Origin of the sequence: Stenotrophomonas sp. Y6, assembly GCF_022436665.1 — a bacterium.
GTDB lineage: Bacteria > Pseudomonadota > Gammaproteobacteria > Xanthomonadales > Xanthomonadaceae > Stenotrophomonas > Stenotrophomonas acidaminiphila_A.
The window spans coordinates 1-56,837 of record NZ_JAKUKB010000003.1; the positions used below are offsets into that span (position 1 = coordinate 1).

Annotated in this window: 46 protein-coding genes and 3 tRNA genes (1 of these 49 running past the window's edge); 16 read left to right on the forward strand and 33 right to left on the reverse strand. The window is 69.6% G+C overall.

Going from position 1 to position 56,837, the window contains the following annotated elements:
• On the forward strand, positions 1-701 hold a 701-nt coding region (locus MKP15_RS03415), incomplete at its 5' end, for a sensor domain-containing protein (RefSeq protein WP_240211782.1).
• A gap of 114 nt (positions 702-815) precedes the next feature.
• Here MKP15_RS03415 and phaZ read toward each other — a convergent pair.
• Both phaZ and MKP15_RS03425 read right to left on the reverse strand, forming a co-directional pair.
• The gene (phaZ, locus tag MKP15_RS03420; protein ID WP_240211783.1) at positions 816-2,132 is read right to left on the reverse strand and encodes a polyhydroxyalkanoate depolymerase; all 1,317 of its coding nucleotides are present in this window, start codon (positions 2,130-2,132) and stop codon (positions 816-818) included.
• Positions 2,133-2,426: 294 nt separating this feature from the next.
• Complete coding sequence (locus MKP15_RS03425) at positions 2,427-3,023, reverse strand: class I SAM-dependent methyltransferase (protein WP_240211784.1); 597 nt, start codon at positions 3,021-3,023, stop codon at positions 2,427-2,429.
• Positions 3,024-3,085: 62 nt separating this feature from the next.
• Here MKP15_RS03425 and MKP15_RS03430 point away from each other — a divergent pair, with 62 nt between their 5' ends.
• On the forward strand, positions 3,086-3,541 hold the full coding sequence (locus MKP15_RS03430) for a CopD family protein (protein WP_240211785.1): 456 nt from the start codon (positions 3,086-3,088) through the stop codon (positions 3,539-3,541).
• Positions 3,542-3,620: 79 nt separating this feature from the next.
• Here the strand turns inward: MKP15_RS03430 and MKP15_RS03435 are convergent, their stop codons facing one another.
• The 17 genes from MKP15_RS03435 to rpsB all read right to left on the reverse strand — a co-directional run bounded on the left by MKP15_RS03435 (position 3,621) and on the right by rpsB (position 24,505).
• A complete protein-coding gene (locus MKP15_RS03435) occupies positions 3,621-4,580 on the reverse strand; it encodes an acetyl-CoA carboxylase carboxyltransferase subunit alpha (protein ID WP_104939208.1) in 960 nt (319 codons plus the stop codon).
• 76 nt (positions 4,581-4,656) lie between these two features.
• Positions 4,657-8,244 carry a DNA polymerase III subunit alpha gene (gene dnaE, locus MKP15_RS03440; protein ID WP_240211786.1) on the reverse strand — a complete coding sequence of 1,196 codons (3,588 nt, stop codon included), beginning with the start codon at positions 8,242-8,244 and terminating at the stop codon, positions 4,657-4,659.
• 88 nt (positions 8,245-8,332) lie between these two features.
• Positions 8,333-8,968, reverse strand: coding sequence for a ribonuclease HII (locus MKP15_RS03445; protein WP_240211787.1), 636 nt, complete (start codon positions 8,966-8,968; stop codon positions 8,333-8,335).
• Entirely contained in the window at positions 8,965-10,242 is a 1,278-nt protein-coding gene (lpxB, locus tag MKP15_RS03450) for a lipid-A-disaccharide synthase (protein WP_240211788.1), read from the reverse strand. The genes MKP15_RS03445 and lpxB overlap by 4 nt, the downstream gene beginning before the upstream one ends.
• The gene (lpxA, locus tag MKP15_RS03455) at positions 10,239-11,030 is read right to left on the reverse strand and encodes an acyl-ACP--UDP-N-acetylglucosamine O-acyltransferase (RefSeq protein WP_161614663.1); all 792 of its coding nucleotides are present in this window, start codon (positions 11,028-11,030) and stop codon (positions 10,239-10,241) included. Before lpxA ends, lpxB begins: the two co-directional genes overlap by 4 nt.
• Positions 11,031-11,049: 19 nt before the next feature.
• Positions 11,050-11,508, reverse strand: a complete 459-nt coding sequence (fabZ, locus tag MKP15_RS03460) for a 3-hydroxyacyl-ACP dehydratase FabZ (RefSeq protein ID WP_104939203.1) — start codon at positions 11,506-11,508, stop codon at positions 11,050-11,052.
• Positions 11,505-12,527 carry a UDP-3-O-(3-hydroxymyristoyl)glucosamine N-acyltransferase gene (gene lpxD / locus MKP15_RS03465; RefSeq protein ID WP_104939202.1) on the reverse strand — a complete coding sequence of 341 codons (1,023 nt, stop codon included), beginning with the start codon at positions 12,525-12,527 and terminating at the stop codon, positions 11,505-11,507. Before lpxD ends, fabZ begins: the two co-directional genes overlap by 4 nt.
• A gap of 226 nt (positions 12,528-12,753) precedes the next feature.
• On the reverse strand, positions 12,754-15,219 hold the full coding sequence (gene bamA / locus MKP15_RS03470) for an outer membrane protein assembly factor BamA (RefSeq protein ID WP_240211789.1): 2,466 nt from the start codon (positions 15,217-15,219) through the stop codon (positions 12,754-12,756).
• A 71-nt stretch (positions 15,220-15,290) separates the two neighbouring features.
• On the reverse strand, positions 15,291-16,640 hold the full coding sequence (rseP, locus tag MKP15_RS03475; RefSeq protein WP_161614660.1) for an RIP metalloprotease RseP: 1,350 nt from the start codon (positions 16,638-16,640) through the stop codon (positions 15,291-15,293).
• Positions 16,641-16,666: 26 nt separating this feature from the next.
• On the reverse strand, positions 16,667-17,872 hold the full coding sequence (locus MKP15_RS03480) for a 1-deoxy-D-xylulose-5-phosphate reductoisomerase (protein WP_240211790.1): 1,206 nt from the start codon (positions 17,870-17,872) through the stop codon (positions 16,667-16,669).
• A gap of 1 nt (position 17,873) precedes the next feature.
• Positions 17,874-18,695 carry a phosphatidate cytidylyltransferase gene (locus MKP15_RS03485; RefSeq protein WP_161614658.1) on the reverse strand — a complete coding sequence of 274 codons (822 nt, stop codon included), beginning with the start codon at positions 18,693-18,695 and terminating at the stop codon, positions 17,874-17,876.
• A complete protein-coding gene (gene uppS / locus MKP15_RS03490) occupies positions 18,692-19,441 on the reverse strand; it encodes a polyprenyl diphosphate synthase (protein WP_240212071.1) in 750 nt (249 codons plus the stop codon). Before uppS ends, MKP15_RS03485 begins: the two co-directional genes overlap by 4 nt.
• A 27-nt stretch (positions 19,442-19,468) precedes the next feature.
• On the reverse strand, positions 19,469-20,026 hold the full coding sequence (gene frr / locus MKP15_RS03495) for a ribosome recycling factor (protein ID WP_104939197.1): 558 nt from the start codon (positions 20,024-20,026) through the stop codon (positions 19,469-19,471).
• A 131-nt stretch (positions 20,027-20,157) separates the two neighbouring features.
• Positions 20,158-20,886 (reverse strand): UMP kinase, encoded by a 729-nt coding sequence (pyrH, locus tag MKP15_RS03500; RefSeq protein WP_054666822.1) that lies wholly within the window; start codon positions 20,884-20,886, stop codon positions 20,158-20,160.
• A 109-nt stretch (positions 20,887-20,995) separates the two neighbouring features.
• Positions 20,996-22,501, reverse strand: a complete 1,506-nt coding sequence (locus MKP15_RS03505; protein ID WP_161614657.1) for a GGDEF domain-containing protein — start codon at positions 22,499-22,501, stop codon at positions 20,996-20,998.
• A 184-nt stretch (positions 22,502-22,685) separates the two neighbouring features.
• Positions 22,686-23,567 (reverse strand): translation elongation factor Ts, encoded by an 882-nt coding sequence (gene tsf, locus MKP15_RS03510; RefSeq protein ID WP_240211791.1) that lies wholly within the window; start codon positions 23,565-23,567, stop codon positions 22,686-22,688.
• Positions 23,568-23,698: 131 nt separating this feature from the next.
• Positions 23,699-24,505 (reverse strand): 30S ribosomal protein S2, encoded by an 807-nt coding sequence (gene rpsB / locus MKP15_RS03515; protein WP_104939194.1) that lies wholly within the window; start codon positions 24,503-24,505, stop codon positions 23,699-23,701.
• Positions 24,506-24,830: 325 nt separating this feature from the next.
• On the opposite strand from rpsB, the gene map reads away from it, so the two are divergent.
• The 7 genes from map to MKP15_RS03550 all read left to right on the forward strand — a co-directional run bounded on the left by map (position 24,831) and on the right by MKP15_RS03550 (position 33,473).
• Positions 24,831-25,622: a type I methionyl aminopeptidase gene (map, locus tag MKP15_RS03520; protein WP_233996193.1), complete on the forward strand. Its 792-nt coding sequence runs from the start codon at positions 24,831-24,833 to the stop codon at positions 25,620-25,622.
• Positions 25,619-28,267, forward strand: a complete 2,649-nt coding sequence (locus MKP15_RS03525; protein ID WP_104939192.1) for a [protein-PII] uridylyltransferase — start codon at positions 25,619-25,621, stop codon at positions 28,265-28,267. Before map ends, MKP15_RS03525 begins: the two co-directional genes overlap by 4 nt.
• Positions 28,267-29,310, forward strand: coding sequence for a 2,3,4,5-tetrahydropyridine-2,6-dicarboxylate N-succinyltransferase (gene dapD / locus MKP15_RS03530; protein ID WP_240211792.1), 1,044 nt, complete (start codon positions 28,267-28,269; stop codon positions 29,308-29,310). Before MKP15_RS03525 ends, dapD begins: the two co-directional genes overlap by 1 nt.
• 46 nt (positions 29,311-29,356) lie before the next feature.
• A complete protein-coding gene (locus MKP15_RS03535; RefSeq protein WP_240211793.1) occupies positions 29,357-29,713 on the forward strand; it encodes an arsenate reductase in 357 nt (118 codons plus the stop codon).
• A gap of 13 nt (positions 29,714-29,726) precedes the next feature.
• On the forward strand, positions 29,727-30,854 hold the full coding sequence (dapE, locus tag MKP15_RS03540; protein ID WP_104940226.1) for a succinyl-diaminopimelate desuccinylase: 1,128 nt from the start codon (positions 29,727-29,729) through the stop codon (positions 30,852-30,854).
• 352 nt (positions 30,855-31,206) lie between these two features.
• Positions 31,207-32,892 (forward strand): asparagine synthase B, encoded by a 1,686-nt coding sequence (asnB, locus tag MKP15_RS03545; RefSeq protein ID WP_161614652.1) that lies wholly within the window; start codon positions 31,207-31,209, stop codon positions 32,890-32,892.
• A 155-nt stretch (positions 32,893-33,047) separates the two neighbouring features.
• Complete coding sequence (locus tag MKP15_RS03550) at positions 33,048-33,473, forward strand: RidA family protein (RefSeq protein WP_161614651.1); 426 nt, start codon at positions 33,048-33,050, stop codon at positions 33,471-33,473.
• 37 nt (positions 33,474-33,510) lie between these two features.
• On the opposite strand, the gene MKP15_RS03555 is transcribed toward MKP15_RS03550, so the two are convergent.
• Positions 33,511-35,931: a penicillin acylase family protein gene (locus MKP15_RS03555; protein WP_240211794.1), complete on the reverse strand. Its 2,421-nt coding sequence runs from the start codon at positions 35,929-35,931 to the stop codon at positions 33,511-33,513.
• Between the two features lie 142 nt (positions 35,932-36,073).
• On the opposite strand from MKP15_RS03555, the gene MKP15_RS03560 reads away from it, so the two are divergent.
• Positions 36,074-36,562, forward strand: a complete 489-nt coding sequence (locus MKP15_RS03560; protein ID WP_104939187.1) for a bacterioferritin — start codon at positions 36,074-36,076, stop codon at positions 36,560-36,562.
• Between the two features lie 76 nt (positions 36,563-36,638).
• On the opposite strand, the gene MKP15_RS03565 is transcribed toward MKP15_RS03560, so the two are convergent.
• Positions 36,639-37,298 carry a thiopurine S-methyltransferase gene (locus MKP15_RS03565; RefSeq protein WP_240211795.1) on the reverse strand — a complete coding sequence of 220 codons (660 nt, stop codon included), beginning with the start codon at positions 37,296-37,298 and terminating at the stop codon, positions 36,639-36,641.
• A 605-nt stretch (positions 37,299-37,903) separates the two neighbouring features.
• Entirely contained in the window at positions 37,904-40,147 is a 2,244-nt protein-coding gene (parC, locus tag MKP15_RS03570) for a DNA topoisomerase IV subunit A (RefSeq protein ID WP_240211796.1), read from the reverse strand.
• A 213-nt stretch (positions 40,148-40,360) separates the two neighbouring features.
• On the opposite strand from parC, the gene MKP15_RS03575 reads away from it, so the two are divergent.
• The 4 genes from MKP15_RS03575 to MKP15_RS03590 are packed head-to-tail and all read left to right on the forward strand — an operon-like array spanning position 40,361 to position 45,057.
• A complete protein-coding gene (locus MKP15_RS03575; protein WP_104939183.1) occupies positions 40,361-40,804 on the forward strand; it encodes a MarR family transcriptional regulator in 444 nt (147 codons plus the stop codon).
• Complete coding sequence (locus tag MKP15_RS03580; protein WP_240211797.1) at positions 40,801-42,303, forward strand: efflux transporter outer membrane subunit; 1,503 nt, start codon at positions 40,801-40,803, stop codon at positions 42,301-42,303. The genes MKP15_RS03575 and MKP15_RS03580 overlap by 4 nt, the downstream gene beginning before the upstream one ends.
• Before the next feature lie 10 nt (positions 42,304-42,313).
• Positions 42,314-43,486 (forward strand): biotin/lipoyl-binding protein, encoded by a 1,173-nt coding sequence (locus MKP15_RS03585; RefSeq protein WP_240211798.1) that lies wholly within the window; start codon positions 42,314-42,316, stop codon positions 43,484-43,486.
• An 11-nt stretch (positions 43,487-43,497) separates the two neighbouring features.
• Positions 43,498-45,057, forward strand: coding sequence for a DHA2 family efflux MFS transporter permease subunit (locus MKP15_RS03590; RefSeq protein ID WP_240211799.1), 1,560 nt, complete (start codon positions 43,498-43,500; stop codon positions 45,055-45,057).
• A 137-nt stretch (positions 45,058-45,194) separates the two neighbouring features.
• Here MKP15_RS03590 and MKP15_RS03595 read toward each other — a convergent pair.
• From MKP15_RS03595 to MKP15_RS03605, 3 genes are all read right to left on the reverse strand, one after another.
• Positions 45,195-45,279 (reverse strand) — tRNA-Leu (locus MKP15_RS03595).
• Between the two features lie 291 nt (positions 45,280-45,570).
• Positions 45,571-45,655, reverse strand: a tRNA-Leu gene (locus tag MKP15_RS03600).
• Between the two features lie 270 nt (positions 45,656-45,925).
• Positions 45,926-46,010: transfer RNA gene (locus tag MKP15_RS03605), tRNA-Leu, on the reverse strand.
• A gap of 114 nt (positions 46,011-46,124) precedes the next feature.
• Between MKP15_RS03605 and rnr the strand changes: the two genes are divergently transcribed.
• Positions 46,125-48,578 (forward strand): ribonuclease R, encoded by a 2,454-nt coding sequence (rnr, locus tag MKP15_RS03610; protein WP_240211800.1) that lies wholly within the window; start codon positions 46,125-46,127, stop codon positions 48,576-48,578.
• Between the two features lie 63 nt (positions 48,579-48,641).
• Here rnr and MKP15_RS03615 read toward each other — a convergent pair whose 3' ends face one another.
• Complete coding sequence (locus MKP15_RS03615) at positions 48,642-49,118, reverse strand: RcnB family protein (RefSeq protein ID WP_240211801.1); 477 nt, start codon at positions 49,116-49,118, stop codon at positions 48,642-48,644.
• 240 nt (positions 49,119-49,358) lie between these two features.
• On the opposite strand from MKP15_RS03615, the gene rlmB reads away from it, so the two are divergent.
• Positions 49,359-50,105 carry a 23S rRNA (guanosine(2251)-2'-O)-methyltransferase RlmB gene (gene rlmB / locus MKP15_RS03620; RefSeq protein WP_161614640.1) on the forward strand — a complete coding sequence of 249 codons (747 nt, stop codon included), beginning with the start codon at positions 49,359-49,361 and terminating at the stop codon, positions 50,103-50,105.
• 51 nt (positions 50,106-50,156) lie between these two features.
• Here the strand turns inward: rlmB and phoU are convergent, their stop codons facing one another.
• The 7 genes from phoU to MKP15_RS03655 all read right to left on the reverse strand — a co-directional run.
• Positions 50,157-50,867, reverse strand: a complete 711-nt coding sequence (phoU, locus tag MKP15_RS03625) for a phosphate signaling complex protein PhoU (protein WP_104939175.1) — start codon at positions 50,865-50,867, stop codon at positions 50,157-50,159.
• A 193-nt stretch (positions 50,868-51,060) separates the two neighbouring features.
• Entirely contained in the window at positions 51,061-51,891 is an 831-nt protein-coding gene (gene pstB / locus MKP15_RS03630; protein WP_161614639.1) for a phosphate ABC transporter ATP-binding protein PstB, read from the reverse strand.
• Positions 51,892-51,925: 34 nt separating this feature from the next.
• Positions 51,926-52,786, reverse strand: coding sequence for a phosphate ABC transporter permease PstA (gene pstA, locus MKP15_RS03635; protein WP_240211802.1), 861 nt, complete (start codon positions 52,784-52,786; stop codon positions 51,926-51,928).
• The gene (gene pstC, locus MKP15_RS03640) at positions 52,786-53,754 is read right to left on the reverse strand and encodes a phosphate ABC transporter permease subunit PstC (RefSeq protein ID WP_240211803.1); all 969 of its coding nucleotides are present in this window, start codon (positions 53,752-53,754) and stop codon (positions 52,786-52,788) included. Before pstC ends, pstA begins: the two co-directional genes overlap by 1 nt.
• Positions 53,755-53,842: 88 nt before the next feature.
• Complete coding sequence (pstS, locus tag MKP15_RS03645) at positions 53,843-54,928, reverse strand: phosphate ABC transporter substrate-binding protein PstS (protein WP_104939172.1); 1,086 nt, start codon at positions 54,926-54,928, stop codon at positions 53,843-53,845.
• 292 nt (positions 54,929-55,220) lie between these two features.
• Positions 55,221-56,240: a phosphate ABC transporter substrate-binding protein PstS gene (gene pstS, locus MKP15_RS03650; RefSeq protein ID WP_104939171.1), complete on the reverse strand. Its 1,020-nt coding sequence runs from the start codon at positions 56,238-56,240 to the stop codon at positions 55,221-55,223.
• A 518-nt stretch (positions 56,241-56,758) separates the two neighbouring features.
• Positions 56,759-56,837, reverse strand: the 3' portion of a protein-coding gene (locus MKP15_RS03655; RefSeq protein ID WP_240211804.1) for an OprO/OprP family phosphate-selective porin. The gene runs 1,133 nt beyond the window's last position; the window shows 79 of its 1,212 coding nt (coding positions 1,134-1,212); its start codon lies off the right edge, out of view; it ends in the stop codon at positions 56,759-56,761.

Below are 56,837 nucleotides of genomic sequence, written 5' to 3' on the forward strand. Positions count from 1 at the left end.
GCCGGCCGCCGCCGCCGCCGCTCGCCACGCCCGCCGCGGGCGTGGCCGCCACCGCCCCGGCCGCGCCCACCGCCAGGCCGCGCCCGGCGGCCGCGCGCTTCTTCGGCGTGGTGCTGGACCCGCATACCTATGGCGCGCTGTTCTACATGCTGCTGTCGCTGGTCACCGGCGTGTTCTTCTTCACCTGGGTGGTGACCGGGCTGTCGCTGTCGGTGTCGCTGCTGATCCTGATCATCGGCATCCCGGTGCTGTTGCTGTTCCTGGGGTCGGTACGGGTGCTGTCGCTGGTGGAGGGGCGCATCATCGAGGCGCTGCTGGGCGTGCGCATGCCGCGCCGGCCGATGTACACCGACCGGAGCCAGGGCTGGCTGGCGCGGATCGGGGCGATGTTCACCGACGTGCGCACCTGGCTGACCATGCTGTATTTCGTGCTGATGCTGCCGCTGGGCGTGGTCTATTTCACGGTCGCCACGACCCTGCTCTCGACCTCGCTGGCACTGGTGTTCGCGCCGCTGGCCGACGTGGCGCTGGACCAGCCCGTCGGCATCTGGATCAACGATGTCAACCTGGGCGGCGGCCTGTGGGTATGGCCGCTGTCGGTGGCCGTGGGGCTGGTGCTGCTGTTGGCGACCCTGCACCTGGCGCGTGCCATCGGCCGGCTGCACGGGGCCATCGCCAAGCACTTGCTGGTGCGGCTGTAGGCGGACCGGCGGGGCCATGAACGACGGGGCACTTGGGTGCCCCGTTTTTTTTCGCCGGCAGCGCTGCCCGCGGTTCGCCCGGTGCGCGGGCGCGTGCGGGACGGGTGCGGTGGCTCAGCGCTGCGCGCGGCGGCGCAGCGGGGTGACGTTGCTGGCGGCGGCCTTGCGCGGCTTCTTCGCCGCCACTGGCTGCGATTGCGCGATGAAGAAGTCGCGCACCTTCGGGTACACCACCTCGCGCCAGCGGCGGCCGCTGAAGATGCCGTAGTGCCCGGCGCCCTCGACGATGAAGTGGCTGCGGCGCGCGGCCGGGATGCCGGTGCACAGCGCCTGCGCGGCTTCGGTCTGGCCGAGGCCGGCGATGTCGTCCAGTTCGCCTTCGATGCTCAGCAGCGCGGTGTCGCGGATCGCCGACGGGTCCACGCGTTCGCCACGCACGTGCCACTGCCCGCGCGGCAGCAGGAACTCCTGGAACACCACGCGGATGGTGTCCAGGTAGAAGCGCGCGGGCATGTCCAGCACCGCGTTGTACTCGTCGTAGAAACGACGGTGGGCGTTGGCGTCGTCCAGGTCGCCCTTGACCAGGTCGGTGTAGAAATCCCAGTGCGACATCAGGTGGCGGCTGGGGTTCATCGCCACGAAGCCGGCGTGCTGCAGGAAGCCCGGGTACACGCGCCGGCCCTGGCCCGGGTAGGGGGCGGGCACGGTGTGGATGACGTTGTTCTCGAACCACGACAGCGGGTTGCGCGTGGCCAGGTTGTTGACCGCGGTGGGGCTGCGGCGGGCATCGATCGGCCCGCCCATCATCACCAGCGAGCGCGGCGTGGTTTCGCCACGGGCGGCCATCAGCGACACCGCGCCCAGCACCGGCACGGTCGGCTGGCAGACGCTGACCACGTGCAAGTTGGCGGCGCCGAGGTGGCGGATGAACGCCTGCACGTACTCGACATAATCGTCCAGCCCGAACTCGCCCTGTTCCACCGGCACCATGCGCGCGTCGATCCAGTCGGTGACATACACGCGGTGGTCGCGCAGCAGGGTACGCACGGTGTCGCGCAGCAGGGTGGCGTGGTGGCCGGACAACGGCGCCACCACCAGCACCGCGGGCTGGGCAAGCAGGGCTTCGACACGGGCGCCGTCGTTGCTGTGGCGCTTGAAGCGCAGCAGGCGGCAGAACGGCTTTTCCAGTTCGGTGAGCTGGGCCACGGGCACGACTTCGCCATCGAGCTCGAGCTCGTGGATGTCCCACTCCGGCTTCTCGTAATCCTTGCCGAGGCGGTGGAACAGTTCGTTCATCGCCGCCAGCCGGTCGGCCCCGGGCATGGACGACCACCAGTGGCCCGGCGTGTTGAAGAACGCCGCGTTGGCCTGCGCCTGGTGGACCCAGGGCGCGAGCAGATTGCGGGTCATCTCATGCAGTTGATAGAGCATGCCGGGCAATATGTATGGTCATATGGTGCCTTGCAGCATAACGCAAACAGGCGGGTGCGGCGTTAAGCGGAGAATGACGGACGCGGCACCGGCGGGATCCGGCCGGTGCGCGGAGTGGGGCCCTGCAGGACCGGCGGGGCGGCAGAGCCCCGTACCTGCGGAACGTGTCCGGAGAACATCCCCCTGAATCACGGGCGCGCCGCAAGCCGCGGGGTGTGTCAGGCGAAAGGCGGGGCCGGCGGTGTGCGGTGCAGGCCGTGGGGCGACCGCGCGACGCGATGGCGTAGCGCGGGTTCAGCCGCCGCGCTCCAGCGCTGCCATGTCGTCGGCGCAGTGCGGCCCCAGCCAACAGTGCGAGCCGGCGGCGCGGAAGCCGGCCTGCGCCAGCTGGCGACGGTACCAGCGCGCCGGGCGCGCCTGGAATCCCTGGTGATCGCCATGGAACTCGTCGTCGGCGGTGAAGGTTTCCAGGAACGCCACGCCGCCGCACAGCTCGGCCAGCCCGGGCAGGCCCTGGCGCAGTTCGCGGCTGGGTACGTAGTGCATGACGTCGGCGCAGACCAGCAGGTCCACCGGCGCGCACGGGCGCAGCCACTGGAAATCACCGAAGCGGGCCAGGTGCAGGTTGCGGGTGCGGCCGTAGCGCTGCACCGCGTACTCGCTGCCGTCGAAGCCCATGTACTGCAGCTTCGGCCGCAGCTTGAGCAGCGGCGCGCGCCACGCGCCTTCGCCGCATCCGATGTCGAGCACGCTGCGGATCGGCCGCTCCAGGTAGTACTCGGCGGTGGCCACGGCCAGCTGCACCTTGCGTGCCAGCCGCGCCGGTCCGCCGATGTCGCCGCGGCGGTACCAGTGTTGGAAATAGGCGGCGTCGTAGTGCTTTTCCTGCATGTGCGTGTCGGCGGCGGATGGGCGAAAATGCGGCCATCCTACGCCGCCGATGGAGCCAGCGCATGCAGTCGTATTTCTGGGTGAAGACCTTCCACCTCGTGTTCGTGGTGGCGTGGATGGCCGCGGTGTTCTACCTGCCGCGGATCCTGGTCAACCTGGCCGAGGCCGCCGGCCAGGCGCAGGTCGGGCAGCGCCTGCAGCTGATGGGGCGGCGGCTGTACCGCTTCGGCCACGTCATGTTCGGCCTGGCCTTCGTGCTGGGGCTGGTGCTGTGGCTGGGCTACCGGGTGCTGCCGGACTTCCCGACCATGGTCGCGCCCGGCGCCGCCGGCTGGCTGCACGCCAAGCTCGGCCTGGTGGCGCTGCTGTTGGTGTATTTCATCTTCACCGGCCGCTGGCTCAAGGGCGTGGATGCCGGCCGCGCGCTGCCGTCGGCGCGCGCGTTGCGCTGGTTCAACGAACTGCCGCTGGTGCTGTTCATCGCCACCGTCTACCTGGTGCTGGCCAAGCCGTTCTGACCCGCCGGCACGCACACCGTGCTGAAAACGGAAAAGGCCGGCGGATGCCGGCCTTTTCGCTCGCGCCGCCGGAACCGGCTCAAGCGGCCTCGTAGGCACCATAGCCGCGCAGCCGCGCGTAGCGCTTGGCCAGCAGCGCGTCGACCGGCAGCTTTTCCAGCGCGTCCAGTTCGTTGAGCAGGACCGCCTTCAGGCGCCGGCCCATCTGCTTCGGGTTGCGGTGGGCGCCGCCGATCGGCTCGCGCACGACCTTGTCGATCAGTCCCAGTTGCTTGAGCCGCGGTGCGGTCATGCCCAGCTGCTCGGCCGCTTCCTTGTTCTTGCCGGCGTCCTTCCACAGGATCGAGGCGCAGCCTTCCGGACTGATGGTCGAGTAGACGCTGTATTCCAGCATCACCGTGCGGTCGCCCACGCCCAGCGCCAGCGCGCCACCGGAGCCACCCTCGCCGATCACGGTGCAGATCACCGGCACCTTCAGTTCGGCCATTTCCATCAGGTTGCGGGCGATGGCCTCGGACTGGCCGCGCTCCTCGGCGTCGATGCCCGGCCAGGCGCCGGCGGTGTCGATCAGGGTCAGCACCGGCAGCCCGAAGCGTTCGGCCATCTTCATCAGCCGCAGCGCCTTGCGGTAGCCCTCGGGCTTGGGCATGCCGAAGTTGCGCTTGATCTTTTCCTTGGTGTCGCGGCCCTTCTGGTGGCCGATCAGCATCACCGGGCGGCCGCCGATGCGGGCCAGGCCGCCGACGATGGCCTTGTCGTCGGCGAACGCACGGTCGCCGGCCAGCTCCTGGAACTCGTCGCAGAAGATGCCGATGTAATCCAGGGTGTAGGGGCGCGAGGGATGGCGCGCGACCTGCAGCACCTGCCAGGACGAGAGGTTGCGGAAGATCTGCGCGGTACGCAGGCGCAGCTTGTCCTGCAGTGCCCGGACCTCGGCCTCGACATTGACCGCCGGGCCCGCGCTGGCGCTGCGCAGCTCCTGGATCTTGGCTTCCAGATCGGCGATGGGCTGCTCGAAATCGAGGTAATTCGGGTTCATCGGAAACCGTCTTGAATGAAAGTGGGGAAGTGTAGCCGAACGCGTCGGGTGCACCCGTACGCGGCCGTCCGGACCTTCAGCTGGCCCAGGGCGGGCTGTAGGCGAGCTTGACCCGGCGCACCGCCGGGTCCTCGCGCAGGGCGTCGAGCAGCTGCGTGCTGACCCGCACCGCGCCGGCGCCGCCGAGGTCGAGCATGCCGGCCACGCCGCCGTCCTTGCCCTTCAGCAGCAGGTCCAGGCGGATCGGGGTGCGCCCGGGGCGGTGCGTGGCCAGCAGCGGTTCGATGCGCTGCCATACCGGGCCGCCGCGGCCGTCCACGCGCAGCGACAGGCGCACCGCGTGGTCGGCGCACAGCTGCTCGAAATCCCAGCACTGGCGGATGCGCAGCGCGTAGCCGCCGTTGAATTCGTCCTCGCGCAGGCCGCCCTTGACCACCAGGATACGGTCCTTGGTCATCAGGTGGCCGAACTCGGCCAGGCCGTCGGAGAAGGCGCTGCACTCGACCCGGCCCTTGCCGTCCTCCAGCTGCACGAACACCTGGCTGTCGCCCTTGCGGCGCATGCCCACGACCATGCCGGCCAGGATCACCTGCGCTTCCTGGCGCCAGCCGCGTTTCTCGCCGTCGCGCGGCGGCGGGGCCGGTGCGACCAGCTTGTCCAGCGCGCCCAGGTCGGTGCCGACCAGCTCCCTGACGTCATCGGCATACGGGTCGAACGGATGCCCGCTGAGGTAGAAGCCCAGGGTCTCGCGTTCGCCGCCCAGCAGCTGCGCCACCGGCCATTCGCGGCTTTCCGGCAGGTCCAGCTGCGCGGCGGCGTTGACCGGATCGGGCGCGCCGAACAACGAGTTCTGGCCCGATGCCTTCTCGCGCGCCATCTGGTCGGTGGCCTTGAGCACTTCGGGCAGCTGCAGCATCAGCGAGGCGCGGTTGCGGCCAAGGCCGTCGAGCGCGCCGCACTGGATCATCGCTTCCAGGGTGCGGCGGTTGAGCTTGGCCGATTCCACCCGCGCGCAGAAATCCAGCAGCGTGGTGTACTCGCCGCCGCGCAGGCGCTCGGCCACCACCGCTTCGCAGGCGCCCTGGCCGACGCCCTTGATCGCGCCCAGGCCGTAGCGGATGGTGTCGGCCGAGGACGCCTCGAACATGTACGCCGATTCGTTGACCCGCGGCGGTTCCACGCGCAGGCCGAGGTTGCGCACCTCGGCCAGGAAGCCGACCACCTTGTCGGTGTTGTCCATGTCCGAGGACAGCGTCGCGGCCATGAACTCGGCTGGGTAGTGGCGCTTGAGCCAGGCGGTCTGGTAGCTGACCAGCGCGTAGGCGGCGGCGTGCGACTTGTTGAAGCCGTAGCCGGCGAACTTCTCCATCAGGTCGAAGATCTCGTCGGCCTTGGGGCCGTCGACGCCGCCCTTGGCCGCGCCCTCGCGGAAGATTTCGCGGTGCTTGGCCATTTCCGCCGGCACCTTCTTGCCCATCGCGCGGCGCAGCAGGTCGGCGCCGCCCAGCGAGTAGCCGCCGACGATCTGCGCCATCTGCATCACCTGCTCCTGGTACACCATGATGCCGTAGGTGTCCTTGAGGATGGCTTCGGTGCGCGGATCGGGATAGATGATCTCTTCCTGGCCGTGCTTGCGCGCGTTGAACGAGGGAATCAGGTCCATCGGGCCGGGGCGGTACAGCGACACCAGCGCGATCAGGTCCTCGAAGCGGTCCGGGCGCGCGTCCTTCAGCAGCCGGCGCATGCCCGAGGATTCGAACTGGAATACCGCGCCGGTGTTGCCGTTGGCGAAGATGTCCTTGTAGGTGGGCGCGTCGTCGAGCGGGATCGCGGCGATGTCCACCGGCGGGATGCCGGCGCGCGCATGGCGCTTGTTGATCGCCTTCACCGCCCAGTCGATGATGGTCAGCGTGCGCAGGCCGAGGAAGTCGAACTTCACCAGGCCCACTTCTTCCACGTCGTTCTTGTCGAACTGGGTGACCGGGTTCTTGCCCAGGCTGCCTTCGTCGTGTTCGGCGTACAGCGGGCAGAACTCGGACAGCGGCTCGGGCCCGATGACCACGCCACCGGCGTGCTTGCCGGCGTTGCGGGTCAGGTCTTCCAGCTGCAGCGCCAGGTCGATCAGGTCGCGGACGTCGTCCTCGTTCTGGTAGCGCTGGATCAGCTCGGCCGAGGCCATTTCCGAATCCGGCCCTTCCTTGCCCTTGCCCAGCGCGTCCTTCAGGCCGATGCCCAGGATGTTGGGGATCAGCTTGGACACGCCGTCGACCAGGCCGTACGGGAAGCCGAGCACGCGCCCGGAATCGCGCACCACCGCCTTGGCGGCCATGGTGCCGTAGGTGATGATCTGGCTGACCCGCTCGCGGCCGTACTTGCGCGCGACGTAGTCGATCACCTCGTCGCGGCGGTCCATGCAGAAGTCGATGTCGAAGTCGGGCATCGACACGCGTTCCGGGTTGAGGAAGCGCTCGAACAGCAGGTTGTACGGCAGCGGATCCAGGTCGGTGATCTTCAGCGCCCAGGCCACCAGCGAGCCGGCGCCCGAACCACGCCCCGGGCCGATCGGGATGCCCTGGTTCTTGCCCCACTGGATGAAGTCGGCCACGATCAGGAAGTAGCCGGGGAAGCCCATCTTGATGATGGTGTCGAGCTCGAACTCGAGGCGCTCGAAGTAGTCCTCGCGGGTCTTGCCCGGCGCCAGCGGGTTCTTCTGCAGGCGTTCTTCCAGGCCGTCGCGCGACTGCTTCTGGATCCAGGTGTCCAGGGTCTCGTCGTCGGGCACCGGGTAGTTGGGCAGGAAGTAGGTGCCCAGCCGCATCTCCAGGTTGCAGCGCTGCGCCAGCGCCAGCGTGTTGTCGATGGCGTCGGGGATGTCGGCGAACAGCTCGCACATCTGTTCCGGCGACTTCAGGTACTGCTCGCGGCTGTACTCGCGCGGGCGCTTGGGGTCGTCGAGCACGCGCCCGGTGGAGATGCACACCCGCGCCTCGTGCGCGTCGAAGTCCTGCGGCGACAGGAAGCGCACGTCGTTGCTGGCGATCACCGGCAGGCCGCGCTGGCCGGCGGCCATCAGCGCGAACTGGTTGAAGGCTTCCTCGCCGTCACGACCGGTACGGGTCAGTTCCAGGTGCAGGCCATCGCCGAACACGCGCTGCCAGTCGGCCAGCTGCTGTTCGGCCAGGTCATGGCGGCCTTCGCCGGCCAGGCGCCCGGCCAGGCTCTGGCGCCCGGCCAGCGCGAACAGGTTGTGGCAGCCGTCCTTGAGCCATTGCGGGTGGATGGCGACGCCGCCCTCGGGGCGGTGGCCCTCCAGCCAGGCGCGGCTGAGCAGGCGCGACAGGCTCAGGTAGCCGTCGCGGTCGCGGCACAACAGGGTCATGCGCCACGGGTCGTGGCCGTCCTCGGCGATCAGCACGTCGGCGCCGGCGATCGGCTTGATGCCCACGCCTTCGGCGGCCTTGTAGAACTTCACCAGCGCGAACATGTTGTTCAGGTCGGTGACCGCGAGCGCCGGCGCCTGCATTTCCACCGAACGGCTGAGGAGGTTGGCCTGCTTGGCCTTCTTCGGATCGGCCTGGTCCGGCTTGGCGGGGACGCGGATGGTGGAGTCCACCATCGAGAATTCGGTGTGGACGTGGAGGTGGACGAAGCGGGGAGTGCTCATGCCGGATCACTGCGGTGAACGGGCAGGGTAGCGGCGGGGGCGGGAGCGGACAAGGCTTGACGGGCGGCCAATGCACCCGCGGCCGTGGCTAGGCCACGGCCAGGGCGTCGCGCACCGGTGCGAAACTGCGGCGGTGCTCGGGGCACGGGCCATGCGCACGCAGCGCGGCCAGGTGGGCCGGGGTGCCGTAGCCCTTGTGCTGGTCGAAGCCGTATTCGGGATGGCGCAGGTGCAGGTCCAGCATATAGCGGTCGCGGCTGACCTTGGCCAGGATCGAGGCGGCCATGATCGCGCGGTCGATGGCGTCGCCGCCGACCAGCGCTTCGGCCGGGCACGGCAGGCCCTTGGGCACCTTGTTGCCGTCGATGCGCGCGAACTGCGCCACATGGGCCACGCCCTGCACGGCCCGGCGCATGCCCTGCATGGTGGCCTGGAAGATATTGATGCCGTCGATCTCGGCCACGTCCACCAGCACGATGCTGTAGGCCAGGGCGCGTTCGACGATGCGCTCGAAAAGCTGTTCGCGGCGCGCGGCGGTGAGTGCCTTGGAGTCGTCCAGGCCGTTGATGCGCGGCCGCTGCGGGTCGAACACCACGGCGGCCACGGCCACCGGGCCGGCCAGGGGGCCGCGCCCGGCCTCGTCGATGCCGGCATAGGGCAGGAGCCCGGGACCGGCGGCCGGGGCAGAGGGGAACAGCGGCAGGCTGCCGGCGTCGGCCTTCATCGCGGGTGCGCCTCGGGCTGCTGGCCGCCGGCTTCCGGACCCAGCAATTCCGCCACCGCGTCGGCGGCGCGTGCCGACGCGTCCTGGCGCAGCTCCAGGTGCAGGCGCCGGTAGTCGTCCTGCAGCCCCGGCACGTGGCCGGGGTGCTGGAACCACCGCAGTACCGCCGCGGCCAGGCGCTCCGGCGTGCAGTCGTGCTGGATCAGTTCCGGCGCCAGGTCGCGCCCGGCCAGCACGTTGGGCAGGGCGTAGCGGTCGACCTTGACCAGCTTCAGTGCGCGGGCGATGCGGTAGGTCAGCTCCGACACGCGGTAGCCGACCACCATCGGCCGCTTGACCAGCATGGTTTCCAGGGTGGCGGTACCCGACGCCAGCAGCACCACGTCGGCGGCGGTCAGCGCGTCGCGGGCCTGGCCGTCGAGCACGTGCAGGCGCGCGGCCGGCAGCGCCGAGGCGGCGATCTGCTGGTCGATCAGCTGCCGGCAGCGGGCATTGGCCGCCGGGACCACGATGTGCAGGCCGGGCATGCGTTCGGCCACCTGCCAGGCGGCCTCGAAGAACGCCGGGCCGAGCCGCCCGATCTCGCCCAGGCGACTGCCCGGCAGCACCGCCAGGATCGGCGCGGTGGCGGGCAGTGCGAGCCGGGTGCGGGCATCGGCGCGGTCGCTGTCCAATGGGATCGCATCGGCCATGGGGTGGCCGACGAAGCGTGCGTCCACGCGATGCCGCGCGTAGATCGGCGGCTCCATCGGGAACAGGCACAGCACCCGGTCGGCGCTGGCGCCGATCTTCTCGGCGCGCTTCTCACGCCAGGCCCAGACCGAGGGGCTGACGTAGTGCACCGTGCGGATGCCGCGCTGCTTGAGCCAGCGTTCGACGCCAAGGTTGAAGTCGGGCGCGTCGATGCCGATGAACACGTCCGGGCGCCAGTCGAGCACGCGCTCGCGGAACGCGCGGCGCAGTTTGAGCAGGCGCGGCAGGTGACGCAGGATCTCGGCCAGGCCCATCAGCGCCAGCTCGCTGGCATCGAACCAGGTCTGGCAGCCGGCGCCGCGCATGGCATCGCCGCCGATGCCGGCGAATTCGGCGTCGGGGAAGTGCCGGCGCAGTTCGGCGATGAGGCCGGCGCCGAGCTGGTCGCCGGAGGTTTCCCCGGCCACCAGCGCGATCCGCGGGCCGCGCGCCACGCGCTCACGGGCGACGGCGATGGGTGTCCCGTCGCCGCCGTCCCCGGGCCCTGCGTGCCCGTTCCCGGTGCTGCCTTCGGCGCTCATCGCTGCAGCGGACGGTCCGCGTGTTCGATGAAGTCCAGCATCTGCCGCACGTCGTCGCTGTCCCGCGCCTGCTCGGCCAGCTGCTGCTTGGCCTCGGCCAGCGGAATGCCGGCCACGTACAGGGTACGGTAGGCGCGCTTGATCGCGCCGATACGCGCGGTATCGAAGCCGCGGCGCTTGAGGCCTTCGCTGTTGATGCCGCGCGGACGGCCGTGGCCGTCGATGCCGACCATGGTGAACGGCGGGATGTCGCCGGTCACCAGCGCGCCCATGCCGAGGAAGGCGTGGTCGCCAATGCGGCAGAACTGGTGGGCGCCGGCAAAGCCGCTGATGATCACCCAGTTGCCGACGCTGACGTGGCCGGCCAGGGTGGTGTTGTTGGAGAACACGCAGTGGTCGCCGACCTGGCAGTCGTGGGCGACGTGGGTGTAGGCCAGCAGCCAGTTGTCGTTGCCGATGCGGGTGATGCCGCCGCCGCCGCCGGTGCCGCGGTTGACGGTGACGAACTCGCGGACCACGTTGCGGTCACCGATCACCAGCTCGGTGCGCTCGCCGGCGTACTTCTTGTCCTGCGGCTCGCCGCCGATGGCGGCGTGGCCGATGAAGCGGTTGTCGCGGCCGATCCGGGTCGGGCCGTGGATGCTGCAGTGCGGGCCGACCACGGTGCCGGCGCCGATCTCGACGTCGGCGCCGATCAGGCAGAACGCGCCCACGCGGACGTCGTCGGCCAGCCGTGCCGACGGGTCGATGACCGCGGTGGGGTGGATCAGGGGGGCGCTGTCGTTCATGCGCGGGCTCCGGTCGGGATCATTCGCGGGTGCCGGCGCACAGCACCTCGGCATGCGCCACCACTTCGCCGTCCACCTTGGCCTCGCCGTAGTAGACGGCCATGTTGCGGATCACCCGCTTGACCTGCACGTGCAGCTCCAGCACGTCGCCGGGCACCACCTGCTTCATGAAGCGCACGTTGTCCACCTTGACCAGGTAGAACAGCTTGGACTGCGCGTCGCGGCCGAGGCTGAGCTGGGTCAGCACGCCGCCGGCCTGCGCCAGCGCCTCGATGATCAGCACCCCCGGCATGATCGGCTGGCCGGGGAAATGCCCCTGGAAGAACGGCTCGTTGATGGTGACGTTCTTGTGCGCGACGATCGTCCTTGCCTCGGTATCCAGCGCGACCACCTTGTCCACCAGCAGGAACGGGTAGCGGTGGGGGATCAGCGTGCGGATCGTGTTGACGTCGATGGGCAACGGCAGCGGTGAGTTCATTCCTTCTCCTTGCTCACAGCCAGGACCCGGCGCGCCAGGCTGTCCAGCTGCTTGAAGCGCGCGGCGTTCTTGCGCCACGTGCGGTTGTCGGTCAATGGGGTGCCGGACGAGTACTCGCCCGGTTCGGTAATGGAGTTGCGCACGACCGACTTGCCGGTGACGACCACGTGGTCGCAGATCTCCAGGTGGCCGACCACCCCGACCGCGCCGCCGAGCAGGCAGTAGCGGCCGATCCGGGCGCTGCCGGCGATGCCGGTGCAGCCGGCGATCGCGCTGTGCGCGCCGATGTGGCAGTTGTGGGCGATCTGCACCAGGTTGTCCAGGCGCACGTCTTCTTCCAGCACGGTGTCTTCCAGTGCGCCGCGGTCCACGCAGGTGTTGGCGCCGATCTCGCAGTCGTCGCCGATGCGCACCCCGCCCAGCTGCGGCACCTTGATCCAGTGGCCGGCGTCCATCGCCAGGCCGAAACCGTCGGCGCCGAGCACGGCGCCGGGGTGGATGCGCACGCGCTTGCCCAGGCGCACGCGGGTGACCAGGGTGACGCGGGCGACCAGCTCGCAGCCGGCGTCCAGCGAACAGTCCTCGCCGATGATGCTGCCGGCGCCGACGATGCAGTTCTCGCCGACCACGCTGCGCGCGCCGATGCTGACGAACGGGCCGATATGGGCGCTGGCGGCCACCCGCGCGGACGGGTCGATCACCGCGCTGGGATGGATGCCGGGCTCGCGCAGCGGCACCGCCTCGAACAGCGCGCCGATCTTGGCGAACGTGGTGTAGGGGTCCTTGGCGACCAGGGCGGTGCCGGGCGCGGCCTCGGCGTCGTCGGCGCGCAGCACCACGATGCCGGCCCTGCTCTCGGCCAGCTGCGCGCGGTAGCGCGGATTGGCCAGGAAGGTCAGTTGTCCGGGGCCGGCATGGGCCAGCGTGGCCACGCCGTGGATCGCGGTGGACGGATCGCCGTGCACCTGCAGCCCGAAACGGTCGGCCAGTTCCTGTGCGGTATGGGTCGGAGTATTCACGCCGGGAGTTTAGCGTCTGGAAGTGGCGCGGTCATGCGGCAGGTGGGGCACAGGCCGCGCGCAGGCCGGCTCGGCTTGGAACCGCCGGAATGATTCTGGAGAAGAGCCCCCTTGGTAAGGGGGTGCGCCGAAGGCGGGGGGATCGGAAGGCCAGGGCGCGTCCCCAGGTTTCGCTCAGCGAAACCTGGGGTGCCCAAGGCGACGCCTTGGGCGCGCGGGCAGTTCCCTAGAACTGTCCGCCGAAGGTGAACTGCAGCCGCTCGATCTCGTCGCCTTCCTTCTTCTTGAGCGGGAAGGCATAGCTGATCGAGATCGGGCCGACCGGGGCGCGCCACAGCAGCGCGACACCGGCCGAGGCGCGCAGTTCGCCCGCGTCGAAGTTGTCGGTGCCGTTGTAGACGTTGCCGAAGTCGAGGAACGCCGACACGCGCGCCGACGGGCTGTCGAACAGCTTCGGGAAGTACGCCTCGACCGAGCCGACGGTCTTCAGCGAGCCGCCCAGCGGCTGGCCGCGGTAGTAGCCGCCGAAGATCTCCGAGCGCGGGCCCAGGGTGTTGTCGCGGAAGCCGCGCACCGAGTTGGTGCCGCCGGCGTAGAAGTTCTCGAAGAACGGCAGCCCCGACGCCTTGACCTGACGGTGCTTGGCGGTGGGGTTGGTGGCGCAGTCCACCACCTCGGTGGTGGCCGGCGTGCCCGGGACGGCCGGCTTGTCGCCATCGGCCGGGGTGCCGGGGACGGCGGGCGTCTCGAACCAGCAGATGTCGCGCACCTTGTCGTTGCCGTAGGAGTCGCCGTAGCCGAACTCGACGCGGGTGTTGATCACCAGCGACGGCATGATCGGCCAGTACTTGGAGATCTGGTAGCTGAGCTTGTAGTACTCGGCGGTGGAGCCGGGCAGGGTGGCTTCCAGGCCCAGGCGCTGGTAGGTGCCGCGGGTCGGCATGAAGTAGTCGTTGCGGGTGTCGCGCGCCCAACCCAGCTCGGTGCGCCAGGAGTGGAACGTGCGCGTGCCCATCGCATCGATGTAGTCGATGATCGACTGCGGGGTGTAGCCGCTGTAAGTGGTGATCTGGTTGCTGTCGATGCCGAACATCAGCGAGAAGCTGTCGTTCTCGGTGATCGGCACGCCGAAGATCATCTGCGCCGAGCCGTTGGTGCTGTTGTACTGGGCGGTGTTGAAGTCCGAGTAGTCCAGCTCGCGCCAGGACAGGTTGTAGCCCAGCGAGACGCCGTCGTCGGTGAAGTACGGGTTCATGTACGAGAAGCCGTAGCGCTGCAGGTAGCTGCTGCGCGAGGCCTCGACCGACACGCGGTTGCCGCCGCCCAGGAAGTTGTTCTGCGACAGCTGCACCGAGGTGGTCATGCCGTAGGACTGCGAATAGCCCAGGCCGAACACGAAGCTGCCGGAGGTGGTTTCCTTGACGTTGTAGACCACGTCGACCTGGTCGTTGCTGCCGGTGACCGGCGAGGTCTCGACGTCGACCGATTCGAAGTAGCCCAGGCGCTGCAGGCGGATCTTGGAGCGGTCGATGGCGGCCTGCGAGTACCAGGCATTCTCGAACTGGCGCATCTCGCGGCGCAGCACCTCGTCGGCGGTGCGGGTGTTGCCCTTGAACACGATGCGGCGCACCGACACGCGCGGGCCGGGCACCACCTGCATGTTGACCGCCACCGTGCGCTCGGCGCGGTTGCTGGTCGGGATCGGGTTGACCTTGGCGAAGGCGTAGCCGATGTTGGACAGGGTGTTGGTGATCGCGTCGGCGCTGAACTCCAGCAGGCCGCGCGAGAACGTGTCGCCGGCCTTCTGGAACACCATGCGCTCGACGTCTTCCTGCGGCAGGATGGTGTCGCCGGTGACCTTGATCTCGGAGATCTTGTACTGCTCGCCCTCGGTCACCCCGGCGGTGATGAACATGTCGCGCTTGTCGGGGCTGATCGAGACCTGGGTCGAGTCGACGCTGAAATCGATGTAGCCGCGGTCCAGGTACCAGGAGTTGAGCTTCTCCAGGTCGCCGGACAGCTTTTCCTTGGAATACTGGTCGTCGCGGCGGTACCACGAGGCCCAGTTGTGCTCCTTGGACTCCCAGGTATCGAGGATGTCGGCGGCCTCGAACTTCTCGGTGCCGACCAGGTTGACGTGGCGGATCTTGGCCGCCTTGCCTTCCTTGACCGCGATGGCCACGTCCACGCGGTTGCGGTCCAGCGGGCTCACCGTCGGGGTGATCTCGACGTTGTACTTGCCGCGGTCGTTGTACTGGCGGCGCAGCTCCTGGGTCACGCGGTCCAGGCTCAGGCGGTCGAAGGTGCCGCCCTCGCTCAGGCCGATGTCGGCCAGGCCCTTGAGCAGCTGCTCGCTCTTGATGTCCTTGTTGCCGGTGACCGTGAGCTTGTTGATCGCCGGGCGTTCCTTGACCGTGACCACCAGGATGTCGCCCTGGCGGTCCAGCTGCACGTCCTCGAAGAAGCCGGTCTTGTACAGGGCGCGGATGGTCTCGCCGACCTTGGCGTCGTCGACGCGGTCGCCGCGTTCCACCGGCAGGTAGGTGAAGACGGTACCGGATGAGATGCGCTGCAGGCCGTCCACGCGGATGTCGCTGGCGGTGAAGGGCTCGGCTGCCTGCGCGAGCGCGGGCGCGGCCAGACCGGCGGCGAGGGCGAGGGCAAGCAGGCGGCGATTGGGAAGTCGCGTCATGTCACGTCCGGTTGGAGTCGATTTCATTGTTGCGTGGGTGCCGGCGTATGACGACGTCAGCGGGAAAAAGTTCATCGCGGGAACAGCCCGAGGATGTCGTTGTAGAACGCCAGCCCCATCAGTCCGGCCAGCAGCGCCAGGCCGACATATTGCCCGGCGGCCATGGCGCGCTCGCTCAACGGGCTGCCCTTGAGCAACTCGATAAGGTAATACAGCAGGTGACCGCCGTCCAAGATCGGGATCGGCAGCAGGTTGATGATGCACAGGCTCAGCGACAGCAGGGCCAGGAAGTACAGGAACCAGTCCACCCCGCGCTCGGCCGAGGCATTGGCGACGCGGGCGATGGTGATCGGGCCGGAGATGTTCTTGACCGAGGCGTGCCCGGTCAGCATCCGTCGCATCATTCCCAGCGAGTCGCCGGCCAGGCGGCCGGCTTCGCGTACCGCGGCCGGCAGCGCCGCCAGCGGCCCGTACTGCTGGCGGGCGTCGTAGGCCGGCGCCTGGCCGGTGACGAAGCCCACCCCGAGCAGCCAGCGGCCGTCGCCCGGCGCCTTGCGCGGCAGCACTTCCAGGGCCATGCGCTGGCCGTCGCGTTCGACCTCGACCATGCCCGGGCCGCCGCGCTCGCCCAGTTGCTGCACCAGCGGCGCGACCTGGTCGGCGCTCTCCACGCGCTGTCCGTCGATGGCCAGGATCAGGTCGCCGCGCTGCAGCTGGCCGCTGGCGGCCGAACCCTCGGCCACCGACTCGACCTGCGCCGGCTGCAGCATGAAGCGCCAGGCCAGCCCGGCCTGCTGCGGGACCGTGCGTTCGTCGAATCCGGCCGGCAGGGTGGACAGCGGCAGCACCCGGGTGTGCGGGGTGTCCAGCGCGTCGAGCACCCGCACGCGGGCATCCTGGCGGTCCATCGCGGCCGTGGTCAGGGCCATGCTGGCCTCGGCCCAGGTCGCGACCGCCCGGCCGTCGATGTCGATGATGCGGTCGCCCGCCGCCAGCCCGGCGCTGGCGGCCATGCCGCTGCTGCGGCCGACGGTGGCCGAATAGTCCTGGCGGCCGATCACGAACATCGCCCACAGCAGCGCGATGCACAGCAGCAGGTTGGCGGCGGGGCCGGCGGCCACGATGGCGATGCGCTGCCAGACGCTCTTGTTGTTGAACGCCACGGCGCGCTCGCCGGCCGGCACTTCGACCTCGCGCTCGTCGAGCATCTTCACGTAGCCACCCAGGGGGATGGCGGCGATGACGAACTCGGTGCCGTTGCGGTTGCGCCGGCTCCACAGCGGGCGGCCGAAGCCGACCGAGAAGCGCAGCACCTTCACCCCGCAGCGGCGCGCCACCCAGTAGTGGCCGAACTCGTGGAAGGTCACCAGCACGCCGAGGCTGACGATCATCCACCACACGGAACCGAGGAAGTCAGCCATGGGCGCGGCTCGGTTGGAAGACGGGGTCAGGCATGGGGCAGGCGGGCGATGGCGGTGGAGGTGACCTGGCGGGAGCGGGCGTCGGCCGCCAGCAGGGCGTCCAGTGTATCGGCAGCCATGTCAGGCAGGGTGGACAGCGCATGTTCCACCAGCGCCGGGATCGACAGGAAGCCTATGCGGCCCTGAAGAAAGGCTGAAACGGCGACTTCGTTGGCGGCGTTCAGGATCGCCGGGGCGCTGCCGCCGGCCTCCATGGCCTGCCAGGCCAGGCGCAGGCAGGGGAAGGCCTCCAGGTCGGGCGCCTCGAAATCGAGCCGGCCCTGGGCCAGCAGGTCGAGCCCGGCCACGCCCGATTCGACCCGCCGCGGCCAGCCCAGGCCCACCGCCAGGGTGGTGCGCATGTCCGGCAGGCCGAGCTGGGCCAGGGTGGAGCCGTCGATGAACTCGACCAGCGAATGCACCAGGCTCTGCGGGTGCACCAGCACCTCGATGCGCGCCCCCGGCACGCCGAACAGGTGGTGGGCCTCGATCACTTCCAGGCCCTTGTTCATCAGCGTGGCCGAATCGACCGAGATCTTCGGCCCCATCGACCACTTCGGGTGCGCCACGGCCTGTGCCGGGGTGACCGCTTCCAGTTCGGCGCGACGCCGGCCGCGGAACGGGCCGCCGGACGCGGTCAGCAGGATGCGGCGTACGCCCGCGCCCTCGACGCTGGCGTCGCGCGAGCGCAGGCACTGGAAGATGGCGTTGTGTTCGCTGTCGATCGGGATGATGTCCGCACCGGCGGCGGCCGCTTCGCGGGTCAGCAGTTCGCCGGCCAGCACCAGCGATTCCTTGTTGGCCAGCAGCAGGCGCTTGCCGGCGCGGGCGGCGGCCAGGGTCGAGGACAGCCCGGCGGCGCCGACGATGGCCGCCACCACGGTGTCGCAGGCGTCGCCGGCGGCCAGTGCGTCGATGGCCCCGGCCCCGGCGTGCGCCTGGGTGGCCAGGCCGGCATCGCGCAGCCCGTCGCGCAGGCGCGCATACAGCGCCGGGTCGGCGATGGCGGCGTGTTCGGGGCGGTGGCTGCGGCACAGCGCGAGCAGCGCGTCCACGTTGTTGCCGGCGGCCAGCACGCTGGCGCGCATCTGCCCCGGGTGGCGGGCGATGACGTCCAGCGCGGAGGTGCCGATCGAGCCGGTGGCGCCCAGGATCGCGACCCGGCGCGGGAGAGGGAGCGGGGCGGCGGACATGTCAGAAACCGAAGATTTCCTTGCCCAGCGCGAACACCGGCAGCGCCGCGAGCACGCCATCGATGCGGTCCAGCACGCCGCCGTGGCCGGGGATCACGTTGCCCGAATCCTTGAAGCCGGCATGGCGCTTGAGCAGGCTTTCGAACAGGTCGCCGAGCACCGAGGCCAGCACCGTCGCCGTTGCCACCAACAGCAGCCAGCCGATGGCGCCGGGCTGCACGCCGGCCAGCCAGCCGAAGCCGACCGCGACGACCAGGCCGGCCACCAGCCCGCCCAGCAGGCCTTCGATGGTCTTGTTCGGGCTCACCCGTGGCGCCAGCTTGTGCCTGCCGAACGCGCGCCCGGCGAAGTACGCCCCTGAGTCGGCCGCCCAGACCACCGCCAGCGCGGTCAGCAGCCAGCGGTTGCCGTGCGGTTCGCCGGCGTGGATCAACACCAGCGCGGCCCAGGCCGGAACGATCGCCAGGGTGCCGGCGGCCAGCTTGAGCATGCGCGCGCTGCTTTCCTCGTGGGCGCCGAAATCGAAGAAACGCAGCCACAGCAGCGCCAGCAGCCAGAAGCCGATTCCGGCCAGCGTGGCCAGCTGGAACAGCACCAGGCTGCCGGCCGATGCCCACACCAGCAGCACCATCAGCAGCAGGTTCAGCACCAGCAGCACGGTGCGCGGCAGCCCATCGACGCCGGCCAGGCGGAACCATTCCCATAAGCCGGTGAGGAACACCAGCGCGGCGGCCGCGGCCAGCCATTGCGGCGGCAGCAGCAGGATCGCGCAGATGGCCGCCGGGGCCATGATCAGCGCGGCGATGACACGGGTCTTGGTCATGGGGAAACGGTCTCCGTGGCCGCCGCGGCGACCTGTGCGCTGGTCAATCCATAGCGGCGTTCGCGCCGCGCGTAGTCGTCCAGGGCCTGCTGCAGGATGCCGGCATCGATGTCCGGCCACAGCACGTCGGTGAACCACAGTTCGGTATACGCCAACTGCCACAGCAGGAAATTGCTGATGCGGGTGTCGCCGCCGGTGCGTATGAACAGGTCCGGCGGCGGCAGGTCGGCGAGCGCCACGTGGCGGCCGAGAAGGTCTTCGTCGATCTGCGCGGGCTGCAGCGCACCGGCGGCGACCTGCTCGGCGAGCAGCCGCGCGGCATGGGCGATGTCCTGGCGGCCGCCATAGCTGGCGGCGACGTTCAGGGTCATCGCGCCGTTGCCGGCGGTACGCTGTTCAGCCCGCGCCATGCGCTGGACGATGCCGGGGGCAAAACGCGCGCGGTCGCCGATGAAACGCACGCGCACGCCACGGCGGTCGAGTTCGCCCACCTCGCGGTCGAGCGCGCCCAGGAACAGCTTCATCAAGGCGTCCACTTCTTCCGCCGGCCGTCCCCAGTTCTCGCTGGAGAACGCGAACAGGGTGAGCGCGGCGACGCCGCGCTCCAGGCAGAAGTCGATGGTGCGGTTGACCGCGCGCGCGCCGGCGCGGTGGCCGATCATGCGCGGGCGGCGCCGCTGCTGCGCCCAGCGGCCGTTGCCATCCATGATGATGGCAACGTGCGCGGGCACGCCGGGTGCTGGCATGCCGTCGGGCATGACGGACGGCACCGGTCAGACCGCCATCAGTTCCTGTTCCTTGAGCTTGACCACCTCGTCGACGTCCTTGATCGCCTTGTCGGTCAGCTTCTGGATCTCGTCCTGCGCGCGGCGGTCCTCGTCCTCGGTGATCGCCTTGTCCTTGAGCAGCCGGGCCACTTCCTGGTTGGCGTCGCGGCGGATGTTGCGGATGGCGACCTTGCTGTCCTCGCCTTCCTTGCTCACGGTCTTGGCCAGTTCCCGGCGGCGCTCTTCGGTCAGCGGCGGCAGGTTGAGGCGGATGGTGGTGCCCACGGTGGTCGGGGTCAGGCCCAGGTCGGAAGCGTAGATGGACTTCTCCACTTCCTTGATCATGTTCTTGTCGAACAGGGTGATGACCAGCGAGCGGCCTTCGGAGACGCTGATGCTGGCCACCTGGTTCAGCGGCGTGTCGGTGCCGTAGGCCTTGACCTTGATGCCGTCCAGCAGGGCCGGCGAGGCGCGGCCGGTGCGGATGGTGGTGAGGGTGTGGCGCAGAGCGTCGATGCTCTTGGCCATGCGCGCCTGCGCATCTTGCTTGATGTCGTTGATCATCGCCGGAATCCTGGATGTTTCTGGAACCGGCCGATTATAGGCGAACAGCCCTGCCGGCCGGACGGGAATCGTGAAGCCGGGCGCGGCCGATCCCGCGCGCCCGGTGCGTGGTCCCGCGGCGCGGGCCGGGGTCAGTGGGCGTCGCGGCCGTGCACCAGGGTGCCGATGTTCTCGCCGCGCAGGATCTTCAGCAGCTCGCCGGGCTGGCCCATGTCGAACACGCGCAGCGGCAGGTCGCTGTCGCGGGCAAGGGCGAAGGCGGCGGTGTCCATGACTTCCAGCCCCTGGCTGATGACCTGGTCGTAGCTCAGGGTGTCGTAGCGCACCGCGTCGGCATGCTTGTTCGGGTCCTTGTCGTAGACGCCGTCGACCTTGGTGGCCTTGAGCAGCAGGTCGGCGCCGATCTCGATGGCGCGCAGCGCGGCGCCCGAATCGGTGGTGAAGAACGGGCTGCCGACGCCGGCGGCGAAGATCACCAGCCGGCCCTTCTCCAGGTGGCGGATCGCGCGGCGGCGGATGTAGTCCTCGCACACGTCATTGATCTTGATCGCGCTCATCACCCGCGCCTTGGCGCCGAGCTTCTCCAGCGCGTCCTGCATGGCCAGTGCGTTGATGACCGTGGCCAGCATGCCCATCTGGTCGCCGGTGACCCGGTCCATGCCGCCGGCGGCCAGGCCGGCGCCGCGGAAGATGTTGCCGCCGCCGATGACCAGCGCCACCTCGGCGCCGGCCTGCTGCGCTTCGATGACCTCGCGCGCCAGGCGGTTGATGACCTTGGGGTCGATGCCGTAGTCCTCGTCTCCCATCAGCGCCTCCCCGGAAAGCTTCAGAAGGATGCGTTGGTAGGCGAGCTGGGACATGGACGACCTCGATGGCTGGAAAACGCGGGAATTCTAACGGATCGAAGGCCCGCCGGGCAGCGCTTTTGTTGCACTGCAATGACCGGCCCGGTGCCGCACCCGCGCGCGTTCAGCCGGAAGCCGGTTGCGGCTCGGGGGCGCGGGCGATCACCCGGTTGCGGCCCAGGCTCTTGGAACGGTAGAGCACGTCGTCGGCGGCCTTGAGCAGGTCCTGCACGTTGGCGAAGCGCTCATAGTCGCCGTGGGTGGCCACGCCCGCGGAAAAGGTCACGTGCAGTGGTGCGCCCTCGATCTCCGCCATCGGCGTCTGCGCGATGGTGTCCAGCACCCGCCGCACCACTTCCAGCGCGATGCGTTCGTTGGTGTCGGGGAACAGCACCACGAACTCCTCGCCGCCGAAGCGGGCGACGGTGTCGCTGGTGCGCAGCTGCTCCTGCAGGTGCGAGGCGAAGGACTGCAGCACCTGGTCGCCGGCCAGGTGGCCATGGGCGTCGTTGATCTTCTTGAAGTCGTCCAGGTCGATGAAGGCGATCGACAGCGGCCGGTTCATGTGCGCGGCGCGGGCGAACTCCTGCTCCAGCACCGTTTCCAGGTGGCGCCGGTTGAGTACCCCGGTCAGCGCGTCGAGGTGCGCCTGTTCGGCCAGGCGCCGGGCCATCAGTTCGAAATCATCGGCGCGCCGGCGGCTGGCGGAGGCGTCCTGCAGCTCGCGCAGGTTGCGCAGTTCCTTCAGTTCGTCGGCGTGGTCGAGCAGGAAGCGCAGGCGCGCGGAGCTGGGTACCGGCACGTCGAGCAGCGCGCACAGCTCGGGCAGCATCTGGCTGACCCGCTGCAGCACCAGCTCGAAGCCCTGGCTGTCCATGCCCAGCTCGCGGTAGGCGCGCTGCAGCGCATGGCTGCGCGCGGCGTCGGCATCGGCCGCCAGCCAGATTTCGGCCACGCAGCCGGACAGGGCGATGCAGCGCTGGAACAGGTCTTCGGGTTCGGCCGGGGGTTCGCTGCGGGCGATGCCCTCGACCAGGTACCGGGGCAGGTGCCATTGCTCGCACAGCTGCGCGCCGATGTCGGCATGGCTGCAGCCGAGGATGGCGCGCTCGTGGGCGAGCAGTTCCTCGTTGCAGGTGGCCTTGTCGAACAGCGCCGGGTAGATGTCCGGGCTGGCCTGCATCAGCGCCAGGGTGCCGACGTCCTGCAGCAGCCCGGCGAGCATCAGTTCCTCGACCCGGCGTACCCCGCTGCCGAGTCCAAGGAAGCGCGCGGCCAGCGCGCAGAGCACGCTGCGGCGCCAGATGCGCTCCAGCAGGCGCGGGTCCAGCCCCTCCTTGTCCATCGCGTTGGCCAGCGAGAAGCCCAGTGCCAGCTGCAGGGTCGCGTTCAGCCCGAGCATGGTCAGCGCCTGCCCGAGGTTCTCGATGCGGCGCCGGCTGGCATACAGCGGTGAATTGGCGATGCGCAGCATCCGCGCGCTCAGCGCCATGTCCATCGCGATGGCATCGGCCGCGGTGGCGATGTCGGTCTCCGGATCCTGCGCCAGCTCGATGATGCGGATGGCGATGCCCGGCGGCGAGGGCAGGTTGCGGCAGAGTGACAGCGCTGCGTTGAGCTCGGGGGACATGTCGGGGGAGGTGTTCAGCAGGCCATCAAGGATACAGGCAGGGCGGGGGCGGGCGGGTTTGCGTCACAGTATCGGGCAAAGGGACTTGAAGTCCACAGCAAAAGCCGGTCCGGCCGCCGTATGGCGGAAAAAAAAAGAAGCCGCGGAGTCCGCGGCTTCTTCTGGGCTCCGGATCGGGGCCGGGTCAGACCTGCATCGCCTTGGCGACTTCGGCGGCGTAGTCCTCGACCACCTTCTCGATGCCTTCGCCGACCACCAGGCGCTGGAAGCCGACGACGTCGCCGCCGGCGGCCTTCACGGCCTGCTCGACGGTCTTGTCGCTGTCCAGCACGTAGTTCTGGCCGTACAGGGTGACTTCGCTGATGATCTTGTTGATCTTGCCGCTGATGATCTTCTCCAGGATTTCGGCCGGCTTGGCCTTGTCCTTTTCGCTCATCTTGGCCAGCTCGATTTCCTTTTCCTTGGCAACGAACTCGGCCGGCACGTCGGCGGCCTTGTTGTGCGGCGGGTTCATCGCGGCCACGTGCATGGCCAGGCCGTTGGCCAGCTCGGCGTTGCCGCCGGCCAGGTCGACCAGCACGCCGATCTTGCCGTTGCTGTGCACGTAGGCGCCGACGGTGTTGTTGCCGTCGACCTTGGCCAGGCGGCGGATCTGGATGTTCTCGCCCAGCTTCTGGATGGCGGCGGTGCGGGATTCCTCGACGGTCTCGCCGGAGGCCAGCTTGGCCGACTTCAGCGACTCGACGTCGGCGGCGCCGGAAGCCAGCGCGGCAGCGGCGACGGCGTCGACGAACGCCTTGAAGTTGACGTCATTGGCGACGAAGTCGGTTTCCGAGTTCACTTCGACCAGCACGGCCTTGCCGCCGTTGACGGCGACGCCGATGCGGCCTTCGGCGGTGACGCGGTCGGCCTTCTTGTCGGCCTTGGCGGCGCCGGACTTGCGCAGGGCTTCGGCAGCGGCGTCGATGTCGCCGTTGTTTTCGGCCAGAGCCTTCTTGCATTCCATCATGCCGGCGCCGGTGCGCTCGCGCAGTTCCTTGACCAGGGAGGCGGTGATTTCAGCCATGGGATTACCTCAACGATAGAAAGGGGCAGGCCGGCGATGATCGCCGGCCGTTGTTACGTGGCCCTGTCAGTGGCCGGCGCCGGTGGCGCTGCCGCAGGGGAGGCGGGTGGGGGCGCCACCCGCCGGGTGCATCAGGCCGAAGCCTCGTCGCCCTTCTTGGCGCCCTTCTTGGCCGGAGCGCGGCGGGCCGGCTTGGCTTCTTCGGCGGCAGCGGCGTCGGCGAACTCTTCCTCGCGCACCGAGGCGGCGTGCGGGGCGGCGGCCTTGCCTTCCAGCACCGCGTCGGCGGCGGCGCGGGCGTACAGCTGCACGGCGCGGATGGCGTCGTCGTTGCCCGGGATGGCGTAGTCCACCAGTTCCGGGTTGTAGTTGGTGTCGACCACCGCGATCACCGGGATGCCCAGCTTCTTGGCTTCCTTGATGGCGATGTCCTCATGGCCGATGTCGATCACGAAGATCGCGTCGGGCAGGCGGTTCATGTCCTTGATGCCGCCCAGCGAGGCTTCCAGCTTGTCGCGCTCGCGGCGCAGGCCCAGCACTTCGTGCTTGACCAGGCGGTCGAAGGTGCCGTCGGTTTCGCCGGCTTCCAGCTCCTTCAGGCGCGCAACCGACTGCTTGACGGTGCGGAAGTTGGTCAGGGTGCCGCCCAGCCAGCGCTGGTTCATGAACGGCATGCCGCAACGCTCGGCTTCTTCCTTGATGGCATCGCGCGCGCTGCGCTTGGTGCCCAGGAACAGGATGGTGCCGCGCTTCTGGGCAACCGACGAGATGAAGTTCATCGCGTCGTTGAACAGCGGAACGGTCTTTTCCAGGTTGATGATGTGGATCTTGCCGCGGGCGCCGAAGATGTACGGGGCCATCTTCGGGTTCCAGTAACGGGTCTGGTGGCCGAAGTGGACGCCGGCTTCCAGCATCTGGCGCATGGTGATCTGGGACATTGCAGAACTCCTGACGGGGAACCGGCGATTCCGCCCGCGGGCAAAGTGTGCGGGACGCGTGGAAGCGCGATGGGTTCCGGGGTTGGGCTTCCCTGTTGCCTCCGTGGCCGAACTCCTCGCGGAGCACCCCGGCACGGATGGGGGCAGCAGGTGTGGATTCACCGGTGACGCCCGGTGTGGGCGGCCTGGGCAGGCGCGGGGGCCGGCAACGCAGCCGCCGGATTATAGGGTGCGCGGGGGTGCCACGCAAATTGCCGGGCCGGGCGGGCGGCGGTGGCGCCGGAAAACTCGTTCAGGCAGGCGCCGATGGGTGATAATGGCGGCCATGAGCGTGAACCTGAAAACCCCCGAAGAAATCGCCAAGATGCGCATCGCCGGCCGCCTGGCGGCCGAAGTGCTGGACATGATCGGCGCGCACGTCAAGCCCGGTGTCACCACCGAGGAACTGGACCGCATCTGTCACGACCACATCGTCAACGTGCAGGGCGCGATCCCGGCCAACGTCGGCTACCGCGGCTTTCCCAAGACCCTGTGCACCTCGGTCAACAACGTCATCTGCCATGGCATCCCCAGCGAGGCCAAGGTGCTCAAGGACGGGGACATCGTCAACATCGACGTGACCGTCATCAAGGATGGCTGGCACGGCGACACCAGCCGCATGTACTACGTCGGCACGCCCTCGGTGATGGCCCGGCGTCTGGTGGAGACGACCCGGGAGGCGATGTGGCGCGGCATCCGCGCGGTCCGGCCGGGCGCCACGCTCGGCGACATCGGCCATGCGATCCAGGAATACGCCGAGTCCGAACGCTTCAGCGTGGTCCGCGAGTACTGCGGCCACGGCATCGGCAAGGTCTACCACGACGAGCCGCAGGTGCTGCATTACGGCCGTCCCGGGCAGGGGCTGGTGCTCAAGCCGGGCATGACCTTCACCATCGAGCCGATGATCAACGAGGGCACCCGTTACACCAAGGTGCTGCCCGACGGCTGGACCGTGGTCACCAAGGACCGCAAGCTCTCGGCGCAGTGGGAACACATGGTCGCCGTGACCGAGGACGGCGTCGAGGTGCTGACGCTGTCGCCGGCCGAGGCCGGGCACGCGCAACCCGGGGCGGCATGAGCCTGTTGCCGGCGGATCTGGTCCAGCACGTACCGGACGCGCCGGCCGACCCCGCGGGCGATGCGCAGTGGGCTGCCGCGGCGCGGCAGTCGCTGGCCCAGGCCGACGCGCGGCTGTGCCGGCGCTTCGAGCAGGGCGACAACATCGAGCGGCTGCTGGCACTGCGTGCGCGCTGCGTCGACCAGTTGATCCAGCAGGCTTGGCGGCGTTGCCTGGCGGGCGAGGGTGGACTGTCGCTGTTCGCGGTCGGCGGCTATGGCCGTGGCGAACTGTTCCCGCGTTCGGACATCGACCTGCTGGTGCTGGGCGAGCCCCAGGTGCAGCAGGCCAGCGAGGCCGCGCTGGCGCGCCTGTTCGCATTGCTGTGGGACGCCGGGCTGCCGGCCAGCCACGCGGTGCGCTCGGCCGCGCAGTGCGCGCAGGCCGCGGCCGACCAGACCGTGCTCACCGCGCTGATCGAGGCGCGGCCGCTGTGCGTGGCGCCGGGCGCGCAGCAGGCGCTGGCGCGCGCGGTATCGCCGACCCTGATCTGGCCGGCGCGCGATTACTTCCTGGCCAAGCGCGAGGAGCTGCTGCTGCGGCACCAGCGGTTCGGCGATACCGCCGACAACCTGGAGCCGGACATCAAGGATGGCCCCGGCGGCCTGCGCGACCTCAATACCCTGGGCTGGATGGCGCTGCGCGCGTTCGGCGTCAGCGACATCGACGCGCTGGTCGGGCTGGGCCACCTGGGCCTGGACGAGGCCGCCGCGCTCAAGCGCGAGCGCGCGGTGCTGGCGCGGCTGCGCTTCGGCCTGCACCTGGTCGCGCAGCGCGCCGAGGAGCGTCTGCGCTTCGACCACCAGAAGGCGCTGGCCGAGCGCATGGGTTTTGCCGACGACGCCGGCAACCTGGGCGTGGAAAAGATGATGCAGGGCTTCTACCGCAGCGCGGCGGTGGTGCGGCGGATCAGCGACCGCCTGCTGCAGCGGTTCGAGGAGCAGTTCGACGGCGAGGCATCGCCCGAGCCGGTCGGCGACGGTTTTTCGCTGCGCCGCGGCTACCTGTCGGCCGACGACCCGTTGTGGCCGCATGGCGACATCGCCCGCATCTTCGCCCTGTTCGCCTGCTGGGCGCGCACCCCGCAGGTGCGCGGGCTGCATTCGCTGACCGCGCGCGGCCTGGCCGAGATGCTGGACGAGATTCCCGCCTATACCGAAGTGGACGCGGCGGCGCGCGAGCAGTTCATCGCCCTGCTGCGCGGGCCGCGCGCGGTGGACACGCTGGCGCGCATGGCGCGGCTGGGCGTGCTCGGGCAGTGGATACCGGCGTTCGCGCAGGTGTCCGGGCGCATGCAGTTCGACCTGTTCCACGTCTATACCGTGGACCAGCACACGCTGATGGTGCTGCGGAACATCGGCGTGTTCGCCGCCGGCCGCGCCGACGAGCGGTTCTCCATCGCCCACGAGGTCTGGCCGCGGCTGCGCAAGCCCGAGCTGCTGCTGCTGGCCGGGCTGTTCCATGACATCGCCAAGGGCCGTGGCGGCGACCACTCCGAACTCGGCGCGGTGGACGCGCGCGCGTTCTGCGCCGCGCATGGCCTCAGCGCCACCGACACCGAACTGGTGGCGTGGCTGGTGGAACAGCACCTGCGCATGTCGGTCACCGCGCAGAAGCAGGACATCACCGACGCCGAGGTGATCCACCGCTTCGCCGGGCTGGTCGGCAGCCGCGAACGGCTCGATTACCTGTACCTGCTGACCTGCGCGGACATCGCCGGCACCAGCCCGAAGCTGTGGAACGCCTGGAAGGACCGGCTGCTGGCCGACCTGTATTTCGCCGCGCGCCGCGCCCTGCGCGAGGGGCTGGAACAGCCGCTGCCCGAGGCCGAACGGGTGCAGGAAGCGCGCGCCAGCGTGCGCGAACTGATGCGCGCGCTCGGCCATGCCGATGCGGTGATCGAGCGCCAGTTCAGCGCGATGCCCGACGAGAGCTTCGTGCGCTTCCGGCCCGAGCAGCTGGTGTGGCAGGCCACGTCGCTGATGGAAGTGGCGCGCGGCGGCACCCTGGTCAAGGCGCGCCGGATCGCACCGGAAAGCGACGCGCTCGAAGTGTTCGTGCATTCGCCCGACCGCGACGGCCTGTTCGCCGCGATCGTGATGACCCTGGACCGCGCCGGCTACAGCATCCACCGCGCGCGGGTGCTCGACGGGCCGGAGGACACCATCTTCGATACCTTCGAGGTGACCCCGGCCGGCAGCTTCGCCGACGGCGATACCGCGCGCCTGGAGCTGCTGCTGCGCAAGGCGCTGGCCGGCGACATCCAATGCCTGCGGCCGGCGCGGCGGGTGATCCCGCGCCAGCTCCGGCATTTCCGCTTCGCGCCGCGCATCGAGTTCATCGAGAACGCCGAGCATGCGCGCACGGTGTTGAACCTGGTGGCGCCGGACCGCCCGGGCCTGCTGGCCGACGTCGCGCACGTGCTGCGCGACCAGCAGCTGCGGGTGCAGGATGCGCGCATCGCCACCTTCGGCGAACGCGCCGAGGACCAGTTCCAGCTGACCGATCGCCACGATCGCCCCCTTACCGAAACTTCCCGGCAGGCACTGCGCGACGCATTGCTGGCCTGCCTGGAGCCCGACAGAACGCCAGGAGACCCCCGCTGATGGCCACCCGGAAGCCCGCCGCCAAGAAGCCCGCCCCGACCAGGACCGCTACGACCAGGACCGCCGCGAAGAAGGTCGCGCCGAAGAAGGTCGCCGCTGCGGCGGCGCCGGCCGCGAAGCCGGCCAAGGCGCCCAGGAAGACGCCCGCGGCCCGGCCGAAGGCGATCGAATCGATCGGTCCGCGCAGCCTGCGCAAGCCGCCAGCGCCGGGCGTGGCGGAAATGAAGTTCGGCATCGAGAGCGCGTTCGAACGCCGCGCGATGCTGACCATGGACGAGATCGAGGGCTACACCCGACCGCTGGTCAACCGCGTCATCGACGGCCTGGAGTCGGGCGAGTTCCGGGTCGCCGAGCCGGACGGCAATGGCGGCTGGAAGGTCAACGAGTGGTTGAAGAAGGCGGTGCTGCTGTACTTCCGCGTCAACGACATGAGCGTGATGGACGGGCGTCCGGCGCCGTTCTGGGACAAGGTCGAATCGCGCTTTGGCGGCTATGGCGAGGCAGAATTCCGCGCCGCCGGGGTGCGCGTGGTGCCCGGCGCCATCGCCCGCCGCGGCGCCCACTTCGGCCGCGACGTGGTGCTGATGCCCAGTTTCACCAACATCGGCGCGTACGTGGGCGAGGGCACCATGGTCGATACCTGGGCCACGGTCGGCTCGTGCGCGCAGGTGGGCAAGCACTGCCACCTGTCCGGCGGCGCCGGCATCGGCGGCGTGCTGGAACCGCTGCAGGCCAGCCCGACCATCATCGAGGACCACTGCTTCATCGGCGCGCGCTCGGAAGTGGTCGAAGGCGTGGTGGTCGGCCACCACAGCGTGATCGGCATGGGCGTGTTCCTGAGCCAGAGCACGCGCATCTACAACCGCGCCACCGGCGAGATCAGCTACGGCTACATCCCGCCCTACAGCGTGGTGGTGTCCGGCTCGCTGCCGAGCAAGGACGGCACCCATTCGCTGTACTGCGCGGTGATCGTCAAGCAGGTCGACGCCCGCACCCGCAGCAAGACCAGCGTCAACGACCTGCTGCGCGGCCTGGCCGATTGATGTTCCTCCTCTCCCTGGCCGGAGAGGGCAAGCCCTGGATCCTGCAATGACCACACTCTACGGACTCAAGAACTGCGATACCTGCAAGAAGGCCAGCAAGTGGCTGGACCGTTTCGGTGTCGCCCATGCTTTCATCGACTACCGCGAGCACAAGCCCAGCCCCGAGACCCTGGTCGAATGGGCCGGCAAGGCCGGTGGTTTCGACGCGCTGGTCAACAAGTCCTCGACCACCTGGCGGCAGTTGCCCGATGCGCGCAGGGCGCCGGGCTCGGACGCCGAGTGGAAGCTGCTGCTGCGCGAGTACCCGCAGCTGATCCGGCGCCCGCTGGTGGTCACCGACGACGGCGCGCTGAGCCAGGGTTTTTCCGACAACGGCTTCAAGCAGCGCTTCGGCATCGGGTAAGGCAATGGCGCCGATGGACGATGTGGTCGAACTGACCTGCGAACTGATTGCCCGGCCGTCGGTGACCCCGGACGACGCCGGTTGCCAGCAACTGCTCGGCGGCCGCCTCCGCGCCGCCGGCTTCCACTGCGAGCACCTGCGCCTGGGCGAGGTCGACAACCTGTGGGCCACCCACGGCAGCGGCGCGCCGGTACTGGTACTGCTCGGCCATACCGACGTGGTCCCCAGCGGCCCGGTTGCGGCCTGGACCAGCGATCCCTTCCAGCCGGAGGTGCGCGACGGCATGCTCTACGGCCGCGGCGCGGCCGACATGAAGGGCAGCGTGGCCGCGTTCGTGGTCGCCGCCGAACAGTTCGTCGCCGCCCATCCCGATCACCCGGGCACGCTGGCGGTACTGCTGACCAGCGACGAGGAGGGCGATGCCATCGATGGCGTGCGCCACGTCGCGCGCCTGTTCGGCGAGCGTGGGCAGCGCATCGACTGGTGCATCACCGGCGAGCCGTCGTCCACCGCGACCCTGGGCGACCTGCTGCGCGTGGGCCGCCGCGGCAGCCTGTCGGCGACGCTGCAGGTCAGGGGCGTGCAGGGCCATGTCGCCTATCCGGACAAGGCGCGCAACCCGATCCACCTGGCCGCCCCCGCGCTGGCCGAACTGGTCGCGCGGCACTGGGACGACGGCTACGAGAGCTTCCCGCCGACCTGCCTGCAGATTTCCAACATCAACGCCGGCACCGGCGCCGGCAATGTCATCCCCGGCGACCTGCAGGTGATGTTCAACCTGCGCTACAACCCGCACTGGAATGCCGGGCGGCTGGAGGCGGAGATCGCCGCGCTGCTGGACCGCCATGGCCTTGATTACACGCTGCGATGGCACCGCAGCGGCGAGCCTTTCTACACCCCGGAAGGACGCCTGCGCAGCGTCGCGCGCGAGGTGCTGGCCGGGTTCGCCGGCGCCACGCCCGAGGAGAGCACCGGTGGCGGCACCTCCGATGCCCGCTTCATCGCGCCGCTGGGCGCGCAGTGCATCGAGGTGGGGCCGGTCAACGCCAGCATCCACCAGGTGGACGAGCACGTGCGCCTGGACGACCTGCGGGCGCTGCCCGACCTGTACCGGCAGTTGATCGCGCGGCTGCTGGCCTGATCCGCCCGCGGCCGCCGCGGCGGCCGTGGGATCGCAGGCGCACACACACGGGCGCATCGGTTGCCCACGAAACAGTTGCACGCCGTCGCTGGGCCACGCTATCGTCGGCCCCATGAACCGCAACGCCCGCACCAACGTGAACGTGTCGAACAACCGCAATAATGCGGTTGCGAACAATCGCGCGCGGCCGATGCGGGTCTGCGACTGAGCCACAAGCACCATACGCCCAGTGACCAGAAAACCCGCATCGGCCGATGCGGGTTTTTTGTTGCGTGCGTGGGTCCCTCCACAAGCGCCCGGCCAGCCATGACCGGGATTCAACGAAAAGCCCCCACAACCAGGAGCAGTCCCCATGTGTTCCATCTTCGGCATCTTCGGCCTGCAGGCGGGCGACGACCTGCAGGCGCTGCGCCGCCAGGCCCTCGAACAATCGCAGCGCCAGCGCCACCGCGGCCCCGACTGGAGCGGCGTGTACGTGGACGAGCGCGCCATCCTCGTGCATGAACGCCTGGCCATCGTCGATCCGGCCGGCGGTTCGCAGCCGTTGCTGTCCGAGGACGGCACGCTGGCGCTGGCGGTCAACGGCGAGATCTACAACCACCGCGAACTGAAGCAGGAACTGGTACAGCCCTATGCGTTCCAGACCGGCTCGGACTGCGAGGTGATCAATGCGCTGTACCGCGAGGACGACCCCGCGTCGTTCCTCAACCGGCTCAACGGCATCTTCGCCTTCGCCCTGTGGGACAAGGTCGCCGGGCGCGCGATCATCGCCCGCGACCCGATCGGCGTGGTGCCGCTGTACTGGGGGCATGACAAGCAGGGCCGCCTGTGCGTGGCGTCGGAGATGAAATCGCTGGCCGATACCTGCGCCGACGTGGCGCAGTTCCCGCCGGGTCACTGGTACGACAGCGCCACCGGCGAGCTGCTGCAGTACTACGCGCGGCCGTGGCGCGACTACGACGCGGTGCAGGGCGTGGAGGTGTCCCGGCAGGCGCTGCGCGAAGCCTTCGAGGCCGCCGTGCACCGCCAGCTGATGACCGACGTGCCCTATGGCGTGCTGCTGTCCGGCGGGCTGGATTCGTCGCTGGTGGCGGCGGTGGCCGCGCGCTACGCCCGCCATCGCATCGAGGACGGCGACCGCAGCGAAGCCTGGTGGCCGCGCCTGCACAGCTTCGCCATCGGCCTGGCCGGCTCGCCCGACCTGGCCGCGGCGAAGATCGCCGCCGACATGCTCGGCACCGTGCACCACGGCTTCGAGTACACCTTCGAGGAAGGCCTGGATGCGCTGCCGGAAGTGATCCGCCACATCGAGACCTACGACGTCACCACCATCCGCGCCTCCACGCCGATGTTCCTGCTGGCGCGGCGGATCAAGGCGATGGGGGTGAAGATGGTGCTGTCCGGCGAGGGCAGCGACGAGATCTTCGGCGGCTACCTGTACTTCCACAAGGCGCCGAACGCGCGCGAGTTCCACGAGGAGCTGGTGCGCAAGCTCGACGCGCTCAACAATTACGATTGCCTGCGCGCCAACAAGTCGATGATGGCCTGGGGCGTGGAGCCGCGGGTGCCGTTCCTGGACCGCGCCTTCCTCGACGTGGCGATGCGCATGGACGCCCGCCACAAGATGGTGGACAAGGCCAGTGGCCGCATCGAGAAGGCGGTGCTGCGCGAGGCGTTCGAGGGCTACCTGCCCAGGGAAATCCTGTGGCGGCAGAAGGAGCAGTTCAGCGACGGCGTCGGCTACGGCTGGATCGACGGGCTCAAGGCGCATGCCGAGGCGCAGGTCAGCGACCGCGAACTCGCCGCCGCCGACAAGCGCTTTCCGTACAACCCGCCGCAGACCAAGGAGGCGTACTACTACCGCAGCCTGTTCGAGCAGTTCTATCCCAGCCCGGCGGCGGCGGAGACGGTGCCGGGCGGCAAATCCATCGCCTGTTCCTCGCCGGCGGCGATCGCCTGGGACGCCAGCTTCGAGACGATGGCCGATCCGTCCGGTCGCGCGGTGGCCGGCGTGCACGCGCAGGCGCTGGCGGGATGAGCAGGGCGGCGGCGCGTTGCTGCGCCGCCGGTCTTTCCCCATCGCACGGCGCGTCTGTCCCTGCGGCCGGCGCGTCCGTATCCATCGCGGCGGCGGCGGTTCCTGCCCGGAGCTGCCGCCGCTCATCTCACTGTTGCGCTCAAGGGGGTTCTTCGATGCGTGCGTATTCGTTGCTGGTGTCCGGTCTGTTGTGCGCGGCGCCTGCCGCTGCCGCGGAGGTGCCGCTGGAGCGCCACGCGCTGGGCAGTTGGGAGGCGGATATCGGCTACAGCGGCGTGGTGCGCGATGGTGACACCCTGTATGTGTCCGGCGTGCCGTGCCGCGGCCAGGACATGCAGGCCGCGGTGCGGGCGTGCTATGGCGAATTGACGAAGATCCTGCAGCGCTTCGGCGCCGACAGCAGCCAGGTGGTGAAGGAAACCGCGTACACCACCGACATGGATGCGCTGGTCAAGGCCATTCCGGCGCGCAAGGCGTTCTTCGCCGACGGCAGGTACCCTGCCGCGAGCTGGGTGCAGGTCAGCCGCCTGTTCAACGCGGAGGACATGCTCGAGGTCGAATGGACGGTGCGCCTGAAATAGCGCCGCGCGTTGGCTGATCCGTGCTGCGCCCGCCGCTTCAGCGCGGGCGCAGCACCAGGGTGTGGGTGGTGGCGCCCGGCAGGAACGGCGTCGGCCGGCCGTGTACCCAGTCGTCGTGGCCGGCCCCCCAGAACGGCGACAGCGGATGGCCGCTCTGGCCACCGGGCATGTGCACGATGCCGTCGGCTTCATGGCCGGGCGAGACCACCATGCGCTCGGACGCGCCGAAGTCGGGCGTCTGCACGCGTGGCATGTTGCCGTCGCCGGGCAGCGCCTGTGCCGGCATGCACAGCCAGCGCCTGAACAGCGCAGGCAGCGCACGCGACACGGGGTGGCAGATCGCCGCGGTGTTGCGCTCGCCCCAGGTACGCGCGGCCAGGTCGTGGCCCTGCGCGGCCAGGTCCGCTTCCAGTTGCCGCGCGCTGTGCGCCAGCAGTTCGTCCCAGCGCTTGAACGGCGCTGGCAGCAGGTGCGGCGGGCGCTGTTCCAGCAGCGGCCAGGCCACGCCCTCCAGCTGTGGCAGGCGCGGCGCCACGAAGTCCTCCCCGAGCCGCTGCCGCGCGGGCGCCAGCAGGCCGTCCTCCAGCGTATCCAGGACGATGCCGCGGAAGCCGCGGGCGATGCGGTAGCTCGCCGAGTCGACCGCGGCGCGGCCGTCCCAGTGGCGGCTGGCCGCTTCCAGCCGCCGCAGCGCCGGGTCGTCACTGTGCTCCACGGTGGCGCGCAGCAGCTTCCACCAGCGCTCCATCAGCACGGCACGATCGTCGAGCTGGATGGCGAGCAGGTCGCGCTCGTCGAACTGTTCGCGCGCGAACAGGCCGTCGCGGACCTGGCGTGCCCGCGCGCCGAGGTCGTAGCCGCCATCGCCGGCCTCGGCCAGCATGGCACCATCGAGCACGCGGCCATTGGCGGTCCATAGGCGGTGGTCGGCGGGATCGACCAGCGACGGCGCCTGATCCGTGCGCAGTGGCCACGGATGGCAGGGTTCGTTGAAGGGCGACGTGCCCGGCGGCAACGGCGCATCGGATGTGTTGGCGATGCCGCCGGCGGTGCACGTCCCGCTGCGGTCCGGGCGTGCGCCGGCCAGGCGCCAGGCAATGCGGCCGTGGCGGTCGGCCAGCAGCAGGTTCTGCGCGGGGATGCCGGCGCGGTCGGCCACCGCCAGCGCGGCGTCCAGGTCGCCGGCGCGGGCCATGTCGGCGAAATCCAGGCGCACCGCGCCCGGCAGCTGTGCGGTCCAGCGCAGCGCCAGCCGGCTGCCGTCGGCGTTGTCGTGCAGCACCGGGCCCCAGTCGCTTTCGCGTACGACCAGGGTGTCGGCGGGCGCGCCGGCCACGGCGATGGTTTCGTGGTATTCGCGCAACGGCGCGGTGGCCGGCAGGCGCGCGAAATCGGCGGTGTCGATGTAGCTGTTGGTGAAGCCCCAGGCCACATGGGTATTGCTGCCGACGATCACCACCGGCAGCCCCGGCAGGCTGAACCCGGCCACGTCGACCTTGCCGCCCGGGGCGGCCGCATCGGGATGGCGCAGGCGCACGCGGAACCAAAGGTTGGGCGCGCGCAGGGCCAGGTGCATGTCGTCGGCCAGGATCGCGCGGCCATCGCGGGTGAGCGCGCCGGCGACGGCGAAGTTGTTGCTGCCCGGCGCGCTGTCGGCCGCCACCGGTGGCCAGCCGATCCCGCTGTCCCGCCGCGGCGCGGGGGCAGGACGCGCGGCCGTGGCCTCGCCGCCGCCACTGCCGGCCAGCTGGCGCAGGTCCAGCGTCGCCGCATCGGGCAGCGGTGCATCGCCGCGCGCGGCGCCGAACAGTGGCGCATCCCAGCTGCTGCCGTCGTGCGCGAGCAGGGCATAGAGCGCGGGTGGCACCACTTCGCGGATGCGGGCCAGGGCCAGCTCGCGGCTGTTGCCCGGGTCCTGCAGGTCGGCGTACATCGCCAGCCCGGCCAGCACCGAATCCTCCAGGCGCCAGGGGCGCGGCTGCTGGCGCAGCAGCAGGTAGGGCCAGGGCCGTGCCGGCAGTGCCGCCAGCCCGGCGTTGACGCCGTCGCGGTAGGCCTCGAGCACCGCGCGGCGCTCGCCCAGGGCGACGTCCAGGGTGTCGTGCGCGCGCGTGCGCAGGCGGTGCACGCGCATGCGCCGGTCCAGCGGCAGGGCCTTGGCGCCGAACAGCTCGGCCAGCTCGCCGGCCGCCGAGCGCCGCATCAGGTCCATTTCGAAGTAGCGTTCCTGGGCGTGCACGTAGCCCAGCGCGCGGGCCATGTCGCGCTCGTCGGCGGCATCCACCGTGACCATGCCGTTGCCGTCGCGCTGCACCTGGACCGGGGCCGACAGCCCGGGCAGGGCGAGCTCGCCGTCCAGTTCCGGCAGGCTGCCGCGCAGCAGCAGCCAGAGCCCCCCCGGCACAAGGATCGAAAGCCCCAGCACGACCCACAGCGAACGCAGCAGCCAGCGCCTCATGCGCCTCTCCCCCGGCCCCAGGAAGCGCGATTGTAGGCGAGGGCGGTGCCGTACGCAGGGCGCAACTGAAACTGATTCCGATTAGATCATCGCCGTGCCGGATCGGGCATCCTGTGCCCCTACGCATATCAGGAGCACCCCCATGCAGGGACACCCGGAAGTCATCGATTGCCTGAAGGAGCTGCTGCGCGGCGAACTGGCCGCGCGCGACCAGTACTTCATCCATTCGCGCCGGTACGAAGACCAGGGTCTGCATGCGCTGTACGAGCGCATCGGCCACGAGATGGAGGAGGAGACCGGGCATGCCGACGCGCTGCTGCGGCGGATCCTGTTCCTGGGCGGCGACCCGGACATGCGCCCGCACGTCTTCGCCCCCGGCAAGAGCGTGGTCGAGATGCTGGAGAAGGACCTGCAGACTGAATATCAGGTGCGCGCCAACCTGGCCGCGGCGGTGAAGCTGTGCGAGTCGCACGGTGACTACGTCAGCCGCGACATCCTGATCGCGCAGCTGCGCGACACCGAGGAAGACCATGCCTGGTGGCTGGAGCAGCAGCTGGGCCTGATCAAGCGCATCGGCCTGGAGCTGTACCAGGCCAGCAAGATGGATGCGAAGGGGTCGCCGGCGCATTGAGCGTGGCCAACCCACGCCCATGAGCGACGAAGGCCGGGAATTCCCGGCCTTTTCGTTGATGCAGGGAGCGTGCCTGTCAGTCGCCGGCGCGCCGCATGCGGTAGACCGCGGTGGACAGCGCGCTGACGCCTTCGGCGCGGAAGCCGGGCTCCTGCGCGAGGATGTCGCGGCGCTCGGCCAGTTCCACCCGCCACGCCGGCGCGAACGATTCCACTTCCGTCTGGCCCACCGCGAATGGCGGCCCGGCCTTTTCCGCCTGCGGGTATTCGAGCGTGATCAGCAGCGCGCGGCAGCCGGCCGGCAGCCGTGCGTAGACGGTGTCGCGGTAGCGCTGGCGCAGTTCCGGCGGCAGCGCGATCAGCGCAGCGCGGTCGTAAAGCCCGGCGATACCGGCCAGGGTCGCGTCATCGAGGGTGAAGGCGTCGCCCAGGATGATCTCGATCGGGCCGGCGCTGAAATGCTCGCCCAGCGCGCTGCTGCGGCGTTCGGGCCGCAGCCCGGCCTCGGCGAAGAACTGCGTCACCGCCAGCGGCGAGATCTCCACGCCGAGCACGCGGTGGCCCTGCGCGGCCAGCCAGTGCATGTCCAGGCTCTTGCCGCACAACGGCACCAGTACCCGGCTGCCGGGATCGAGCTGCAGCGACGGCCAGTGCCGCTCGAGCAGCGGCATCACCTCGGCGCGGTGAAAGCCGATTTGTCCCTGTTGCCAGCGCTGCAGCCAGAATTCGGGTTGCATGGGAGCTTCCAATGAGTTGGGGACAAGGTGAGAACAATAACCCTCATGCGCCCGAAGGCCGGCCATCCGTAGGTGCGGGGCTTGCCCCGCACAGGGCTTCCGGTGCGTTGAGGGCAAGGGGAAACAATAGCCATCCTGCGCCCGGCGGCAGGTCATCCGTAGGTGCGGGGCTTGCCCCGCACAGGGCTTCCGGTGCGTTGAGGGCAAGGGGGAAACAATAGCCATCCTGCGCCCGGCGGTAGGCCATCCGTAGGTGCGGGGCTTGCCCCGCACGGGGCATTGCCGGCGATGCTCCATGCGGGGCAAGCCCCGCATCTACGACGGCGCTCGACGTCCAGCCCTTCCACCTTCTGCCGCGCCACGCCTGCGCATGGCAACGGCGATGCCGGCCGCGCCGCCGCGCGCCAGTGAAACGGGTTATTGGACGTCCAGGCCTTCCACCTTCTGCCGCGCCACGCCTGCGCGTGGCGACTGCAATACCGGCCGCGCCGCCGCGCGCCAGTGAAACGGGTTATTGGACGTCGAGGCCTTCCACCTTCTGCCGCGCCACGCATGCACATGGCAACGGCGATGCCGGCCGCGCCGCCGCGCGCCAGTGAAACGGGCTACTGGACGTCGAGGCCTTCCACCTTCTGCCACCCCCTTGGCAGCAGGTGCCCGCGGCTGGCCCGCGCGCCCACGTACGCATCCAGCTCCTTGAATGACAGGTTCATGGTGCGCTGGCCGCTGCGCACCTGCAGGGTGGCGCCGGGCGATACCGCGACCACCGCGACCACGCGCTCGGTGGCGAGCTTGGCCTTGGGGATCTCGATGATCTTGTTGCCCTTGCCCTTGTCCAGCTCGGGCAGGTCGCTGGCCGGGATGGCGAGCATGTTGCCGGCGCTGGTGACCGCGACGATGCGGTCGCTCTGCGGGTTGGCCACCACCATCGGCTGCAGCACCGCCGCCCCGGGGGACAGGTTGAGCATGGCCTTGCCGGCCTTGTTGCGGCCGGTGAGGTTCTCGAAGCGGGTGACGAAGCCGTAGCCGTGCGAGGAGGCGAGCACGAAGCGGGTGTCGTTGTCGCCGCTGGCCAGGGTGACGAAGCTGCTGCCGGCGGCCGGCGAGAAGCGGCCGGTCAACGGCTCGCCGTTGCCGCGCGCGGAGGGCAGGGTGTGCGCCGGCGTGGAGTAGGCGCGGCCCTCGCTGTCGAGGAACGCCACCTGCTGCGTGCTGCGCCCGCGCACCGCCGCCAGCAGGCTGTCGCCCTCGCGGTAGGACAGGCCGGCGGCGTCGACGTCGTGGCCCTTGGCCGCGCGCACCCAGCCCTTCTCCGACAGCACCACGGTGACCGGCTCGCTGGCGACCAGCTCGGTCTCGTCGATGGCCTGGGCGGCGTCGCGCTGCACCAGCGGCGAACGGCGCTCATCGCCGAACTTCTTGGCGTCGGCCAGCAGTTCGTCCTTGACCAGTTTCTTCAGCTTCGCGGCGCTGCCGAGGATGGACAGGATCTTCTCGCGCTCGGCGGCCAGCTCGTCCTGCTCGCCGCGGATCTTCATTTCCTCCAGACGGGCCAGCTGCTTGAGCTTGGTCTCCAGGATGTACTCGGCCTGGTCCTCGGACAGGCCGAAGCGGGCGATCAGCGCCGGCTTGGGTTCGTCCTCGGTGCGGATGATGTGGATCACCTCGTCCAGGTTGAGGAAGGCCACCAGCAGGCCTTCCAGCAGGTGCAGGCGGCGCTCGACCTTCTGCAGCCGGTGGTTGAGGCGGCGGGTGACCGTGTCCTGGCGGAAGCGCAGCCACTCGTCCAGCAGCTGCCGCAGGTTCTTGACCTGCGGGCGGCCGTCCAGGCCGATGACGTTGAGGTTTACCCGGTAGCTCTTCTCCAGGTCGGTGGTGGCGAACAGGTGGCCCATCAGCTGCTCGGCGTCGACGCGGCTGGAGCGCGGGATCAGCACCACGCGCACCGGGTTGGCGTGGTCGGATTCGTCGCGGATGTCCTCCAGCCAGGGCAGCTTCTTGGCCCGCATCTGCTGGGCGATCTGCTCGATCACCTTGGACGGCGACACCTGGTGCGGCAGCGCGGTGATCACGATGTTGCTGCCTTCCCTGAGGAAGGTGGCGCGGGCGCGCACGCTGCCGTTGCCGGTCTCGTACAGCTGCCGCAGGTCGCTGGCCGGGGTGATGATCTCGGCGGTGGTCGGGTAGTCCGGGCCCTTCACGTGCTCGCACAGGTCGGCGACGGTCGCGTCCGGGTCGTCGATCAGCCGCACCAGCGCGCTGACGATCTCGTTGAGGTTGTGCGGCGGGACGTCGGTGGCCATGCCCACGGCGATGCCGGTGGTGCCGTTGAGCAGCAGGTGTGGCAGCCGTGCCGGCAGCCAGCTCGGTTCCTCCAGCGTGCCGTCGAAGTTGGGCGACCAGTCGGTGGTGCCCTGGCCCAGCTCGCCCAGCAGCACCTCGGCGATCGGGGTCAGCTTGGATTCGGTATAACGCATGGCCGCGAACGACTTGGGGTCGTCGCTGGAGCCGAAGTTGCCCTGGCCGTCGATCAGCGGGTAGCGGTAGGAGAACGGCTGGGCCATCAGCACCAGCGCTTCGTAGCAGGCGCTGTCGCCATGCGGGTGGTACTTGCCGATGACGTCGCCGACGGTGCGCGCGGACTTCTTCGGCTTGGACGCGGCGTTCAGGCCCAGCTCGCTCATCGAATAGATGATGCGGCGCTGCACCGGCTTGAGCCCGTCGCCGAGGAAGGGCAGGGCGCGGTCCAGTACCACGTACATGGAATAGTCGAGATAGGCGCGCTCGGCGTACTCGCGCAGCGGCTGCTGCTCGAAGCCGTGGAAGGCGGGGCGTACGAGTTCGGTCATGCGGGGCTGTTACCTGGTGCTGGGGGGCGGCGACGGCCGTCGCCCCCGCGAGCCGGTGATTATCCGGATGCGGTCGGGGATGCCAAGCCACGGGCCCGGGCCCGGGCCCGCGCCGGCCGCTGGCGCGATTGATCCAATGCTGCAACGGCGCATTTCATGCCGGATGGAATATTTCCATTGTGAATTATTCCGGATGCAATAAAATGCGCGCCCATGATCTGCGCGACCACCAACCCTCCCAGCTTCGGCCTGCTGCTGCGCCAGACCCGCGACGGCCTGGCCCGGCAGCTCGACGCCTCCATGGCCGAAGAGAACATCGGCATCGGCTTCACCCATTTCGTGGGCCTGAAGACGCTGGCGCACATGGCGCCGTGCACCGCCAACGAACTGGCGCAGGCGCTGGACCAGGTGCCCAGCGCGGTCACCCGCCTGCTGGACAAGCTCGAATCGCTGGGCTGCGTGCGCCGCGAGGCGCATGCGCAGGACCGGCGGGCGCTGCAGATCGTGCTGACCGAACAGGGCCGCGAGCTGTGCGCGCGGCTCAAGAAGCGCGGCGACGCGGTGATGGATTACGCCATGCGTGACCTGAGCCCCGACGAACGCGCGCAGCTGATGTCCCTTCTCACCCGCATCCGCGACTCCCTGACGCCCCCATGATCCCTTTCCCCGTCTCCCACTCCATGCGCCAGCGCGCGCGGCCGCTGTTGCCGGCGACGCTGGTGCTGGCGCTTGCCGCCTGCGCCAGCAGCGGCGGACTGCAGCCGCAGGGGCGGCTGCTCGACACCGACAGCCTGCACAGCGAACGCACCCTGGCCACCAGCGACCTGTCGGTGGCCGCATTCCCGGTCAGTGACTGGTGGCGCGCCTTCGGCGACCCGCAGCTCGACGCGCTGGTGGCCGAGGCGCTGGCCGGCCATCCCAGCCTGGACGCGGCCGACGCACGCCTGCGCCAGGCCCAGGCGCAGGCCGGCATCGCCCGCGCCGAGCGCCTGCCGAGCCTGTCCGTCTCCGGCGGCTACACCGGCGTGCGCCTGCCCGAATCGATGGTCGGCGAGGAACTCGGTGGCCGCTACATGGGCAGTGGCCAGGTCGCATTCGATTTCAGCTACGGCTTCGACCTGTGGGGCGGCAAGCGCGCCAGCTGGGAAGCGGCGGTGGACACGGCGCATGCCGCCGCCGTCGATGCCCAGGCCGCGCGCCTGAAGCTGGCCTCGGGCATGGTCCAGGCCTATGTCGAACTGGATCGTGCCTGGCGCGCCCACGACATCGCCGAGCAGGAGCTGGAGCGTGCGCGCAAGACCCTGCAGCTGGTGCGCCAGCGCCGCGCCGCCGGCATCGACAGCGACCTGCAGGTGCGCCAGGCCGAAGCCCGGGTTCCCGCCGCGCAGCAGCAGCTGCAGGCCGCGCAGCAGCAGATCGACGCCGCGCGCACCGCGCTGGCCGCGTTGCTCGGCCAGGGCCCGGACCGCGGCCTGGTCATCGCCCGTCCGCAGGCGCTGGACGTCACCGCGCTGCAGCTGCCGGGCGTGCTGCCCAGCGAGCTGCTTGGGCGCCGCCCGGACATCGTCGCCGCGCGCTGGCGGGTGGAAGCGGCCGCCAGGCAGATCAAGGTCGCCAAGGCCCGGTTCTACCCCAGCTTCAACCTGACCGCGCTGGCCGGGGTGGTCGCGCCCAACGTCGGCGACCTGCTCAGGAGTGGTTCCACTTTCGCCTACCTTGGTCCGGCACTGAGTCTGCCGATCTTCGAAGGTGGCCGCCTGCGCGCCGGCCTTGCCGGTGCCGACGCCAGCTACGACCTGGCCGTGGCCGGCTACAACCAGACCGTGGTCGATGCGCTGCGCGAGGTGGCCGACCAGGTCAACGCGGTGCGCTCGCTCGAGCAGCAGGTGCAGTCGCAGCAGCAGGCGGTCGCCACCGCCGGCTCGGCGTTCGAGCTGGCCGGCCAACGCTACCGCGCGGGCATCGGCAACTACCTGGACGTGCTATCCGCGCAGTCGCAGCTGCTCGGTGCGCAGCAGGCGCTGACCGCGCTGCATTCGCAGCAGCTGCTCGCCGCCGCGCGCTTGAGCCAGGCGCTGGGCGGCGGCTATGCGCCGTCGGCCGACGGCGTCGCCGCCCCGCTGTCCTCCTCTTCCCCCGTGTCCCCGCATTCCTGAGAAACACCCCATGAGCCAGACCCACACTCCTGAAGCTCCCGTCGTTGGCAGCCGCCGTGGCCGGCTGCTGCGCGGCCTGCTTGTCCTCGTCGTCCTGCTGCTGGCGGCGTTCGCGCTGTGGTATTTCGCCTTCGGCCGCTGGTTCGAGGAAACCGACGACGCCTACGTGCAGGGCAACCAGGTGCAGATCACCCCGCAGGTGGCCGGTACCGTGGTCGCCATCGCCGCCGACGACGGCATGCGCGTGGAGCGCGGCCAGCTGCTGGTGCAGCTGGACCCGGCCGACACCGAGGTTGCGCTGCAGCAGGCCGAAGCCAACCTGGCGCGCACCGTGCGCCAGGTGCGCGGCCTGTACCGCAGCGTGGAAGGCGCGCAGGCCGACCTCAACGCCCGCCAGGTCACCCTGCGGCGCGTGCGCGAGGACTTCGCCCGGCGCCGCGACCTGGCCGCCAGTGGCGCGATCTCCAACGAGGAACTGGCCCATGCCCGCGACGAGCTGGCCGCGGCCGAGGCCGCGGTGGCCGGTTCGCGCGAGACGGTGGAACGCAGCCGCGCGCTGGTCGACGACACCGTGGTCGCGACCCAGCCGGACGTGAAGGCCGCCGCCGCGCAGCTGCGCCAGGCGTGGCTCAACAACGCCCGTGCGGGCATCGTCGCGCCGGTCGCCGGGTATGTCGCGCGGCGCTCGGTGCAGGTCGGCCAGCGCGTGCAGCCGGGCACGGCGCTGATGGCGGTGGTGCCCGCCGAGCAGATGTGGGTGGACGCCAATTTCAAGGAAACCCAGCTGCGGCACATGCGCCTGGGCCAGGAAGTGGAACTGCGCTCGGACCTGTACGGCGGCGATGTGAAGTACAAGGGCCGCATCACCAGCCTCGGGTTGGGCACCGGCTCGGCGTTCTCGCTGTTGCCGGCGCAGAACGCCAGCGGCAACTGGATCAAGATCGTGCAGCGCGTGCCGGTGCGCATCGCCATCGACGCCAGCCAGCTGGCACAGCATCCGCTGCGCATCGGCCTGTCGATGAAGGCCGAAGTGAGCCTGCGCGACCAGAAGGGCGGCGTGCTGCCGGCCAAGCCGGCCGAGGGCACCGTGTTCGATACGGACGTCTACGCCAGGCAACTGCATGACGCCGACGCGGCGATCGCGCGGATCATCCACGACAACCTGCCGCGCCAGGCCGGCTGAGGTCGCCGCGCATGTCCGCTCAAGCTCCGGCCATGCCGCAGCCGGCCGCCGGTTTCGCGCCGCCCAGCGTGGCGCTGTGTACCGTGGGCCTGGCGATGGCCTCGTTCATGCAGGTGCTCGACACCACCATCGCCAACGTCTCGTTGCCGACCATCGCCGGCAACCTCGGCGCCAGTTCGCAGCAGGCGACCTGGGTGATCACCTCGTTCGCGGTCAGCACCGCCATCGCGCTGCCGCTGACCGGCTGGCTCAGCCGCCGTTTCGGCGAACGCAGGCTGTTCGTGTGGGCGACGCTGGCGTTCGTCATCACCTCGCTGCTGTGCGGCCTGGCGCAGAGCATGGGCATGCTGGTGCTGTCGCGTGCGCTGCAGGGTTTCGTCGCCGGGCCGATGTACCCGATCACGCAGTCGCTGCTGGTGTCGATCTACCCGCGCGAGAAACGCGGCCAGGCGCTGGCGCTGCTGGCCATGATCACGGTGGTCGCACCGATCTGCGGGCCGATCCTCGGTGGCTGGATCACCGACAACTACAGCTGGGAATGGATCTTCCTGATCAACGTGCCGCTGGGCATCTTCGCCGCGCTGGTGGTCGGCGCCCAGCTCAAGGGCCGGCCCGAGCACATCGACACGCCGAAGATGGACTACGTCGGCCTGGTCACCCTGGTGATCGGCGTCGGCGCGCTGCAGCTGGTGCTCGACCTGGGCAACGACGAGGACTGGTTCGCCTCGACCAAGATCGTGGTGCTGTCGTGCGTGGCGGTGGTGTCGCTGGCGGTGTTCCTGGTCTGGGAACTGACCGACAAGGACCCCATCGTCGACCTGCGCCTGTTCCGCCACCGCAACTTCCGCGCCGGCACCCTGGCGATGGTGGTGGCCTACGCGGCGTTCTTCAGCGTGGCGCTGATGATGCCGCTGTGGCTGCAGCGCGACATGGGCTACACCGCGATCTGGGCGGGCCTGGCGACGGCGCCGATCGGCGTGCTGCCGGTGATCCTGGCGCCGCTGGTGGGCAAGTACGCGTCGCGCTACGACATGCGCATGCTCGCCTCCATCGCCTTCGTGTTCCTGTCGTTGACCAGCTTCATGCGCTCGGGTTTCAACCTGCAGGTGGATTTCCAGCACGTGGCCGGGGTGCAGCTGATCATGGGCGTGGGCGTGGCCCTGTTCTTCATGCCGGTGCTGCAGATCCTGCTGTCGGACCTGGACGGGCGCGAGATTGCCGCCGGCTCCGGCCTGGCCACCTTCCTGCGCACGCTGGGCGGCAGCTTCGCCGCGTCGCTGACCACCTGGCTGTGGGCGCACCGTACCCAGCAGCACCATGCGCACCTGACCGAACATGTATCGGTGTATACGCCCGGCATGCAGGAGCAGGTGCTGGCGATGGGGCACGGTGACCTGCAGCACGGCGCCGCGCTGTTGAACAGCATGATCGACCACCAGGCCTCGCAGATGGGCTTCAACGACATCTTCTATCTGCTGGGCTGGACGTTCCTGGCGATCATCGCCTTCCTGTGGCTGGCCAAACCGCCGTTCGGCGCCGGTGCTGGCGCGGCCAGTGCCGGCGGTCATTGAGTCACCGCGATCCCCGCCCGCAAGGCGGGGATCGTCGTATCCGGGCGGGGGCGGTGGACGGGGCGCAACCCCGGCGGAGTCGCAGCGTGCCGCAGATACGAAAAAACCCGCTTGCGCGGGTTTGATCTGTTGAGTCGTGGTGCCCAGGAGAGGACTCGAACCTCCACGGTTTTACCCGCTAGTACCTGAAACTAGTGCGTCTACCAATTCCGCCACCTGGGCGACTCAGGGCGGCAATTGTGCCGATGGCCGGACGCGGTGTCAACGCTTCGTGCAGGCATTCGTGCGCGCTGCGCAGGGAGGGAAGGAGGCGTGCAATACAGGGCGTGCACGCCGCAGCGGGTGCGGGGTTCCGCTGCCGTGCGTCGATCGCCGCCGGAAGATGGCAGCCGGTTCCGGACGACGCGCCTGGGAATGAAACCAGGGCCGCCGTCTGCCGGCGTGCGCCCGACGCATGGTGCATGGTCGCAGATACGAAAAAACCCGCTTGCGCGGGTTTGATCTGTTGAGTCGTGGTGCCCAGGAGAGGACTCGAACCTCCACGGTTTTACCCGCTAGTACCTGAAACTAGTGCGTCTACCAATTCCGCCACCTGGGCGACTCAGGAGCGGAATTATGCAGGGCGTCCGCGCCGGCGTCAACCACTCAATGCATGCGCTGGCGGCCGGCAGGCGCCCGCCTGCGGCGGGAAGGGTGCCGGTGCGCGACGCATGCCAGCGTGCGCGGTCACGGGCACGCGCGCCGCGCATGCCACGGGAGAACCCGCGGTGGCGGTTTCCGGCAGCACCGTCGATGGCCCGGCGGGAAGGGCGGCGCGGATGGCGGGCACAAAAAAACCCGCCTGCGCGGGTTTCGTCGTTTCGCATCGTGGTGCCCAGGAGAGGACTCGAACCTCCACGGTTTTACCCGCTAGTACCTGAAACTAGTGCGTCTACCAATTCCGCCACCTGGGCGATGCGAGCCGGCAATTCTGGTGATCGCTGCCGGGTTTGTCAACGGGTTCCGGCGTGGCGGCGGCGCCTGTCGTACGCACTTCATGCACGTCGCACCGGGTACCATGGGGGTTGATGAAAAACAAAAAGACCACCGGGGCCGGCAAGGCCCCCAAGTCCGCCCCCGGCGCAACGCCGGGCAAGCCGCGCAAGTCGGCCAAGCTGCCGCCGTGGATGCCGGAGAGCCTGGCCACGCCCGCCAAGGGCGGCCGCGGCAAATCCCGCGACACCGCGCCACCGAAGAGTTTCGTGCGTGGTCGCTCGCGGCCGGCACCGGCCGCGGTCCTCGACGACCCCTATGCCGCGCGCGAAGCCGAACGCTACGCCCAGCCCATTGCCAGCCGCGAGGCGATCCTGCAGCTGCTGGACCGCTGCGACGGGCCGCAGAACGCCGAGGAGATCGGCGCCCGGCTCGGCCTGACCGAGCCGGATCGGGCCGACGCGCTGGCCAAGCGCCTGGGCGCGATGGTGCGCGACGGGCAACTGGTGCAGAACCGCCGCGGCGGCTTCGCCCCGGTGCTGGTCACCAACCTGATTCCCGGCGTGGTCATCGCCAACCCCGAAGGCTTCGGTTTCCTGCGCCCGGACGAGGGCGGCGACGACCTGTTCCTGCCGCCGTACGAAATGCGCAAGGTCATGCATGGCGACCGCGCGCTGGCCAATGTCACCGGCATCGACCGCCGCGGCCGCCGCGAAGGCAGCATCGCGCGCGTGCTCGAGCGTGGCGTCAACCGCCTGATCGGCAACTTCAGCGTGGAGCTGGGCATCAACTACGTGGTGCCCGACGACAAGCGCATCCAGCGCAGCATCCAGATCCCGGCCGACGCCACCGGCGGGGCCAAGGACGGCCAGCTGGTGGTGTGCGAGCTGACCCAGGCCCCGGATACGCGGCGCCCGCCGATCGGCAAGATCATCGCGGTGCTCGGCGACAAGCTGACCCCGTCGCTGGTGGTGGAAACCGCCATCCACGGCCACGACCTGCCGCATGAGTTCCCGCCGGAAGTGCTGGACGAGGCGACGGCGATCCCGATGACCGTGGACCCGGCGATGATCGGCACCCGCGTGGACCTGCGCGCGCTGCCGCTGGTGACCATCGACGGCGAGGATGCCAAGGACTTCGACGACGCGGTGTTCTGCGAGCCGAACCGCGACGGCTTCCGGCTGGTGGTGGCCATCGCCGACGTCTCGCACTACGTGCGCCCCGGCACCCCGCTGGACGAGGAGGCGCTCAAGCGTGCCACCTCGGTGTACTTCCCCGGTTACGTGGTGCCGATGCTGCCGGAGACGCTGTCCAACGGCATCTGCTCGCTGCGGCCGAAGGAAGACCGCATGTGCTTCGTCTGCGACATGCAGGTGGACCGCAAGGGCGAGGTGGTGCAGTCGCGTTTCTACGAGGCGGTGATGAACTCGCACGCGCGCCTGACCTACACCCAGGTGTGGAACGCGGTGGGCGAGGACGACGCCGACGCCAAGGCCTTCATCGGCCCGCTGCTGCCGCAGATCCAGAGCCTGCACCAGCTGTACCGCATCCTGGCCAAGGCCCGCGAACGCCGTGGCGCCATCGAGTTCGAATCCTCGGAAGTGCGCTTCGTCCTGGACAACCGCGGCGAGGTCACCCAGGCCGGGATGCTGGTACGCAACGACGCGCACAAGCTGATCGAGGAATGCATGATCGCGGCCAACGTCGAGGCCGCGCGCTACCTGCTGGCCACCCACATCCCGGCGCCGTTCCGGGTGCACGAGCGGCCGCCGGAATCCAAGTTCGCCGACCTGCTGGAGTTCCTCAAGGAGTTCAAGCTGAGCCTGCCGGCGTGGAGCAAGGTGCAGCCGGGCGACTACACCCGGTTGCTGAAGAAGGTGCGCGAGCGCCCGGACGCGGCGCTGCTGGAATCGGTGCTGCTGCGCAGCCAGTCGCTGGCGGTGTACTCGCCGGACAACAACGGCCACTTCGGCCTGGCGCTGGAGGCCTACGCGCACTTCACCTCGCCGATCCGCCGCTATCCGGACCTGCTGGTGCACCGGGCCATCAAGTACGCGCTCACCGGCGGCCCGCGCGACAAGTACACCTACACCCCGCGCGAGATGGCGGCGCTGGCGCTGCAGTGTTCCGAACGCGAGCGCCGGGCCGACGAGGCCGAGCGCGAGGTGGACGAGCGCTTCCGCGCGGCATGGATGGAAAAGCACGTCGGCGGCCAGTTCGACGGCGTGATCAGCGGCGTGACCAGCTTCGGCCTGTTCGTGGAACTGGACGACTCCAAGGTCAACGGGCTGGTGCACGTCACCCAGCTGCCGCACGATTACTACCAGTTCGACCCGCTGCGCAAGACGCTCACCGGCGACCGCCGTGGCGTCCAGTTCCGGCTTGGCGACCGGGTACGCATCCTGGTGCTCAAGGCCAGCATGGAAGACCGCAAGATCGACTTCCGCCTGGTCGAGCGGCTCGATGGCGACGCCAGCGCGGCGGACCAGGGCCTGCCACCGCTGCCGCCGCGCGGCAAGCCGGCCAAGCGCGCCAAGCAGAAGTACTGAGGCACGCAACGGCCGGTGCCCCGCACCGGCCGTTTCCGTTGCGCTCGCGGGGCGGCGTGACGCTCAGAAGAACAGGCCGTGGACGGCCTGTTCCACGCGCCCGGTGGCCAGGTCCACCAGCAGCGCGTCATGGCCGTAGCGCACCCATTCGCAGCCGACCGGCGGTGTTTCCAGGTTGAACAGCCAGTAGTCGCCAAGCCGGTATTCGGGCGCGAAGAACGCCTCCGGCAGCAGCTCGCCGACGTACCAGGTGCGTTCCACCCAGCCGGGTGGCGGCAGGTAGGGGCCGATGCCGTAACGGCGGTGGGCGCGGAAATTGTGGTTGAAGTGATCCCGGTCGATCCGCGCCGGGCGGCGGTCCCAGCCCGGGGGCGGGGTGACCGGGCGGTAGCCGCGGGGGCCGTGGAAGGGCTCCGGCGCGTGTTCGCGGCCGGCCACCGGCGGGTGGCCGCCGCGCGCGTGTTCGTGCTCCTGGGCGGCGACGGCCGCGGCGGCGGACAGTGCGCCGGCCAGTAGCAGCAAGGTCCAGGCCCTGGTCATGGGTTTCCGGTTGCCGGTCATGCGCGTGCTCCTGTGGTGTCGACGGCGCCGGGCGGCGGTGTCTGCCGGCAGGGTCGCGCCAGGCGTTCCAATGATGGAAGCGGCCCTGTTGGGTGCGTCGCAGGGGCGCATTGACCATCGTTGATCCAGGGTGGCCAGCGGGCATCCGTTCAGCCGCCGCGGTGCCGGCCGGGCCGATGCACTACCATTACGCGCCCAACTCCCCCTCGCGCGGTCGCAATGAGCAAGCAGAACCAGTGGATCGTCGGCGTCAACGCCGTGGCTTCGTCGATCGAGAAGGACCCGGACAATGTCCGCGAGGTGCTGATCGAGGCCGGCAGCAAGAACCCGCGGCTGGTGGAGATCGAGGAGAACGCGCGGCGCAAGGGCATCGACGTGCGCCGCGTGGCCGCGCAGGCGCTGGGCGGCGTGGCCGGGCAGGTGCGCCACCAGGGCGTGGTCGCGCGCTATGCCGCGGCCAAACTGTGGGGCGAGAACGAGCTGGAAGGGCTGGTCGAGGCCGCCGGGGGCAAGGCGCTGCTGCTGGTGCTGGACGAGGTGCAGGACCCGCACAACCTCGGCGCCTGCCTGCGCAGCGCCGCCGCCGCCGGCGTCACCGCGGTGGTGATCCCCAAGGACAAGAGCGCGCCGGTCAATGCCACCGTGCGCAAGACCAGCGCCGGCGCGGCCGACCGCATTCCGGTGGTGGCGGTGACCAACCTGGTGCGCTGCCTGAAGGACCTGCAGAAGCAGGGCGTGTGGCTGTATGGGCTGGCCGGCGAGGCGGAGCAGACCATCCACCAGCTGGACCTGCGCGGCAACGTGGCGCTGGTGATGGGCGGTGAGTCCGACGGCCTGCGCCGGCTGACCCGCGAGACCTGCGACGGCCTGGTGCGGATCCCGATGCCGGGCGACGTGGAAAGCCTCAACGTGTCGGTGGCCACCGGCGTGGCGCTGTTCGAGGCGGTGCGGCAGCGGCTGGGGTAAGGCGCTGTCGGTACCTGGAATGACGCCGGGCGCTGCCCGGCGTCTTCGTTTTCAGGTGTGGTCGACCGTGCTGGTTTCGTCGCGCTTCTCGCGCGGCGGCAGCGGTGCGTCGCCATGCACGAGGAACCAGACGTTCTCGGCGATGTTGGTGGCGTGGTCGCCGATCCGCTCCAGGTTCTTGGCCATGAACAGCAGGTGCGTGCACGGGGTGATGTTGCGCGGGTCTTCCATCATGTAGGTGAGCAGCTCGCGGAACAGCGCGGTGTACTGCGCGTCCAGCCGGGCATCGTCCTGGCGCAGCGCCTGCGCGGCGTCGGCATCGCCGTTGCGATAGGCATCGAGCGCGCGCCGTACCTGCTGCGCGGCGAGCCGGCCGAGGGCGCGCAGCCCCTGGATCTGCGGCAGCGGCGGCACCGCGGCCAGCGCGATGGAGCGCTTGGCGACGTTGGCGGCATAGTCGCCGATGCGTTCGATGTCGGCCGGGATGCGCAGCCCGGCGAGGATCTCGCGCAGGTCGCGCGCCATCGGGCCGCGCAGGGCCAGGCGCATGACGTCGTGGCTGATCTGCTGCTCCAGCGCGTCAATGGCCTCGTCGTTGGCGATGATCCGGCGCGCGGCGCTTTCGTCGCGGCGCTCGATCACGTCCAGCGCGGCTTCGAGCTGGGCGACGGACATCTCGCCCATGCGCACGATCTCGGCCACCAGGCGGTGCTGTTCTTCGTCGTAGCTTTTCACGATGTGGTCGTTGGGATGGGTGTTCATGGGCGTCTCTGGGCGATGACGGAAGCGGGAGTGCGGAAGGGGGCTTGTTCGAGGCGGATCGCCGCTGCCGCACCGGCCCGTGATTCGCTGCGGCCGTGGCGGCGGCAGCGCCCGGGCGCGTGGCCGGCGCAGCGCGCGGTGCGGCCGTGCGGGTGCGGCCGATGCCGTGGCGGCATCGGCCAGGCGCGCCGCTTCAGCCGAACCTGCCGGTGATGTAGTCCTCGGTCTGCTGCCTGGACGGGTTGGAGAAGATCACGTCGGTGCGGTCGTGTTCGATCAGGTCGCCCAGGTACATGAAGGCGGTGTAGTCGGACACGCGCGCGGCCTGCTGCATGTTGTGGGTGACGATGGCGATGGTGTAGTCGTTCTTCAGCTCTTCGACCAGCTGTTCGATGCGGCTGGTGGAGATCGGGTCCAGCGCCGAGGTCGGCTCGTCCAGCAGCAGCACGTCCGGCTTGAGCGCCACCGCGCGGGCGATGCACAGGCGCTGCTGCTGGCCGCCGGACAGGCCTAGCGCGCTCTGGCCCAGCTTGTCCTTGACCTCGTCCCACAGCGCGCCCTGGCGCAGCGCGTGCTCGACGCGGTCGGCCATCTCGGCCTTGGACAGCTTCTCGTGGTGGCGGATGCCGTAGGCCACGTTCTCGAAAATGGTCATCGGGAACGGCACCGGCTTCTGGAACACCATGCCCACCTTGGAGCGCAGGCGGTTCATCGGGTACTTCGGCGAGAGGATGTTCTCGCCGTCCAGCAGCACCTCGCCGCGGGCTTCGAGCTTGGGGTACAGCGCATAGATGCGGTTGAAGATGCGCAGCAGGGTGGACTTGCCGCAGCCGGACGGGCCGATCAGCGCGGTGACGCGCTTTTCCGGGATTTCCAGGTTGATGTTCTTCAGCGCATGGAACTGGCCGTAATAGAAGTCCAGGCCGCGCGCGGCGAGCTTGACCGGTGCCGGCGTCTGCAGGTCCTGGTGCGCGGAGGGCACGGCGATGCGCTGCATCGGCACGGCATTGCTGAGGTCGTTCATGGGCAGGTCCATGGAAGTAGGTCGGTCGTTCGGATCAATCGTTCGAAATGCGGTTGCGCAGCAGCAGGCCACGCGCGGACAGGCTGACCAGCAGCACGAACACGGTCAGCACCAGGGCGCCGGCCCAGGCCAGCACCTGCCAGGATTCATAGGGGCTGCCGGCGAACTGGTTCATCACCACCGGCACCGAGGCCATCGGCTGGAACACGTTGCTGTTCCAGTACTGGTTGCCGAAGGCGGTGAACAGCAGCGGCGCGGTCTCGCCGGAAATGCGGGCCAGCGCCAGCAGGATGCCGGTGACGATGCCGGCCATGGCGCTGCGGTACAGCACCTGCACGATCACCTTCCACTGCGGCACGCCCAGCGCCAGCGCCGCCTCGCGCATCTGCACCGGCACCAGCCGCAGCATTTCGTCGGTGGTGCGGATCACCACCGGCAGCACGATGAAGGCCAGCGACAGCGCGCCGGCGAAGGCGGAGAAGTTGCCGCCGGTCTGCATCACGTACAGGGTGTAGACGAACAGGCCCAGCACGATCGACGGCGCCGACAGCAGGATGTCGTTGACGAAGCGCACCACCGTGCCGGCCTTGCGCGCATTGCCGTACTCGGCCAGCCAGGTGCCCGCGGCCACGCCCAGCGGGGTGCCGATGGCAATGGCCAGCGCGCACATCACCGCGCTGCCGAAGAACGCGTTGAGCAGGCCGCCTTCCTGCATCGGCGGCGGCGTCATCTTGGTGAACAGGTCCAGGTTGATGCCCGGCAGGCCCTTGGCCAGCAGGGTCCACAGGATCCAGCCCAGGAACAGCAGGCCGAACGCGGCGGTGGCGCAGGCCATCAGCAGTGCCGCGCCATTGACCAGGCGGCGGCGCAGGTACAGCGAATCGGCGGTGGACATCAGTTGCCCTCCTTGCGGGCCAGGCGCATCAGCATCAGGCGGGCGATGGCGAGCACCACGAAGGTGACGATGAACAGCACGAAGCCCAGCAGCAGCAGTGCCGACCGGTAGGTTTCGGTGGCCTCGCCGAAGTCGTTGGCGATCAGCGCGGCGATGGTGGTGCCCGGCTCCAGCAGCGACGGCGTCAGGCGCACGCTGTTGCCGATCACGAACGCCACCGCCATGGTCTCGCCGAGGGCGCGGCCGAGGCCGAGGAAGATGCCGCCGATCACCGCCGAGCGGGTGTAGGGCAACACGATGTCCCAGCTCACTTCCCACTTGGTCGAACCCAGCGCGTAGGCCGATTCCTTCAGCCGGGTCGGCACGGTCAGGAACACCTCGCGCATCACCGAGGAGATGAACGGGACCACCATGATCGCCAGCACGAAGCCGGCGGTGAGCATGCCGATGCCCAGTGGCGGGCCCTGGAACAGCGGGCCGATCAGCGGCAGTCCACCGAGGTGGTCGTTGAGGAACGGGGTGACGTATTCGGTCATCACCGGCACCAGCACGAACAGGCCCCACATGCCGTAGATGATCGACGGGATGCCGGCCAGCAGTTCGATGGCGGTGCCGACCGGGCCACGCAGCCAGCGCGGCGCGACTTCGGTCAGGAAGAAGGCGATGCCGAAGCTCACCGGCACCGCGATCAGCATGGCGATCAGCGCGGTGACGATGGTGCCGTAGATCGGCGCCAACGCGCCGAAGCGGTTTTCGACCGGGTTCCAGTCGGCGGTGTAGAAGAAGCTCAGTCCCTGCTCCTGCAGGGCGTGGCGGCCGCCCCACAGCATGGACAGCGCGGCGCAGGCCAGGGCGGTGAGCACCAGCACCACGGTGACGATCAGGAACCCGCGGAACAGGCGGTCGTTGCGGGCGTCGCGCAGGTCGCGCGAGGTGGGCGGTGCGAGGGAGGCGGCAGTGGCGTTCATGGCAGCGGCAAGGCCTGTGGGGAAGGACGGCGGAGGCGGTGCGGAGCGCCGCGCCCGCTGGGCGCGGCGGTGGCTCGCTAGGTCCCGGTCACTTGAACTCGCTGGCCCAGTAGCCCTCGATCTGGGTCACCAGTTCGGCCGGCAGCGGCACGTAGTGCAGTTCGTTGGCCTGCTGCTGGCCGTTCTCGAATGCCCACTTGAAGAAGGCCAGCGTGTCCTGGTTGCGCTTGGCATCCTTGGGCTGCTTGCGCATCAGCATGAAGTTGGTGGCGGTGATCGGCCACGCCTGCTCGCCCGGGGCGTTGGTGATGACCAAGTTGAAGTCCCTGGCGTTGGCCCAGTCGGCGCTGGCGGCCGCGGCGGCGAAGCTCTCGGCGGTCGGCTGCACCCAGTTGCCGGCGGCGTTTTGCATCGACGCGTATGGCATGTTGTTCTGCAGCGCGTAGGCCAGTTCAACGTAGCCCAGCGAGCCCTTGATCTGCTGCACGTAGGAGGCCACGCCCTCGTTGCCCTTGCCGCCGACGCCGTCGGGCCACTGCACCGAGGTGCCTTCGCCGACCTTGTCCTTCCATTCGCCGCTGACCTTGGACAGGTAGTTGGAGAAGTTGAAGGTGGTACCCGAGCCGTCGGAGCGGTGCACCAGGGTGATCTTGGTGTCCGGCAGCGCCACGCCCGGGTTGGCGGCGGCGATGGCCTTGTCGTTCCAGGTCTTGATCTTGCCCAGGAAGATGTCGGCCAGCAGCGTGCCGCTCAGGCGCAGCTGGCCCGGCTGCAGGCCTTCCAGGTTGACCACCGGCACCACACCGCCGATCGCCGACGGGAACTGGCCGAGGCCGGCCTGGGCCAGTTCCTCGGAGGACAGCGGCTTGTCGGACGAGCCGAAATCCACGGTCCCGGCCTTGATCTGGGCGATGCCGCCGCCCGAGCCGATGGACTGGTAGTTGATCCGCGCACCGGTGGCGGCGTTGTAGTCGGCCGACCACTTGGAGACCAGCGGGAAGATGAACGAGGCGCCGGCGCCGGAAATCTCGGCAGCGACCTTGTCGCCGGCGGCGGCGGGCGTTGCGGGGGCGGACGCCGCGCCGGGGGCGGAGTCGCTCTTGCCGCCGCAGCCCGACAGGCCCAGCGCGATGGCCAGGGAAAGGGCGGCAAGGCCGGTCGTGTGCAGTTTCATGCGGGAGCTCCATGGCGGCAGAAAGGCCGGCGCTGCCGGCGGATGCGGCTATGAAATGATGTTTTTGTTACAGCCTGATTACATGGGCTGGAAAACGGGGCGGCGGCCATGGGGGCGCGCGCCCGGCGGCGGTGTCGCGCCGGGAAAGCGGGCGCCTGCCGGGGCGGTCCCCGCGCGCGGCATCGCGCCCCGGTTCCCCTGCTTCCTGTCCGCCGCCGCCCACGCAAAAAAAAGCGCGGATCACTTGATCCGCGCCCGAGGCGACGAGGGAGAGGGCCCGCCGGCTCTTTACTCAGTAACGCATGTTCTGCTGCCAGTAGGTCTCGATCTGGCGGACCAGCGGGGCCGGCAGCGGCACGTAGTCCAGCTGGCGGGCCTGGGCGCTGCCGTTGGCATAGATCCAGCGGAAGTACTCGACGGTGGCCTTGGCGCCTTCCACGGTCTTGGGCTGCTTGCGCATCAGGATGAAGTTGGTGGCGGTGATCGGCCAGGACTGCTCGCCCGGGGCGTTGGTCATCACCAGGTAGAAGTCCTTGGCGTTGGCCCAGTCGGCGCTGGCGGCGGCGGCCGAGAAGGTCTCGTCGCGCGGCTGCACGAAGTTGCCGGCGGCGTTCTTCAGGCGCGAGAAGGTCAGGCGGTTCTGCAGCGCATAGGAGAACTCGACGTAACCGATCGCGCCGCGGATCTGCTTGACGTAGGCGGCCACGCCTTCATTGCCCTTGCCGCCGATGCCCACCGGCCACTGCACAGTGGTGCCTTCGCCGACCTGCTTCTTCCAGTCGGCGCTGACCTTGGACAGGTAGTTGGTGTAGTTGAAGCTGGTGCCCGAGCCGTCGGAGCGGTGCACGACGGTGATCTTGGCGTCCGGCAGGGTCAGGCCGGCGTTGAGGGCGACGATGGCCGGATCGTTCCACTTGGTGATCTTGCCCAGGAAGATGTTGGCAAGCGTCGGCCCGTCCAGCTTCATCGCACCGGCTTCCACGCCGGCCACGTTGATCACCGGGACCACGCCGCCGATCACCGACGGGAACTGCACCAGGCCCGCGGCGGCCAGTTCCTCGGGCTTGAGCGGGGCATCGGACGAGCCGAAATCCACCGTATTGGCCTTGATCTGGGCAATGCCGCCGCCCGAGCCGATGGACTGGTAGTTCACCTTCTTGCCGGTGGCGGCGCTGTAGTCGGCCGACCACTTGGACATGACCGGGTAGATGAAGGAAGCGCCGGCGCCGGTGACGTCGGCGGCATTGGCGGCGAACACGGACGACGCGGCGAGGATGGCGACGACGGCGCGCGATTTGATGGCGTGGATCACGAATGGCTCCTGGCAGGTGAATGTGCGGTCAGTTCCGCCCGGCGCCTATTCCATAACCATTCGATGACAACGCCGCGTCTGTCATGTGACGCGGACATGACAGGCGCCGCGGAGCCGGACCGGTGTTGCGGCGGCGGCCAGCGGAGGGCGGCGAGCCCGTGGCCTGCAGGTGGCGGGCGCCGTCGCCGGGCGCGACGCCGGTAGCGTGGGGGAGCTGGAAGACGCCGCAACGCCGCCGGCGACGGGCTGCCACGTGGCCTCGCGTAAGGCAGGAGCGGAGGGGGGCTCCCGCGGGTGGCGTGTCGGGGACCGTTGCGAGCGCCGTGCACAGTGCGCGATGCGCAAGGGCGAGGGTGGGGAGTGCGCCGGCCGGCAACGGCCACGCCGCGGCAACGGGCAACCCGCACGCCCGGCCGGTGGCCTGCACGGGCCGCAGCGCGGCACGCGCGAGCGGCGCAGGCTGAAACGACGAACGCCCCTTGCGGGGCGTCCGTGGTACAGCGTGGAGCGGGAGCCGCTTACCAGAAGAACTGCAGGCGGGCTTCCAGGATGTTCGGCTTGTCGGCGACGAAGCCGCGCGCGCTGGAGGAGTACTTC

Excerpts from the sequence above, each read along its gene's own strand:
- lpxB (WP_240211788.1), bottom strand. The coding sequence starts at position 10,242 with ATGAGCGCCGAAGGCAGCACCGGGAACGGGCACGCAGGGCCCGGGGAC.
- MKP15_RS03560 (WP_104939187.1), top strand. The coding sequence starts at position 36,074 with ATGCAGGGACACCCGGAAGTCATCGATTGCCTGAAGGAGCTGCTGCGC.
- fabZ (WP_104939203.1), bottom strand. The coding sequence starts at position 11,508 with ATGAACTCACCGCTGCCGTTGCCCATCGACGTCAACACGATCCGCACG.
- uppS (WP_240212071.1), bottom strand. The coding sequence starts at position 19,441 with ATGCCAGCACCCGGCGTGCCCGCGCACGTTGCCATCATCATGGATGGC.
- lpxA (WP_161614663.1), bottom strand. The coding sequence starts at position 11,030 with ATGAACGACAGCGCCCCCCTGATCCACCCCACCGCGGTCATCGACCCG.
- pstB (WP_161614639.1), bottom strand. The coding sequence starts at position 51,891 with ATGAACGACCTCAGCAATGCCGTGCCGATGCAGCGCATCGCCGTGCCC.
- phoU (WP_104939175.1), bottom strand. The coding sequence starts at position 50,867 with ATGAACACCCATCCCAACGACCACATCGTGAAAAGCTACGACGAAGAA.
- MKP15_RS03485 (WP_161614658.1), bottom strand. The coding sequence starts at position 18,695 with ATGACCAAGACCCGTGTCATCGCCGCGCTGATCATGGCCCCGGCGGCC.
- MKP15_RS03480 (WP_240211790.1), bottom strand. The coding sequence starts at position 17,872 with ATGTCCGCCGCCCCGCTCCCTCTCCCGCGCCGGGTCGCGATCCTGGGC.
- MKP15_RS03555 (WP_240211794.1), bottom strand. The coding sequence starts at position 35,931 with ATGAGGCGCTGGCTGCTGCGTTCGCTGTGGGTCGTGCTGGGGCTTTCG.
- rnr (WP_240211800.1), top strand. The coding sequence starts at position 46,125 with ATGAAAAACAAAAAGACCACCGGGGCCGGCAAGGCCCCCAAGTCCGCC.
- pyrH (WP_054666822.1), bottom strand. The coding sequence starts at position 20,886 with ATGTCCCAGCTCGCCTACCAACGCATCCTTCTGAAGCTTTCCGGGGAG.
- MKP15_RS03535 (WP_240211793.1), top strand. The coding sequence starts at position 29,357 with ATGACCACACTCTACGGACTCAAGAACTGCGATACCTGCAAGAAGGCC.
- MKP15_RS03525 (WP_104939192.1), top strand. The coding sequence starts at position 25,619 with ATGAGCCTGTTGCCGGCGGATCTGGTCCAGCACGTACCGGACGCGCCG.
- MKP15_RS03585 (WP_240211798.1), top strand. The coding sequence starts at position 42,314 with ATGAGCCAGACCCACACTCCTGAAGCTCCCGTCGTTGGCAGCCGCCGT.
- dapE (WP_104940226.1), top strand. The coding sequence starts at position 29,727 with ATGGACGATGTGGTCGAACTGACCTGCGAACTGATTGCCCGGCCGTCG.
- dnaE (WP_240211786.1), bottom strand. The coding sequence starts at position 8,244 with ATGAGCACTCCCCGCTTCGTCCACCTCCACGTCCACACCGAATTCTCG.
- MKP15_RS03505 (WP_161614657.1), bottom strand. The coding sequence starts at position 22,501 with ATGTCCCCCGAGCTCAACGCAGCGCTGTCACTCTGCCGCAACCTGCCC.
- bamA (WP_240211789.1), bottom strand. The coding sequence starts at position 15,219 with ATGACGCGACTTCCCAATCGCCGCCTGCTTGCCCTCGCCCTCGCCGCC.
- MKP15_RS03435 (WP_104939208.1), bottom strand. The coding sequence starts at position 4,580 with ATGAACCCGAATTACCTCGATTTCGAGCAGCCCATCGCCGATCTGGAA.
- phaZ (WP_240211783.1), bottom strand. The coding sequence starts at position 2,132 with ATGCTCTATCAACTGCATGAGATGACCCGCAATCTGCTCGCGCCCTGG.
- MKP15_RS03580 (WP_240211797.1), top strand. The coding sequence starts at position 40,801 with ATGATCCCTTTCCCCGTCTCCCACTCCATGCGCCAGCGCGCGCGGCCG.
- asnB (WP_161614652.1), top strand. The coding sequence starts at position 31,207 with ATGTGTTCCATCTTCGGCATCTTCGGCCTGCAGGCGGGCGACGACCTG.
- tsf (WP_240211791.1), bottom strand. The coding sequence starts at position 23,567 with ATGGCTGAAATCACCGCCTCCCTGGTCAAGGAACTGCGCGAGCGCACC.
- parC (WP_240211796.1), bottom strand. The coding sequence starts at position 40,147 with ATGACCGAACTCGTACGCCCCGCCTTCCACGGCTTCGAGCAGCAGCCG.
- MKP15_RS03565 (WP_240211795.1), bottom strand. The coding sequence starts at position 37,298 with ATGCAACCCGAATTCTGGCTGCAGCGCTGGCAACAGGGACAAATCGGC.
- rseP (WP_161614660.1), bottom strand. The coding sequence starts at position 16,640 with ATGGCTGACTTCCTCGGTTCCGTGTGGTGGATGATCGTCAGCCTCGGC.
- MKP15_RS03430 (WP_240211785.1), top strand. The coding sequence starts at position 3,086 with ATGCAGTCGTATTTCTGGGTGAAGACCTTCCACCTCGTGTTCGTGGTG.
- pstS (WP_104939172.1), bottom strand. The coding sequence starts at position 54,928 with ATGAAACTGCACACGACCGGCCTTGCCGCCCTTTCCCTGGCCATCGCG.
- dapD (WP_240211792.1), top strand. The coding sequence starts at position 28,267 with ATGGCCACCCGGAAGCCCGCCGCCAAGAAGCCCGCCCCGACCAGGACC.
- MKP15_RS03425 (WP_240211784.1), bottom strand. The coding sequence starts at position 3,023 with ATGCAGGAAAAGCACTACGACGCCGCCTATTTCCAACACTGGTACCGC.
- rpsB (WP_104939194.1), bottom strand. The coding sequence starts at position 24,505 with ATGTCCCAGATCACCATGCGCCAGATGCTGGAAGCCGGCGTCCACTTC.
- pstA (WP_240211802.1), bottom strand. The coding sequence starts at position 52,786 with ATGTCCACCGCCGATTCGCTGTACCTGCGCCGCCGCCTGGTCAATGGC.
- map (WP_233996193.1), top strand. The coding sequence starts at position 24,831 with ATGAGCGTGAACCTGAAAACCCCCGAAGAAATCGCCAAGATGCGCATC.
- MKP15_RS03445 (WP_240211787.1), bottom strand. The coding sequence starts at position 8,968 with ATGAAGGCCGACGCCGGCAGCCTGCCGCTGTTCCCCTCTGCCCCGGCC.
- MKP15_RS03550 (WP_161614651.1), top strand. The coding sequence starts at position 33,048 with ATGCGTGCGTATTCGTTGCTGGTGTCCGGTCTGTTGTGCGCGGCGCCT.
- pstC (WP_240211803.1), bottom strand. The coding sequence starts at position 53,754 with ATGAACGCCACTGCCGCCTCCCTCGCACCGCCCACCTCGCGCGACCTG.
- MKP15_RS03575 (WP_104939183.1), top strand. The coding sequence starts at position 40,361 with ATGATCTGCGCGACCACCAACCCTCCCAGCTTCGGCCTGCTGCTGCGC.
- frr (WP_104939197.1), bottom strand. The coding sequence starts at position 20,026 with ATGATCAACGACATCAAGCAAGATGCGCAGGCGCGCATGGCCAAGAGC.
- MKP15_RS03590 (WP_240211799.1), top strand. The coding sequence starts at position 43,498 with ATGTCCGCTCAAGCTCCGGCCATGCCGCAGCCGGCCGCCGGTTTCGCG.
- rlmB (WP_161614640.1), top strand. The coding sequence starts at position 49,359 with ATGAGCAAGCAGAACCAGTGGATCGTCGGCGTCAACGCCGTGGCTTCG.
- MKP15_RS03615 (WP_240211801.1), bottom strand. The coding sequence starts at position 49,118 with ATGACCAGGGCCTGGACCTTGCTGCTACTGGCCGGCGCACTGTCCGCC.